Origin of the sequence: Rhodococcus sp. CH91, assembly GCF_022554085.1 — a bacterium.
Classification (GTDB): domain Bacteria; phylum Actinomycetota; class Actinomycetes; order Mycobacteriales; family Mycobacteriaceae; genus Rhodococcus.
Genome location: NZ_JAKFYR010000002.1, coordinates 1 through 57,671, shown reverse-complemented (window position 1 = coordinate 57,671; position 57,671 = coordinate 1). Strand labels below are relative to the sequence as shown.

The following is a 57,671-nucleotide window of genomic DNA, read 5'->3' as shown; positions in this document are numbered from 1 at the left end:
AGCAGCCACAGGAGAAATGTCGAGTACAGGACGGGGCGACCGGCGGCAGCGCCGAACTCGAACAGATGGATCGTGCCGTGCCCGTCGATCACCCGCAGCAGGTCCTCGATCTCGAGTTCCGGCTCCCCGAAGATCCCGGCACCTCCTGTGCTCTCGAGGTCGGCGACGGCGCGGAGGATCGGGGCGACGGACTCGGGCGACAGGGTGACGAGTTCGCCGCGCCCCTCGTCGCTCGTCAGGTGCCGGATGACCTGGCGCAGGTCGGCAAGGTCGAGCAGCGGAAACCCGTGGCGGTCGGCCCAGCGGAAGACGAGACCGAGGACGGATTCGGGGTCGGCCTCGAGTCCGAGAACCTTCGACAGCAGGATGGGCCCGAACGACGTGACGGTGGCGCGGACCGGGATACCGACGCCGTCGGCGCCGAGCGAATAGAAGGACACCCGATATCCGGTCGGGGTCCACGATTCGTCGCCGGTATCGCCCGCCCGGGTGAGCACGGCCTCGGCGGGCTCTCCGGCGGCCGAGAGACCCGAGAGGTCGGACCGGATGTCCGCCATCACGACCGGGATCCCTGCCGACGACAGCTGTTCCGCCACCACCTGCAATGTCGCGGTCTTGCCCGTGCCGGTGGCGCCGGCGACGAGGACGTGCCGGTCGAGCGTCGCGAGCGGGATGCGTACCGGAGCGTACGGATCGGCGACGCCGTCCAGTACGACCGTTCCCAGCTCGAGTGCCTCACCGATCACCTCGTATCCGGACGCGATGGCCGCAGCGGAGATCTTCGGATTGCCGGTCATGCCTCGCCCCCCCCTTCGGCGTCGGCCTGTGTCCATCCGCGACGGTACCCGGCCGTCGGCGCTCCGAAGGACCATTCGTATCGCATGCCGGAATTGTCGCATTACAGTGATTTCCCTCACAGCTTCCGCCTCGATTCCACCCGTGCGGGAACCTCGGGTGACCTGCGCGTTCCGTGCGAGAATCCATCAGCTCGAGAGAAGCAAGGATCATTCGCAAAATCAATTACCTGTGCTAGCAACGAACTACGCAACACATTTTCACGAGCACAGGAGAGACACATTGACGTCCAAGATCGCCATTCTGGGAGCAGGTCCCAGCGGACTCGCGCAACTGCGCGCATTCGAAGCCGCACGGAAGGCCGGTCTGGAAGAGATCCCCGACATCGTCTGCTACGAGAAGCAGCCGGACTGGGGTGGAATGTGGAACTACACCTGGCGCACGGGCCTGGACGAGAACGGTGAACCGGTCCACGCCAGCATGTACCGATACCTGTGGTCCAACGGCCCGAAGGAATGCCTCGAGTTCGCCGACTACTCCTTCGAGGAACACTTCGGCCGGCCGATCCCGTCGTACCCGCCTCGCGCGGTCCTCCTCGACTACATCATGGGGCGCGTGGCGAAAAGCGATGTGCGCAAATACATTCGATTCAACACCGCGGTGCGCTGGGTCGACTGGTCCGACGAGACGCAGAAGTTCACCGTCACGGTCGCGGACCACGAGCGCGACGTCCTCGAATCCGAGGAGTTCGACCACGTCGTCGTCGCGACCGGCCATTTCTCGACCCCGAACGCCCCCCACTTCGACGGTCTCGACCGCTTCCCCGGACGAGTACTCCACGCTCACGACTTCCGTGACGCCCGTGAGTTCACCGGAAAGCGCCTCCTGCTCGTCGGCAGCAGCTATTCGGCCGAGGACATCGGGACACAGTGCATCAAGTACGGAGCCGAGCAGGTCACCTTCAGCTATCGCACCGCCCCGATGGGTCACGACTGGCCCGAGCAGTTCTCCGAGGTTCCGCTCCTCACGCATGTCGAGGGCAATACCGCGCACTTCCAGGACGGCAGCAGCCGCGAGGTCGACGCCATCGTGCTGTGCACGGGATACAAGCACCACTTCCCGTTCCTGCCCGACCACCTGACGCTGCGCACCCGCAACCGGTTGTACCCCCGGAACATCTACAAGGGGATCTTCTTCCAGGACAATCCGCGACTGATGTACCTGGGCATGCAGGACCAGTACTTCACCTTCAACATGTTCGACGCCCAGGCCTGGTACGCGCGGGACGTCATGCTGGGCCGGATCGCCCTTCCCGACTTCGAGACCCGGGAGAAGGACATCGACCTCTGGAGTTCCCGCGAGGAGGCACTGTCGTCGCCGTCCGAGGACATCGACTTCCAGGCCGCCTACATCCGTGATCTCGTCGACCGCACGGACTATCCCGAATTCCACGTCGAACGCCAGGCCGAGGTGTTCAAGCAGTGGAAGAAGGACAAGAAGCGCGACATCATGGGGTACCGCAACCACAGCTACGCGTCGACGCTGACCGGCACCGTGGCACCACCTCTCCCGGCTCCGTGGATGGAGATCCTCGACGACTCCCCCGAGTCATTCCTGAGGCACGACTTCACCTCCGGCGGCACCGCACGGGAGGCGGCCGCTCCAGGCCGGACCCTCGACCGGAACCGCGTTCCGTCGGCGCGCCGGGCCGGCCGGACGGCCGCACCGCGCACCCTCTCCGGGAAGGCGTGACAGGAGGGCTTCCGCTTGCCGCGCACGACACCGGCCCTTGTCGGTGCGGCTCCGGTGGCTAGTCTGTCTCTCGTGCAGGACAAACTCGTATGGATCGACTGTGAGATGACGGGGCTGCGGCTCGGCAGCGACAAACTGATCGAGATCGCGGCTCTCGTTACCGACAGCGATCTCAACGTGCTCGGCGAGGGCGTGGACATCGTGATCCACGCCGATGACGACGCTCTCGCCGACATGCCGGAGGTCGTGCAGCAGATGCACGAACGGTCCGGACTCACCGAGGAGGTGCGCCGCTCGACCGTGAGCCTCGCCGAGGCTGAGAAGCAGGTCCTCGCGTACATCCGGGAGCACGTCCCCGAGCCGGGCACCGCACCGCTCGCCGGGAACTCCATCGCGACCGACCGCGGCTTCATCACCCGCGACATGCCCGAACTCGACAACTACCTGCACTACCGGATGGTGGATGTCAGCTCGATCAAGGAACTGTGCCGGCGCTGGTATCCGCGCATCTACTTCGGGCAGCCGGAGAAAGGCTTGTCGCACCGGGCTCTCGCCGACATCAAGGAGTCGATCCGGGAGTTGCGCTACTACCGGCGCACCGCCTTCGTAGCTCCCCCCGGGCCGAACCCCGCCGAGCTCAGCGCCGTGGTCCAGGAGCTCGGACCGGCCTGACCTGCCGATTCGTTTTTTTCGTCATCGTCAGGCTAGTATCTGTACCGCAGGCGCAAGCGACCGAAGGTTGCCGGCGAATGCGATGGTGAGTGTAGTTCAGTTGGTAGAGCACCAGGTTGTGATCCTGGCTGTCGCGGGTTCGAGTCCCGTCACTCACCCCGAAGAAGGCCCCCGATCGGATTTCCGGTCGGGGGTTTCTTCGTTTCCGGATCGCTACGGTCCCATCACCCGACCCACGAAGGCCGTGACCTCGGGCATCGACCGCTCCACCGTCGTGAAGTGCCCACCCATGTAGACCCGGTAATCCCATGTAGACGCGGTAATCGACCTCCGCTCCCGCAGCCTTCATCTCCGCCGCATGGGCGGCCGACAGCGCAGGGGCACCATCACGTCGTGGACGCCGTGCTCGAGGAGGCCCGGGCGGTCTCGTATCCGGACCCGGGAACGGCGAGATAGTCGTCGAGCAGGCCCGGCATGGGGTCGTGCGACAACGGCCGGGCGAGCAGATCCCCGACGGCGACCTCGCTCACCGAGCCCGCCGGCCCTGGATCGGGAAAGCCGGGCACGCCGATCGTGAACGCCCGCTCGAGATTCGCCGGCGCCCTGCGACTGTCCCATCACCATCCACCGCTCCGACAGCGATGCCTCGACAGCACGGGCGGCACGGACGATGTCCGACGATGCTGCGGGCTGCGCTCGGGCCGTCGAGATATCGGTGGAGCCCTTCGGAGCCGAGACCCGGATAATCGGCGGAGACCACCGCATAACAGGAATCGAGCCAGTGCCCCGGATACCTCTTCTCGGGGTCCGATCGGGCGGTGCGGGTCGTCGCGCGAGCGGACGGCCCCCTCCGTCGTCACGCCGCGGCGTTACCGGCCTTCCACGTCGACCACGGGATGTTCCAGTCGCCGAGGCCGTCCGTCCCCGAGAGGGTGCCTCCGACGGTGTTGCGGACGACGACGATGTCGCCACGCTTGGTGTTGTCGAAAATCCATTTCGCGTTGGCCGGGCTCAGGTTCAGGCAACCGTGACTGACATTGCGGACCCCCTGGTCGCCGAGGGACCACGGCGCGGAGTGGAAGAAGATGCCGCTGTAGGACATGCGCACCGCCCAGTCCACCGGCGTGCGGTAGCCCTGGGCCGAGTCCGCAGGGACGCCGTAGGTCGACGAGTCCATGATCATGTTCTCGAAACGGTCTCCGATGACGTAGACACCGTTCGGGGTCGGGGTGTCGTCCTTACCGAACGAGGTCGGCATGGTGATCACGTCGACACCGTTCCGGTTGACCGTGACCTGTTTGGTCACATCGTCCGCGGTGATGATCACCGCATCGCCGACGGTGAAGGTCGAACGGACGTCGGACTGGCCGAAGAGGCCGTCGCCGAGATCCTTGCCGTAGACGTCCACGTCGACGGTGACCGTGGTGCCGGGAGTCCAGTAGTTCTCCGGACGCCACCGCACCTCACGGTTGTTGACCCAGTAGAAGGCGCCCTCGACAGGCGGGTTCGTGGTGACGGCGATGGCCGCCTCGGCCGCGAGCCGATCCGGGATGTTCTCGTCGAACTGCACGGCGATCGGCTGACCGATACCGACGATCGATCCCTCGCCGGGCAGCACGTAGGGCTGGGTGAGATTCGCCGGCGAGGAGGTGGTGAACGATGCGACCGAGCTGGTCGCGCCTCCGAGGCCGTACGCGACGGTCTCGAGCGTGTAGGACCGGTTGTACCCGAGCGGTTCGGTGTTGACCCAGCTCAGACCGTCGGCGGCGAGTTCACCCGCGACGGGTTCACCCGCCGGATCGAGAAGCGCCACCGAATCGAGTTTGCCGTTGACGACCGACACCGTCACCGGATCGATCGGCAAGAACCCGACCGATCCGTCGGTCACACTCGACGACACGGTCGGTTTGATCAGCGCAGCGACCGGGTTGGAGTCGATGGGCACCTCCTCGGCACCCGTGCCCGCCCCGCCCGCGCACCCGGTGACGAATGCCACAACGCCGACGACGACCATCCCGAGCATCCCCCGCACCCGACGGTTCCGGGGGTTCCTCGCACTCACTTCCGCCACTGCCACTCTCCGATCCTGCCTCCCCCGAAGGCCTGAAACTGCACGTCACACCACGTGAACACGATGATGCCAGCTGCGCGTGCAGCCGCCCCGGCGCGACCCCCGGACCGCCGATAACGTTCGAATGACAATCGCTCCGGCGGCCGGATCCGTTACGCCTCGGGGTCGAAGAAATCGCTCTGACCAGCCGATTTGGCGCGCCGAAAGACGATGTGTAATGTTCTCTTCGTCGCCGGGACAACGGCCCGGAGACACACCGCCAAGCGCCATTAGCTCAATTGGCAGAGCAGCTGACTCTTAATCAGCGGGTTCGGGGTTCGAGTCCCTGATGGCGCACAACACGAAGGCCGGATACCGGAAACGGTGTCCGGCCTTCGTCGTTCGTGCATCCCGTACCGCATCACAGCCCGTCCGGTCACGAAACGAAAGCACCCACGCCGTTCGACGTGGGTGCCCTGCGAAGCGTGGAGGATCAGCGCAGAATTCTGCGCAGCACCAGCAATCCCACGACAGTGCCCGCCGCGATCATCGCGTACTTCTTCACCTGCGGCTGGTTCAGCTTCACGACGATGGTCTGCTTCGTGTTCGCCACCAGATTCTTCGGGTTGGCGCGGACGCTCAGTTCGTCGAGTGTGCTCGCGAGCTGGTTGCGGGCTTTCTCGATCTCCCGCTCGATGTCCTCGGTGTCCCTACCCACGTGTCCTCCAGAAGGTCGCTGCAGTGTGCTGCGACCACGGTAATGGACGCACGCCGGGAATGGATGCACGGTCCACTACTCTCGCGATCATGACCGAGAACAGCAGACTCGCCCCCGGCGATCCCGCCCCCGATTTCACCCTCCCCGACGCCGACGGCAACGAGGTGTCGTTGTCGGACTACCGCGGACGCAAGGTCATCGTGTACTTCTACCCCGCCGCGAGCACTCCGGGGTGCACCAAGCAGGCCTGCGACTTCCGCGACAGCCTGGCCGAGCTGAACGAGGCCGGCCTCGACGTGATCGGCATCTCGCCCGACAAGCCCGCCAAGCTCGCGAAGTTCCGCGACGCCGAGCAGCTCACCTTCCCGCTGCTGTCGGATCCCGACAAGGCCACTCTCGCGGCATGGGGCGCCTTCGGGGAGAAGAAGATGTACGGCAAGACCGTCACCGGCGTCATCCGCTCGACTTTCCTCGTCGACGAGGAGGGCCGGATCGAGGTCGCGCAGTACAACGTCCGCGCGACCGGTCACGTGGCGAAGCTGCGCCGCGACCTGTCCGTCTGACCGGACGGATCATCCCCGGAGCGGTGTGGTTCAGCGATCCGCCCGCCGGTCGAGGGAGGTCAGCAACAGCGCTTCCGCCACGGCGAGATTCTCGATCTCGGTCGGGTCGACGCTCTCGTTCGGGGCATGGATGACGCAGCGGGGTTCCTCGACGCCGATCAGGGCGATCTCGGCCCGCGGCACGGCGCGCTGCAGCGCGGTGCACAGCGGGATCGAGCCGCCCTGGCCGGCAGTGCCGACCTCACACCCGTAGGCGGTCTCGAGCGCCGCTCGCAGCGCCGCGTAGCCGGGACCGTCCGTCGAGGCGCGGAACGGTTCGCCGAGCACGTCCCGTTCGATACGCAGGTGCGCACCCCAGGGCACGTGTGCCTCGAGGTGCGCGACGAGCGCGTCCTGGGCGGCGCGGGCGTCGACGCCGGGCGGTACGCGCAGGTTCAGCCGCGCGGCCGCCCGCGGCACCACGGCGGCCGCCGACCCGACGACGGGCGGGGCATCGATCCCGAGGACGGTGAGCGCCGGCCGGGCCCACACGGCGTCGGCCACCGTGCCGGAGGTGGGCAGCGCGACGCCGTCGAGGACACCGGCGTCGGCACGGAAGCGGTCCTCGGGATACGGGACACCCTCCCAGGTCGCGGTGCAGTCGAGTCCGTCGACGACCGTGTCGCCGTTCTCGTCACGCAGGGTGCCCAGCAGGTGCACGAGCGCGGCCAGGGCGTCGGGGGCCGCTCCCCCGTACATCCCGGAGTGGATCTCGCCCTTCAGCGTCTCGATGTGGACGTCGACGTTCGCGATTCCCCGCAGCGTCGTCGTCAGGGTGGGCCGCCCGACCTCCGCGTTGCCGCTGTCACCGATGACGATGAGGTCGGCGTCGAACAGGTCGGGGCGTTCGGCCACCAGCCGGTCGAGCCCGGCCCCGCCCATCTCCTCCGAACCCTCGATCACGATGCGCACTCCGACCGGCAGCGGCCCGTCCTCGCGGAGGGCACGAAGCGCGAGCAGGTGCATCATGATGTTGCCCTTGCAGTCGGCCGCACCGCGGCCGTACCAGCGACCGTTGCGTTCGGTGAGGGCGAAGGGCTCACTGTGCCACAGTGATTCGTCACCGGGAGGCTGAACGTCGTAGTGACTGTAGAGCAGGACGGTGGGAGCGCCTTCCGGCGCGGGGGTGTGCCCGAGCACGGCGAGTGAACCGTCGGAGGTCTCGATCGTCTCGACGTTCTCGACCCCCGCCGCGGTGAAGGCATCGCGCACCCAGTTCGCAGCACCGACGCATTCCTCGACCGGGAACTGGCGCGGGTCCGCGACGGAGCGGAACGCGACGAGGCGGGCGAGTTCGTCCCGAGCTGTCGGCATCGCCGCCCGGATGCGCTCCCGGATCTCGTGTGATCGGTCCGTGCCTGTCGATGTCATGTTCGTCCTCCGCAGGTGGGATGAGTACGTCGATTCCGTCCAGCAGTCGTTCACCACCGCCGAGCGGTGACACTCGGACTCGCATCGAGTATTCGGGAAAGTACGACCGTCCGGCTAGCCTGGGGCGCGTGGAGTCAGCAACGAACGGCCGCCGCGCCCCGCGCCGGATCGATCCGGCGCTCGAGGTTCAGGCCGAGCCCCAGGAGCTCGTGCCCCGCCGGCGGCCCACCCAGGAGCGCAGCCGCCGCAAGTTCGACGCACTGCTGGCCGCCTCGCGGGAACTGCTCACCGAGGTCGGTTTCGAGTCGTTCACCTGCGAGGAGGTCGCGTCCCGCGCGGATGTCCCGATCGGCACGCTGTACCAGTTCTTCGCCAACAAGTACGTGATCGTGTGCGAACTCAACCGGCAGGATCTCGTCGGAGTCCAGGAAGAACTCGCGAAGTTCAACGGCCGCATCCCCTCCGTCGACTGGTTGCGTTTCCTCAACAGCTTCGTCGACCACCTCGCCGGATTGTGGACGACCGACCCCTCGCGGCGGGAGGTGTGGCTGGCGATGCAGTCCACCCCGTCCACCCGCGCGACCGGCGCCATCCACGAACGCGAGTTCGCCGAGCAGGTCGCCCGGATGCTCGCGCCCCTCACCCCGGACACCCCGCGGCCGCGCCGCAAACTCATGGCCGAGGTGCTCGTCCACATCGTGTACTCGATGCTGAACTTCTCCGTACAGGACGACCAGACACACGCCGACGCCGTCGTCGAACTCAAACGGATCATGGTCGCCTATCTGCAGGTCGCCGAACAGGATTCCCGCGCCCAGGCCAAGCGACGTAAACGACGCGAGGAATCCGAACGTCGACGCGCAGAGCAGGAGACGGAAACGGCTCGGGCCGAGGAAGCTCCCACTCCCTCGGCCTGAGCACCGCCGTAACAGTTACCTCACCCGTCCGCCTCGTCGAGGACGACGAACGCGCCGGCCATGTCCCCGTCGTGAGTGAGCGAGACGTGGATCCGCATCCCGGTCAGCCTCTCCGCGACCTCCCGGTGCAGTCGGATGCTCGGGCGTCCCCACGCATCGGACACCACCTCGATCTGCTGGTGGATCGTCTCCGGCAACACCGGTGGACTCCCGAACAGCGAGGCCGACCACGCCTTGATCACCGCTTCCTTCGCCGCCCACCTGGCCGCGAAGTGCCGAGCGGGATCGGAGCTGCGGGTGTTCGCGTCGCGACGCTCGCCCGGCGTGAAGTTCGCCAGCATCGTCGTTCCCGTACGACTCAGCTGTTCCGCGAACTCCGGCACCGACACGAGGTCGAACCCGACACCCGCAACTCCCATTCCCGTACTCGCCCGTCCTGCTCGGCCGACTACTTGCAGCCGGGCAGACCGGAGCGGTACACCTCGTCCTCGCCGAGGCGTGCCTCCGGCGAGAGCAGCATGTCCGCCTCGAGCTGACGCGTGGCCGAAGCCGGCACGTGATCGCCACCGAGGCGACGATCCGCGGGCCGCTGGTAGAGCGAGGCGCCACCGGTCATCGCGTCCACCAGGCGACGCTTGCCTGCCACGGTGCGCTCGGCAGCCCGGGCCAGGTAGGCGTCCCGGCGCTCGGCCGGGATCGCCTCGACGAACGCCTGCGGATGGACCACCGCGATCAGACCCGACACGTGCCCGAACCCGAGGCTCGTGAGCATGCCCGCCTTGAGCGGGAGCTGCTCGCCGAAGCGGATCGGCGTGCGCGGCCACACCAGGTGCTCGAACTCCGCCATCTTCTCGTCGACGCAGTCGAGGCTGCGGTTCGGCGGAACCACACCCTGCGCGAGGATCTGGCACAGGCCGATCAGCTGGAAGGCGGCGGCGCCACCCTTGGCGTGACCGGTCAGCGACTTCTGCGAGACCACGAACATCGGGTTGCCCTCGCTGCGGCCCAGTGCTGCGGCCAGACGCTCGTGCAGCTCGGCCTCGTTCGGGTCGTTCGCCGCGGTCGAGGTGTCGTGCTTGGAGATCACCGCGATGTCGTCGGCGGTGAGGCCGAGCTTGCGCAGTTCCTTCGCCAGACCCGACTCGCGTCCACCGCGACCCGCACCGAGGGCACCGATGCCGGGCGCCGGAATCGAGGTGTGCACACCGTCGGCGAACGAACCCGCCCAGGCGACCACACCGAGAACCGGCAGGCCCATCTCGAGCGCGACATCGCCGCGGGCGAGCAGGATGGTGCCGCCACCGGCCGATTCGACGAATCCACCGCGACGACGGTCGTTGGCGCGGGAGAAGCGGCGATCGCTGATGCCCTTGGCCTGCATGTCCTCAGACTTCGCGGTCGCGGACATGTCACCGAAGCCGACGATGCCCTCGATACCGAGATCGTCGAAGCCACCGGCGACGACCAGGTCGGCCTTGCCGAGCTTGATCTTGTCCACGCCTTCTTCGACGGAGACCGCAGCCGTGGCGCATGCCGCGACCGGGTGGACCATCGCGCCGTAACCGCCGACGTACGACTGGACGACGTGCGCAGCGATGACGTTCGGCAGGGCTTCCTGCAGGATGTCGTTCGCGCGGGACTCGCCGAGCAGCGTGTCGATGTACAGCGACCGCATCGACGACATGCCGCCCATACCGGTGCCCTGCGTGTTGGCGACCATCGACGGGTGCACCCAGCGCAGCAGCTCGGACGGGGTGAAGCCACCGGTGAGGAAGGCGTCGACCGTGCTGACGATGTTCCACAGACCCACCCGGTCCACGGAGTCCGCCATGTCGGCGGGGATGCCCCACTTCGTGACGTCGAAGCCGGTCGGGATCTGGCCGCCGACCGTGCGGGTCAGCTTCGCCTTGCGCGGCACGCGGATCTCGGTGCCGGCCTTGCGGGTGACGGTCCAGTCGCCCGACTCTGCGTCGACCGACGCGACCGTGTTCTCCGGATCGGAGTCGACGAACGCGCGGGCCTCGGCCTCGGAGCCGACGACGAAGGACAGGTCCTTGTCCAGGAAGACCGAGGTGAGCAGCGGGGCCGTGTTGTCGATCATCGCGCCGTCGTCGCCGTAGCGGCGGATGCCGCAACGCTCGACCACCGCGTCGTGGTAGCGGTCGGCGATCTCCGCCTCAGGTACCAGTTCACCGGTCTCGGTGTCGTAGAAGCCCGGCTTCGGATCGTTCTCCCAGCCGATCAGGCCCGTGACCCACGCCAGTTCGAGCACACCGGCGGCCGACAGTTCCTCGTCGACCTCCATCTCGAAGCGGGTGCGAGCGGAGCCGTAGGGGCCGAGCTCACCGGCACCGACGATGACGACCATGTCGGCCAGGTCGGCGGTGACCGTGCCCCACTCGGGGGTCGGCAGCGCCTCGGCGCGCGGAGGTTCGGGCAGCGCCGCGATGGTCGCGGTGTGATCCTCGGTCTCCTCGACGGCGTCGGCCGCGTCCTGCGCCTGCTTCGCGAGCGCGGGCAGGTCGACGTCCACCTCGGACAGGCCACCGGTCAGATCCGCCACGAGCGGCGCGTCGGCCGCGAGGCGCTTGGCTTCCGGCGTGACGAGCCGGCACAGTTCCTCGGCCATCTCGTCCGTCGACCAGGTGCGGACACCGGCAGCCTCGACGGCCTCGACCAGCGGGTCGTTGCCACCCATCAGGCCCGTGCCGCGCACCCAGCCGATGAGGGCGTGGGCCAGGGTGACGCGCTCGGCCCAGGTGCGCTCGGCGCTCCAGCGGTTGATGATCGCGTCGAGTGCGGCCTTGGCCTCACCGTAGGCACCGTCGCCACCGAACTTGCCGCGGTTCGGCGAACCGGGCAGCACGACGTGCAGGTGGGTGTCGACGTCGCGGTCGTACCCGATCTTCGACAGTCCGGCGATCAGTCGCTCGACCGACCACAGCAGCACCCGCATCTCCATCTCGGCGCGCGCCCCGGCGTCGGCGAGCGAACCCGCCACACGCGGCGCGGCGAACGGGAAGAGCAGCGTCGGGGTCAGCGCGTCCTTGATCAGCTTCTTCGCACCACCGGCGACCTCGACGGTCTCGGTGCCGAGCCACTCGATCAGGGCATCGACGTCGCTGTAGGACGCCATGTTCGCGGGAACCACCCACAGAGCGGCACCGGCGCGGGCGTTGCGGGCGTACAGCTCCTTGTAGAAGCCCAGGCGGCTGTCGTTCAGCGAGGACGTCGTGACGACGACCGTTGCACCACCGGCGAGCAGCTTCGCGGCGACGGCTGCGCCGATACCGCCCTTGCTGGCACCGGTGACCACGGCCACCTCGTCCGCGTACTCGGCACCCTCGGTGACGAGGGCGGCCTCGGCGATCGCGGCGTAGGTCTGCGCGAGCTCCGCGCGACCGGTCTCGGTGGCCTTGCGTCCCCAGAAGGCGGCGTGCGCGGCGACGGTCCGGCCGGCGCCCGTGAAACGTTCGGTATCGAACTGTTCACCGAGCCAGACACGGGCCAGATCCTCGCGGGCGGTGGCCCAGCGATCGTCGATCAGGACGGCCTTGCGCTCGTCGAAGGCCGGAGCGACCAGCCGCGGCCAGTCGGATCCGAGTTCCGCCGACACCAGGTCGACGAGTTCGTCGTCCGCCTTGTCCGCGATGCCCGAGACCTGCTCGGTGTGGCCGAGCTGTTCGAGTACCAGGCGGGCGGCGTTCGCGAGAACGCCGTCACGGCCGGTGATCTGCTCGGCGAACTCTCCGAGCGCGGCGGCGTCGACGGTCGCGCCTCCACCACCACCGGCGGACGGCATCGACACGGCGATTCCGCGGCGCGACGCGACCGACTGCACAGCGGCGTCGATCAGCTTGTCGACGGAAGCGGCGTCCGAGAGCGCACCGTCGGTGAGCCCCCCGAGATCGCCACCTCGAACGGACGAGCCCTCACGGCTGCCGAGAGCGGCCTCCGCGGTGACGTGCGATGCCCAACCCTCGCCCAGGCCCCACACCTTCGTGACCCGATCGGCGATGTAGCCGGGGCGCTTGCCGGACGGACCGAAGACCTTGCGCAGGTGATCGTTGATCGAATCCGTCAGCACCGGGCCGAACGGACGGTAGGTGCGGGCCAGACGGTCGACCGTGCCGGCGAGAGCGCCCATGTCGGCGTCTGCGGCACCGTCGATCGCGCCGAGCGACAACTCGGAGCCGAGGTCGACGAGCAGCTGGTTGCGCCGCGAGGACACGCCGTCGCACAGCGCCTCGATCGTGTCGGCCGGGCCGATCTGGTCCGGGCGCAACTTCGTCCACAGGGCGATGAGCACCCTGGTGGCATCGGCTGCCTTGAACGCGATGTCGTCCGGGGCCGGACCGCCCGCCGGTGCAGCGGGCGCCGCAGCAGGTGCCGGCGCCGCAGCAGCAGCAGGCGCGGCGTCGGCGGACGGAGCAGCGGGCTCGTCGTCCTCGACCGGGGCCGGATCGGTATCGGTCGAGTAGACGATCGACGCCTCACGCTCGATGTTGAGCACCTCGACGGGACCACCGAAACGACCGGGCAGCTTGAGCGTCTGCGATGCCAGGTTCGCCACTGTCGGAGCGCTGCCGAGGCCCACCTCGACGAACCGCTCGACACCGAGACCGCCGTCGGCCTCGTCGGCGAACAGCAGATCCTGCGTCTCGATCCAGCGGACCGGTGACGCGAACTGCCAGGCGAGCAGCTCGGCGAGCACCACACGGGTCAGCTCGACGGGCTTGGCCGCCCAGCTGTCGAAATCCGCGAGGACCTCGGCGAGCGGCTGCGAGGGCACCAGATCGGCGATCTCCTGGACGAACCCGCGGCCCAGCTCGAACGGCTTGGGCACGAGATTCGGGATGTACCGGCCGATGAGGATGTTCGGGTCGATCTCCTGCGGCAGCAGTGCGAGCAACCGCTCACGGAAGTCGTCGACACCGCCACGCAGCACCGTCGAGTGGAACGGCACGTCGATGCCCGGGACCAGGATGAACGCGCGCTTGCCACCGAACTCGGCGACCTTGCGCTCGATCACCGATTCGAGGGCTTCGAGGCCCGCGACGGTACCGGCGATCGCGTACTGCGAACCGCGCAGGTTCAGGTTGACGATCTCGAGGAACTCTCCGGTCTCCTCGGCGACACCGGCGACGAAGTCCTGCAGGTCGTCGTCGGCCACGCCGAACTGCGACGGCCGGATCGCGGCCATGCGGTAGTTCGACCGGCCCTGCTCGTCGCGCGGCACGAGAGCGTGCATCGCGGAACCGCGCTGGAAGACCACCTCCAGGACGGCTTCGAGCGGCAGGACACCGGCGACCGCGGCGAGAGCGTTGTATTCGCCCACCGAGTGACCGGCCAGGAAGGCGTCCTCGACGAACGCGCCGGACTCCTTCAGCTCGGCGATCTGCGCGACACCCAGCGTGGCCATCGCGACCTGCGTGAACTGCGTCAGGTGCAGCACGCCGTCGGGGTGCTTGTGGGTGACTCCGCGGGCCTTGAGGACGGTCGGGTTGTCGCGGACCACGGCGAGGATCGAGAAGCCGAGAGCCTCACGGGTGTGCTTGTCCGCGCGCTCCCAGATCTCGCGGGCGGCCTTCGAGCGGGCACGGGCGTCGAGGCCCATGCCGGGGCGTTGGATGCCCTGGCCCGGGAAGGCGTAGACCGTCCTGGGCGCGGCGATCCGGCCGGTCGCGACCATCACGAGATCGCCGTCGACGCGGCAACCCACCTCGACGACCTCGGCGCCACCGTCGGTGGCGATGCGATCGACACGCACATCGATCTTCGCGCCCGGGCGGACCATGCCGAGGAAGCGGGCGGTCCAGGAGGTCAGACGACGGGCGGGAAGCTTCGCGTCCTGCTCGATCGCGGTCACCACCTGCTGGGCCGCGGCCGACAGCCACATGCCGTGGACGATCGGCGTGCCCAGTCCCGCGAGCAGAGCCGCGTTACCGGAGGTGTGAATCGGGTTGTGATCGCCCGAGACCTTCGCGAAGGCGCTCATGTCGGTCGGGGCGACGATGACGGCGTCCCGGCGACGGCGACGCGGCGTGTCGGTGGCCGCCTCGGTCAGGGCACCACCGGCGCGGGCCGGATCGGCGAGTTCGGCGGTGCCGGTGCGGCCGCGGATCGCGAAGCGCTCGGCGAGCGTCGCGACCACCCGGTCGCCCGAGCCGTCCCCGCTGTCAGCCGTGATGACCACGTGCACCTCGACGACGCGACCGAGGTCGGTGTCGGACACACCGGTGACCTCGGCCTTCACTCCGAGGAAGGCGGGCTCGGTGGGCAATCCGCTCGTCACGTCGATCCCGTGATCGAGGTGGACCAGGTCCAGCATGCCCTCGATCACCGAGAGGCCGGTGCCGGTGCGGGCGGCACCGAGCGCGGCGAAGACGGCCGGCCAGCAGGCACCGACGAGGACGTCGGGAACACCGTTGCCGCTGGGGGTCAGGTTCTGCGGCAGACCCGAGCCGGTGACACCGGCGTGGTCGGCGACCTTCTCCGGCAGCCAGCCCAGGGTGATGCGGGCAGCGCCCTTCCTCACCTCCGGCAGCTCCTGACCGGCGGCGACACCGAGCAGCGCCGACATCGACGCGTCCGCATCGGCTTCGGTGACGACGGGCGCACCGCCCGAGACGACCGAAGCCGGCACGGTCAGGCGGATCTCGACGGCCTTGCCGCGTACCAGCGGCACACGCAGGCCCACGTGCTCGTCGTCGAGGATCGTCAGAGTCGCACCCGTCGGGGCGTGCGAGGCCGCGGTCTCGGACTCGACGGTCCACTCCGTGAGATCACCGAGACGGTGGATCGGGTTGCGCGTCTGGCGGCCGGCCCACGAGACGTCGGGTGCGGACAACACCGCGTCGAGCAGACCCGACGCGATGTCGCGGTGGCGGCGGGCTGCGAGCTCCACCGGCTCCACGCCCTCGGCGAGGAGTTCGTCGGCCGTGGCCTTCTCGAAGCGGTCGAGGAGTTCACCGACCGGCTCGTCGACGCGGGTGATACCGGCGACGGCGACGGTGCCCGGGATCACGCACACCTGATCGGCGGAATACCGCGGATCGTGGGCCTGCCACAGCGAATCCGAACGCCACCAGCGGCGCACATCCCGGTCGATCACCGGGACGAAGTTGACCGGCTTGCCCGGGCTGCGGCACAGGGACACGAAGAACGGCACGTCGGCGGGGTGCAGCACGACCTCGCCCGCGTCCGTGTACTGGGCCGCGAGCGCCTTGAGCGCGGCGTACGGGCGCTCGAGCACCGCGTCGTCGTCGAACAGGGTCGGGATCGGACCCCGGCAGACGGGATGCAGACGTGCCTCGGCGCGCTGCAGCATGTCGCGGAAACGCTCGCGCCACGACACATCCGTCCACGGGCTGGTGTGCGCCTCGGCCAGGATGTCGCCGAGGTCGCTGCCGCAATCGAACTCGGCGGCGTCGTCGGGGCCGACCGCCAGTTCGAGGTAGCGCTCGAGCCACTGCAGGTAGGTCATGGAGTCGAGATCGCCGAAATACGGCTTCGCCGTGCCGTTCAGGGCTTCGATGATCTCGTCGCGGCGCGCGGCGACCGCCTCGGCATCACCGGCGACCTCGTCGAGCAGACGGCCCGTGCGGGAGGCGGCGTTGTCGATCTCGTGGATGTCGGCGCCGAGCTGACTACGGCCGGAGGCCATTCCGCCTGTCGCGGTACCCGCGGCCACCCAGTCGGGCGTGCCGGGCGTGTCGACGAGGAGCTGCTTGACCTCGGGTGAGGTGGTGGCCTCGAGGGTCGCCATCGCCGCGGTGCCGACGAGGATGCCGTCGAGCGGCATGGCCGGGAAACCGTGAACGGTGGACCAGCGGCCCGTCAGGTACTCGGCCGCCTTCTCCGGCGTACCGATACCGCCGCCGACGCACAGCACCAGGTTCGGGCGCGTGCGCAGCTCGGCGTAGGTGTCGAGGAGCAGGTCGTCGAGGTCCTCCCACGAGTGGTGACCACCGGCGCGACCGCCCTCGATGTGGGCGATGACCGGGTAGTCGGGAACCTCGTTGGCGATGCGGATCACCGAACGGATCTGTGCCACCGTGCCCGGCTTGAAGGCGACATGCTCGATGCCGGCCTCACGCAGATCGGAGATGATCTGCACGGCCTCGTCGAGCTCCGGGATACCGGCGGTGACGACGACCCCGTCGAAGGGCGCACCGGCCGCGCGGGCCTTGGGCACCAGACGCTTGCCACCGACGTGCAGCTTCCACAGGTAGGGGTCGAGGAACATCGAATTGAACTGGACGGCGCGACCCGGCTCGAGCAGCTCGGTCAGCTCGGCGACGTGGTCGGCGAAGATCTGCTCGGTGACCTGACCGCCGCCGGCGAGTTCGGCCCAGTGGCCGGCATTCGCGGCCGCGGCGACGATCTTCGGATCGACGGTCGTGGGAGTCATACCCGCGAGCAGGATCGGTGAGCGGCCCGTCAGGCGGGTGAAGGCCGTCTCGACGGCGATGCGGCCGTCCGGCAGCGCGACCGGCTTCGGAGCGAACTCCGACCAGGCACGCGGAACCTCGGGCTCGGCGCCCGGAGTGAGGAGGTTGCGCTGACCGCCGCGGGTCGCGGCGGCGATGATGCCGACGCCCTGACCGCGCAGACCCGAGCTGGTCATGCGGGTGAGGAGCTCACCGGGACCGAGGTCGAGGATCCACGAGGCGCCCGATGCGACGGCGGAGTCGACCTGCTCGACCCAGTCGATCGGGGCGACGAGGATGGCCTCCGCCAGGCTGCGGGCGAGTTCGGCGTCGAGCTCGCAACGAGCTGCCCAGTCGGCGACCTGCTCCACGGCGTCCGCGAAGGCGGGGTGATGGAAGCCGACCTCGGCCGCGACGGGCTCGAAGGCCGGGGAGAAGACCGCACCGCCGCGCTTCTTGGCCTCACGCTCGCGGGTCTCCGCGGCGGAGATCTGCTCGCAGCGCTGCTGCACGCGCTCGAGAGCGGCGGGCGGGCCCGACAGGACGACGCGACGACGGGCATTGCGGATCGCGACGACGGCGCTGCGCTCGGGATCCTGGCCCTCGAAGACCTCGGCGACGATCGCGCGCAGGCGCTCGGGGTCGACGTTGGCGACTGCGAGCATCGGGTACCGGCCGGCGCCGGAGATCAGGCCGCGGCGACGACCGACGAGGGTCGCGGCGGCACCGATGAGCTGGGCGATCGCCAGGATCTCGGCGTCCTTGCGGCCGGCAGCGGCGACGGACTCGACGGCGAGGACACCCTGAGAGTGTCCGATGACCGCGCTCGGTGCCACGGAATCGATGTCGAGGCCCTGGTTCGCGAGCGCGCGCAGCGCGGCGACCTGGGTGAGGAAGACGCCGGGCAGCGACACGGCGGCAGAAGTGAGGGCAGCTCCGGACGGGCCGGTGGGCGCGTCGTCCTCGTCGGCGAGTTCGTTCTCGAGGATCCAGGCGACGGGATCGAATCCCGTCGGGCGGACCACCACGAGGTCGCTCGCGACCGGATCGAGGTGGGCGGCGGCACGGTTGACCAGGTCGGTGAGCACGGGTTCGAGGCCGTTGTCACGGCTGAGCTCCTCGAGCGAGGTGAGCCAGGGGGCGCCCTGGCCGCCGAACGCGAGCGCGTAGGGCTCCCCCGCGAGGAGCTTGTCGACCAGGGCACGGGCCGGAGCAGCTGCCGTGGACCGGTCGGTGGTGCGTCGTGATGCCTTCGAGTTCCGTCCGTTGTCGCCTGGTGTGGTCTCGTCGATCGTCACGCGTGTGGTTCCTCTCCTGAACACCCCGGCGTCGAGGCATCGATGGTTCAGCGCTGCGCGCCGGTGTGCTGCTGGACTAGTGGTCCGCTTTCGGGCACGCCCAGGTTCGCACAAAATCATGAGGGGTTCCTCATGTTTTGTTGCGCGCAATTTGCGGCATCCTTCCCCGACCGGTGATTTCCCTCACAGCTGTCCGAAAAAGTAACCGGTCGGTAACCCGGATCACTCCTGGCCGGACGGGTGCATGGACGTCCATGAACCCGAGGAAACCCTCACGTTTTTCGTTATACAATCGTTACCTGTTGACGACGGCGCGATCGCATGCATCCGGCGACCCGAGGCTGTCGGACAGCCGGGATAGCCTTCCGCTCGAATCGAACACACATTCGAGGGGGGCGATATGACGCGGCGGGTCAAGTACACGAAAGAGATGCTCGAAGAGGCGGTGCGCGACAGCACCAACTTCGCCGAAGTGATGCGTTATTTCGGACTGAAGCCGAACGGCGGTCACCACACGCATCTCAGCCGCAGGATCAGAGCACTCGGCATCGATACATCTCATTTCACCGGTCGACCACGACTTCCCGCCGGGCCGTGGTCAAGCGACACTGGACCACGATCCTCGTCGAGACCCCCGCAGGCTCTGCACGCACCAAACCCCATCTGTTACGCCGGGCTCTCATCGAATCCGGCCGACCGCACAAGTGCGAAGGGTGCGGAACCGAGCCGCTGTGGTGCGGGAACACATTGGTCTTCCACGTCGATCATGTCGACGGAAATCCGAACGACTCGCGGCCCGAGAATGTCCGATTCCTGTGCCCCAACTGCCACAGTCAGACGCCGACGTGGGCCGGCCGACGCCGCTTCACCTTCAGCAAGAACAACCCGCTCTCGTGACGTATTGTGTCCGTGACGCGCGAGTGGCGGAACGGCAGACGCGCTGCGCTTAGGACGCAGTGTCCTCAGGACGTGGGGGTTCGAATCCCCCCTCGCGCACCACGTGACCTCACCCACGGTGCACCGACCGTCTTGGCAGGTCGGTGCACCGCTCGGGTACCGTCGAGGACGTGTCCGAGTATCGTCCTCCCCGCCGACTGGCCCTGATCGTCCTGGTTCTGGTGGCCGCGGCGGTGTGCCTCGGCCTCGGTTACTGGCAGTGGACGGCATTCGAACAGGTGGGCGGCACCTACCAGAACCTCGGCTACGCCCTCCAGTGGCCGGCCTTCGCCTTCTTCTGCGTCTACGCCTACCGGCGCTTCGTCCGCCTCGAGGCCGAGGAGAAGGAAGCCGAGAGTACCGGCGGTCGTCGCCCGTCCGACTCGGACGAACCCAGCGAGATTCCCGAGGACCTTCTTCCCACCCGCCCGCGCACACTCGCGGAGGCGAGGGCCGAGGAAGACAGCGATCCCGACGCACGGCAGATCAACGAGTACAACGAGTACCTCGCGCAGCTCGCGCGCAGGTCCGATAGGAGCGCTCAGTGAGCACGACCCCCGAGCAGGCGTCCGGCCAGGGCACCACACCGCGCGTCGTCAGCGATGCCGATCGGAAGAAGATCCGGTCCGCGCTGCTGCGTTACCGCGTGCTCGCCTACGCGACCGGTATCTGGCTGCTGATCCTCACCGGTGAGATGGTCGCCAAGTACATCATCGGCATCGAGAACGTGCCGGCCTGGATCGCGATCGTCCACGGCTGGGTGTACGCGATCTACCTGGTGCTCACCTTCGATCTGTCGATCAAGGTGCGCTGGCCCATCGCCCGCACCGTCTGGACGCTTCTCGCAGGCACGATCCCGTTCCTGTCGTTCTTCGTCGAACACAAGCGCACCCAGCAGGTCAAGGCCGACTTCGGCGTCTGAGCCACGACCTCCCCACACACGAATCGGGCGGATCCTGCTGGATCCGCCCGATGTCGTCTGTACAGTCTGCAGGCTCAGCGCCCCGGCAACCGCACCACCTGGACGAAGAACTCGTCGATCTGTCGCACCGCGCGGATGAACTGGTCGAGATCGACCGGTTTCGTCACGTACGCGTTGGCGTGCAATTTGTAGCTGCGCAGGATGTCCTCCTCCGCTGCCGAGGTGGTGAGGACCACGACGGGGATGTCGGTGAGATCGTTGTCGGACTTCACATGTTCGAGGACCTGTCGCCCGTCGTACTTGGGCAGGTTCAGATCGAGCAGGATGAGGTCGGGCCGCGGCGCATCCTTGTGCGCCCCACGCTTGTAGAGGAAGTCGAGCGCTTCCTCACCATCGCGCACCACGTGGAGGGTGTTGCCGATTTTGTTGTCCTCGAACGCTTCACGCGTCATCAACTCGTCGCCGGGATCGTCCTCGACGAGGAGGACGTCGATCGGCCTCCCGGAAACGCTCATACTGATGCCCCTTTCAGAGCGACTTCGGTTGCAGACATGTCGTCGCCTGCCTTCGGAATGGTAAAGCAGAAGCGACTGCCCTCCCGGTAGTCGAGGTCGAGCCAGATCTCTCCGCCGTGATATTCGACGATCTTGCGGCAGATGGCCAGACCGATACCGGTCCCCGTGTAGACGTCCCGGCCGTGCAGTCGCTGGAAGATCACGAACACCTTGTCGGCGAACTCCTCGGCGATGCCGATGCCGTTGTCCTGCACGCAGAATCGCCAGGCGGCCTCGTCCCCCTCGCCGATCTCCTCGCAGTCGATGCGGATCTCCACGGGCCGGTCCTCGTGCCGGAACTTGATCGCGTTGCCGAGCAGGTTCTGCCACAACATGATCATCAGTGTGGGATCACCCACGATCGCGGGTAGAGATTCGGGTCGGAAGATCTTCGCGCCCGATTCCTCGACCGCGTGCGAGATGTTCGTCAGCGCCGCGTCGAGCGTGACATCGAGTTCGGTGCGCACGTGTGCGTCACTGACGCGTCCGACCCTCGAGAAGGTCAGCAGGTCGTTGATGAGGACCTGCATACGCTTGGCGCCGTCCACCGCGAACGCGATGTACTGGGTGCCGCGTTCGTCGAGCTTGTCGCCGTAGCGTTTCTCGAGCAGCTGGCAGAACGACGCCACCTTCCGGAGCGGTTCCTGCAGGTCGTGCGATGCGACGTAGGCGAACTGTTCGAGTTCGGAGTTCGAGCGTCGCAGTTCCGTCGTCTGGTTCTCGAGCTGTTCCTCACGTTCGTGCGCGACCTGCAGTTCGTGCACGATGCGCTCGCGCATGTCCTCGACGTCCTGACCGAGAGCGCGGATGTCGGCGGGGCCCTGCGGTTCGATCTCATGATCGAAGTTCTCCCCTGCGATGACGGCACGCGATGCTTGCCGCAGACGCTGGAGCGGCCGCACCACGAGCGTCTGGAGCAGGATGGCCAGGCCCACCGCCGTGACCAGGAACACCACGACCATGCCGGCGAGGATCCGATCGCGCATCTTCCGGATGTCGTCGAGGGCGGCGATGCCCGATTCCTTGGCCTGCGCGAGGTCGATGTTCTGGACCTCGAATGCTTCGCGGAGCCGGTCGAACGCGACACGCCCCGCTTCAACGGCTGCGGGGTCCACGAACTGCGGCCGACCCGGCACGACGGCGTCGACAAGCGGCTCGGCGTACACCCGGCGCCATTCCGCGGCGTGCGTTTCGATCGACTCGAGGTCGGCGAGCAGCTTCTCGTCGTCTCCGATCAGCGCACGCAGTTCGGCTGCCGCCGCTGTTTCCTCCTGCCGGCCCTGTTCGTACGGGGAAAGGAAATCGGGATCGGCGGCCAGGATGTATCCCCGTGCGCCGGTCTCCTGGTTCAGCAGCGCACCCTGGAGCCGATAGGCCTCCGCTCGCGCGGGCTGGATCCGGTCACGTACGTAGTTGGAGACCTCGGTGGTCTGCCGGAGGTAGTGGCTGCCGACGACGGTACCGACGACCACCAGCAATCCCATCACGCTCAGGACGAGCAGGAACCATCCCTGAACCGTCATCCCCCGGACCGGCGAGCGACGCACGTCCCGCGCCCCTGCCGTTGCGTCGCTCTTCGTCATGCGGTGGTGATCACTTCCTGTTCCATTTCACGTGGACGACTGCCACATCGTCGGACAGCCCCCCTCTACTGTCCGCGAGCTTCTCGGCGCCGTCGATGAGCGCGTCGATGAAGGCTGCCGGCGCCAGATGGGCGCGTTCTCGCGCGAGCTCGAGGAGCCCTTCCTCACCGAGTCGTTCGGGGCCGGGGCCACGATGGCCTTCGAACAGGCCGTCGGTGAAGAGCACGATCGCGCCGTCCTCGGGCAGTTCCACCTCGTGGACGGGCCAGGTGGCCATGCCCGGCAGGAGGCCGAGAGCAGGACCGCCCGGGGCTTCGACCCATTCGACGTCTCCTGCATGACGCAGCAGCAGGCCGGGATGCCCGGCCCTCATGACCTCCACAGTGCGTCGATGGGCGGGCATCGTCAAGTTGGTCATCGACGCGAAGAACCTGTTCTCGGTCCGCTCGGCAACGAGCAGTTCCTCGAGCTGGTGCAGGCGCCGGGGGCCGGCCACACCGGTGAGCACGAGGGTGCGCCAGGCGATACGCAGACCCACGCCGAGCGCGGCTTCGTCGGGCCCGTGACCGGAGACGTCGCCGATGAGCACGTGCACCGTGCCGTCCTCGGTCTGGACCACATCGTAGAAGTCACCACCGAGCAGTGCGGAGGACCTGCCCGGCCGGTACCGGGTGACGACGTCGAAGTCCTGTCCGTTCCGGAGCAGCGGGGAGGGAAGCAGGCCGCGCTCGAGGCGGGCGTTCTCCTGCGCGTGCAATTGGCTGGCCTGAAGTTCCGCGGCCGCGATCTCGGTGTGCTTTCGCTGGATCGCGTAGCGGACGGCGCGACCGAACAGGTCGGGCTCGACGCGTCCTTTGACGAGATAGTCCTGGGCACCGACCGAGAGTGCGGCGAGGCCGGTCTGCTCCTCGGCGAGACCGGTGAGGACGACGATGGGCACCGAATCGGTGATCTCCTGGATGCGGGCAACCGCCTCGAGTCCGCTCGCGTCGGGCAGATGGAGGTCGAGGAGCACGCAATCGGGCGTCGACGTGGCGAGTTCGTCGCGCGCCTGTGCGAGTGTCTGCACCCACACGACGCTCATCTCGGGAGCACTGTCGACGACGAGCTCTTCCACTATGAGCGCGTCGCCGGGGTCGTCCTCGATGAGGAGCAACGAAGGTGGCTCAACCGACTCACTCTGTACGCGGTGCACGTCCACTCGGCCCGCCCCTCCCTCCTGCTCGACGGGAACATTACAGCGGGCGCGGCGCAGCGCTCCCGGGGGTCACCGCGACCACGGATGGACCGACGTGTGCATCTGTCGGCACGATCTTGCATGATGAGAAGGTGAACGATCCACTGACCGCGCATCCACATATGACCCTTTCGACCGCCCGGAACGGCTCCGTGGCGGTGCTGTCCGTCAACGGCGAAGTCGACATGACGAGTGCCCCGCTGCTCGAGAAGGAAGCCCTGGGGCTTCTCGACGAGAGCATCACCGGATTGATCGTCGACCTCAGCGGTGTTGATTTCCTCGCCTCGATGGGTATCGCTCTGTTGGTCGAGTTGTCCAAGCGTGCTGCCGACTCCGTCGGTTTCGCCGTTGTCGCCCAGGGAAGCGCCACGGCACGTCCGCTCGAACTGCTCGGCCTCGGGGAGGTCCTGGCGATCCATCCGAAGCTCGACGACGCTCTCGTCGGCCTCGGAGGTACGCCGAACGGCGTCTCCGAGTAGACCGCCGTACCCGACGAACCGAGGAGCCATGTCGTCTGCGCCTGAGGAGTCAGCATCGTTCTTCCCCGACGGACTTCGCTCGTCGGGGGTTCGAGCCGACCCGACCGAAATCGCAGGCCTGCGGGTCGTCACGAGGCGGTGGCTGTCGAAGCTTCCCCTCGCCGAGGACCGACGGCAGGACATCCTGCTCGCAAGTTACGAAGCGCTCGCGAATGCTGTCGAGCATGCGTACGCCCCCGGTGACCTGCACGGGACGCTCGATTTCGAGGCGATGTTCCTGCCGAGTGAGGGTGAGGTGATCGTGCGCGTCACCGATCACGGGACGTGGCACGATGCCGTCGACAGCGACGCCCGGCGTTCACGTGGTCACGGGCTGACGCTGATCCGCAATCTGGCCAGCGATGTCCAGGTCTCGACCGGACCCACCGGGACGATCATCGAGATGCGGTGGGCGCTCGACGAGGCAGAACGAGCGATGAGCGACGAATTGTCGTCGCACGACGCGGGCTGATACGCGCGGTAAGGACCGCGTCGCGAGTTCTCCGAAGCGAACGAGCCGGCCGGGGGAGGATCTCCGTGATCCTCCCCCCGCCGGCTCGTCACAGCTGGAGGGCGCCGACCTCCGGTTTCGCAGTGCCGAATCTGAGTGCAAGCTCGCGCCGCGCCGCCCGGTCACCGATGTGCTCGAGCAGTCGGCGCCCGGGGGCGCATCTCTTCAGGATCTGTGATTTGACGACGTTCGTCGCGATCACGGGAACGACCGCCCAGGGCGGGACCGTCGGCAGCCCGAGATCGTCGAGGCCCTGCGTGCCGAGGAAGAAGCGCAGCATGCTGAGCAGCCGCAGACGTTCGTAGGTACCTCGGAGCTCCGAGAACCTTCCGTAATCGAGGGTACGCTGGCCGTCCACGAGTGCGCGGGACAGTGCAGCGCCGGCCGGGGTGACATCGTCCTGCACGAGCACCACGTGGTAGTTGAAGCGATGCTGCTCGCGTTCGGAGTCGAACAACCACTCCTCGTCGACGCCCATGAGCCAGCCGACGTACTTCCACAGGTGCATGACGGCGCGGGATTCGTCGCGGCTCACGGTGTACCCGAGTGCCCGGGCGCCGAGCAGCAGGGTGCCGTTGAACAGTCCGAGGGTGGCCGCCTGGTCCGTCTGGTTGATGGGCAGGCCCCAGTGGCCGACATCCCAGCGGCCGTTGGTCTCGAAGCGGTGGTTGACGAGCGCGTGCATCGCGCGCACGTGCACGGTGAGTCTGAAACCGTCCCCGTCGCGGCGCATGCCACCGGGCTCGCCGACAGCGGTGCCCCACTTCTGGGTCTCGCCGAGTCTGCGCATCGCGGTGGAACCGGTCAGGCCCCCGGTCTCGACGAGGAGGTCGGGGGGCCCGCCGAACCGGTAACCGCCGATGAGCGACAGCTGGAGCAGCACGTCGTTGCGGGTGCGGCCCATTCTTCGGAACGCCCGTGCTCCCTTCTCGAGGAGATCCCGGTCGACCCACTCGGGAACGGTGTCGACGACGGCGAAATACTCACGCAGCGCGGCGGGCGCATCGGCCACGGAATCGATGCCGTGTTCCAGTGCCTGGTGGAACTGCTTCATGGTGACGCGTTCGGGATCGTCACGATCTCGGCGCATCCCGCGGACGAGCGCCGCCCCCACCTCGTCGCGGGCGAACATCCGTCGTCCGATGCGATCCAGCAGTTGCTCGTCCACCTCGCCGATCCGGGCGAACTGCTTCAGCGGTTTCCCGATGCGCTCGTTACGGGAGCGGTTGCCTTCGTACCGGGCGGGATACGGGCGGGTGCTCTCGTCTCGTAGCAACTCCTGTGTCACCATGAGCCGATGGTCACACGAGTTCGAGCTCGCGTTCAATTCGCGTTTCCGGTCCGGCGATGAGTGCCACGGGCCGACGTCGACGGCGTATGCCGCAGCAGGACCGTTCCCGGGCGATGGTCGAGCGGATCATCACCGCGGGCCGCACCGTTCTGCTGGAGAACGGCTACGAAGGGGCGTCGACGAACCGGATCGCCCGTGCTGCGGGGATCAGTCCGGGTTCGCTGTATCAGTACTTCCCGGACAAGGACGCGATCGTCGCCGAGGTGGTGGATCGCTGGACGGACGCGCTGCATGCTCGCATCTCGCGCGTGTTCGCCGATGCTCTGGAAGGGCCACCCACCCCCGTGTCCGTCCGCGACACGATGCGCGAACTGCTCGACGCGCTCGGCGAGAATCCCCGGCTTCTGCGGGTGCTCATCGAAGAACTGCCGCGCTCCCCCGACAGCAGACTCGCGGAGTTCGAACGCAGGATCGACGACCTGCTCACCATGTGGCTGCGGTTCCGGCTTCGCGGACGCGGCACCCGTCCGGTGGAGGCGATCGCGTGGATGCTCGTGCGCACGGTCGAGAACGTCGCCGTCTCCTACGTGCTCGACCGTCCCCCGGTGGATCGGGACACGGTGGCCGACGAACTCACGGCCATGGTCACGGCATATCTGCAGGACATGACCACCTCCTGATCGATCGTGCCCTCGACGCGCGCACAGAGGGTGTCCCTCGCTATCGTGGCGGGAATCCTGTGACTTCGACAGGAGGTTCCGCCGGACGCTTCGGCCACGAAGTGCCCGGTCGGGCAGTGAGCGAGGAGGCGACGATGGCGCGATGGAATCCACGTGCAGTACTGGACTGGTTGCGGGCGGGCTATCCCGAAGGAATTCCGGCCAAGGATCATTTCGCCCTGCTCGCCGTTCTCAAACGCCGTCTCACGGACGAGGAACTCCTGGAAGCCATCGAGACGGCGGCGGCAACGGCCTACGAACACCCGGAACGGCCGGTCGACCACGACACCCTGCGGAAGATCGTGGCCGGAGTGATCCACGAGGAGCCGAACCCCGAGGACGTCGAACGGGTCCGTGAACATCTCGTGGCAGCGGGCTGGCCCGTGGTGGGCGGCGAGCTCTCCCGTGGGGACGAGCTCGCCGAACCGGCCGAACCGGAAGCGCCGGTACGGGTGAGGCAGGACGCCGGTGCCGAGGACCCGATCCTCGAACAGCCGGGAACCCAGGCCGGCGCGCGCTAGGGCACCGCAGCGAGCGCAGCGAGGGCGGGCACGAGTTGCGCAAGTGCCCGTCCTCGATGCGAATGTGCGTCCTTCTCCTCCGCGGACAGTTCCGCCGCCGTGCGATCCTCGCCTTCCGGGAGGAACACGGGGTCGTAACCGAAACCGTTCTCGCCGCGCGGTTCACGCACGATGCTGCCGCGCCACTCGCCACGCGCGATCGTCGTGACGACCCCGTCGTCCGCGGGCACCACGAGCGCGCACACCGAGACGAAGGCTGCGCCGCGCCGGTCGTCCGGTACGTCCTGCAGTTGCCCGAGGAGCAGCGCGGTGTTCGCCGGATCGTCACCGTGGCGGCCGCTCCAGCGCGCCGACAGCACTCCGGGCATACCGCGGAGCGCGTCGACCTCGAGACCGGAATCGTCTGCCACGCACGGCATTCCGGTCGCGGCAGCACCGTCCCGCGCCTTGGCGGCGGCGTTCGCCTCGAAGGTCTCCCCGGTCTCGGGCTCCTCGGGATAGGGCGGCACGCTGTCGAGGCCTACGAGTTCGATGCCGGCGATCCCGGCCCTGTCGAGAACTCGCTGCAACTCGCGCAGCTTCTTGGCATTGCGGCTCGCGACCAGCACGCGCACGTCAGACTCCGAACTTCTTCTTGACGATCTCCGGCACGGTGGGTTCGGGAAGTGAACCCGGATACGGTTCGGCGAGCACGTCGCGCTGGATCCGGCAGAGTTCCTCGACACCTGCGAGCGCGGAATCCAGCATCGCGTCGAGCGTCGAACGCGGGAAGGTCGCGCCTTCCCCGGTGCCCTGGACCTCGACGAGGGTGCCGGTCTCGGTAGCGACGACGTTCATGTCGACCTCGGCGCGCACGTCCTCCTCGTAGGGAAGGTCGAGGCGGACACGTCCGTCGACCACACCCACGCTGACCGCGGCGATCTGACACGAGATGGGCTGGGGGTCGGCGAGACGGTCCGCCGCGCGGAGCCAGGTCACCGCGTCGCACAGGGCGACGTATGCGCCCGTGATCGCAGCGGTGCGGGTACCCCCGTCGGCCTGCAGCACGTCGCAGTCGATCGCGATGGTGTTCTCACCCAGCGCCGCGAGGTCGATGCACGCGCGCAGCGAGCGGCCCACCAGCCGGCTGATCTCCTGGGTGCGCCCACCGAGTTTGCCCTTGACCGATTCGCGTCCGCTCCGGGTGTGGGTGGCGGCGGGAAGCATCGCGTATTCCGCGGTCACCCAGCCGAGCCCCGATCCCCTGCGCCACCGCGGAACGCCTTCTTCGACGCTGGCGGTGCACATCACGCGGGTCTGCCCGAATTCGACGAGCACCGAACCCGCCGGATGATTGGTGAAACCCCGGGTGATGCGGATGGTCCGGAGTTCGTCGTCCGCTCTGCCGTCTTCTCGTGTCGTCACGCGTTCGAGCCTAGGCGATCCGGGCGGAGGGCTCTCAGATGCGGTACACGTCTCCGGCCGAGACAGCGTGGACCGGGCCGGAGTATTCGCTCTTCGCCTCCGCGATGACGTCCTCGCGGGAGGTCCACGGCGGGATGTGGGTCAGGAGGAGTTCACCGACGCCGGCGAGAGCGGCCACGCGACCCGCTTCGGTGCCGGACAGGTGGACACCTTCGGGGCGCTCCCCCGGCGCGTGCGTCCACGACGCTTCGGCCAGGAGCACGTCCGCCCCGCGTGCGAGTTCGACGACGGACTCGCACATCCCGGTGTCGCCGGTGTAGACGAGGGTGCGGCCGGAATCGCTCGTGATGCGGAAACCGTAGGCCTCCGGCGGATGATGGACGCGCCCCGGGCAGATGGTCAGGCTCCCGAACCGGATCCGTTCGCCGTCGTTCAGCAGGCGGACGTCGAGGGTGTCGCTCACGTCGTCGACATCACCGGGCACTTCGGCGGATGCGACGCCGATGCGATGGGCGGTGCCGGCGGGACCGTAGGTGACGACCCGTCCCCGCGGCGGGGACGGCGAGTAACGGCGCCAGACGAGAAGACCCGGCAGATCGAGACAGTGGTCGGCGTGCAGGTGGGACAACAGGATCGACACTTCGCCGGGATCGGCGTGGCGCTGGAGTGCCCCGAGAACGCCGGGACCGAAGTCGATGACCAGGGGTGGGGTGTCCGGTGCCGTCAGCAGGTAGCCGGAGGCGGCGGAATCCGGCCCGGCCACACTGCCCGAGCACCCCAGAACGGTCATGCGCATGAGGCCATGCTGCCATGTCGAAGGTCCCGCAATGAAGCCAACGCGAGTATTGCGGCGCAGACTCACAGTAGCTGCGAGGGTGTGACGCGCAGATCCTCCGGGAGCGTCCTGCGACTGTGTGCGAACGGTCAGCGTGGGAGGACGGGCGCGGCGGCGCCGGCACGACGGGCACGCCGGGCATCGGCCGACAACAGCCACGCTGCGAGGATGCCGCCGAGCGCCCCGAACAGATGCCCCTCCCACGAGATCCACGGTTCGCTGGGCAGCACTCCCCACAGCATTCCGCCGTAGAGGAACAGCACCACGACACCGAGCAGGATCTGTCCCGCCTTGCGTGTGAAGACACCGCGCACGATCAGATAGGTGAGCCAGCCGAAGATGAGGCTCGACGCGCCGATGTGGGTTTCACCCGACCCGGCGACCAGCCATGTCCCCAGTCCGGCGACGACCCAGACGATCACGGTCGCGGCGATACCGCGCCCGATCCCCGAGAGCAGAACGAGGAATCCGAGGACGAGAGCGGGGACGGTGTTCGCCGTCAGGTGTGCCCAGTCCGCATGCAGGATCGGGGCGAACAGGATCCCCCACAGCCCGTCGGCCGTACGGGGTTCGACACCGGCCGCATCGAGATCGGCCGGAAGCACCGTGTCGGCGGCTTCGATGCCGTAGAGCATCGCGACGAAGCCGCCGATCCACAGAGCGGCACGCTGCCAGATCGGACGCGGTCCGGTGTCGGCACCGGTGCCGGTGCCGGTGGGAACAGTCATGGGACCATTCTGCCGCGACTTCACGGAAGGGGTGGTCTCCGACCGGGACGCCCGAGGGGATCAGCGACCGAAGACCGACGGCAGTACGTCGCGGTAGGCCGGGATCCCGGCCACGGATGTCGCGGTGAGGACGGCGTCGACGATCGCCCGTTCGACCACCACGGCCGCGGCCTCGCAGACCGCGGCGAGGACCGGAAGTTCGGCGGCGAACGCCGGGATCGACGGCATCTCGCGGAGAGTCTCCGAGATCTCCGCGGTGCCGGTCGCCAGGGCGAAGACGGTGTCCCCGTCCAGCGGGGAATGGGCGGGACGCACCGCCCGGCCGAGACCGTCGTGGCCGGTGACCGCGACCCGGCGGCATGCGGCCTTCGACAACGGCGCGTCGGTGGCGACCACACCGATGGTGGTGTTGAGGACGGTGCCCTTGTCGGCGAGGCTCCTGGCTGCGGCGAGATCCGATGCGGAGGGCGACGACAGGCCCAGTTCCTCGGCCCGGCGGGCATCGACACCCCACGGCAGACCGGTGGCGCTGTCGAACACCGAGCCGACCGGGTTGGCGACCATCAGCGCCGCCACGGTGACGCCCGCCGCGGGACCGTCGGTGATCCGCACGCTCGCCGATCCCACACCACCCTTGAGCGCGCCGGCCCGGGCGGCGGTACCGGCACCGACGCTTCCACGTTCGAGATGCACGGAACTCGCGGCGGCGGCGGCGAGATATCCGGATTCGGCGGTCGGACGTACGGACCACTGCCCGACCGGCAGGTCGAAGATCACGGCACCGGGGACGATCGGGACCACCGCGCCGGGAGCTCCCATGGGGATCCCCCTGCCGCTCTCCTCGAGATGGCGCATCACTCCGTCGGCGGCGGCGAGCCCGTACGCGCTGCCGCCGGTGAGGACGATCGCGTCGACACGGTGCACCGAATGGCTGGGGTCGAGCAGATCGGTTTCCCGTGTGCCCGGCCCCCCGCCACGTACGTCCACCGAGGCGACGGCCGAGGGGTCGGCGAGCACGACAGTGCATCCGGTCGCGGCACCCGTGCCGGGGCTCTCGGGTGTGCCGAGGGTCACGTCGGGATCGAGCCGCTGCCAGTGACCGACGCTCAGACCCGCGACGTCGAGCAGCGAGTCGGTCGGTCCCACCGTCATCACGGCTGCAGTACCTGCACGGTCATCACGGCTGCAGTGCCTGTACGAGGGAGTCCTGCATCCATGTCAGCCAGTGGTAGACGTCGAGGTGCGGGGCACGCGGATCCTCGTCGTCGAGGACGTCGGGAGTGTCGGCGTCGATCCCGAGTGTGGTGCCGAGCGCCAGCCGTACGTCGTTGAGTCCGTACAGCCACGCTTCGGCCTGCTCGGGGTTGAGTACGACCTTGCCGCCCCCTTCGGGCACGGTGCGCAGGATGACCGCGCCGGCCGCGAGCTTGGAGTCGATGATGCTCGGCTCGTGCAGGCTCCGCATGGCACCGTTGATGTCCGCGGCCTCGTCGTCGGTGTTGGCGACGGATTCGGAGTCCGGGCGGTGGAAGTCGGGCAGGAGGCGGCGCAGCGCCGGGATCTCGGGAGGAGTCGCGTTACCGGTCCGCAGACCTGTCAACGCCGCGAGGTCGTCCTGCGGTGTCTGGCCGGCGCGGTCCTCGAGCATGCCGAGCACGGAGGAAACGAGGGACCGCAGCACCGAGGCCTCGTGAGCGTCCATCTCCGACCTGAACTTCGGGCCGCTGAGAGAGTTCTTCCTGGTCCACTGCCGCACGTCGGTCGGGTCCTCCTGTGGGGATCATTCGTCGCGTTGCATCGTCGCCCACAGACCGGCGGCATGCAGACGCTGCACATCGTGTTCCATCTTGTCACGCGAACCGCTGGACACGACCGCCCTGCCCTCGTTGTGGACCTTGAGCATCAGTTCGGTGGCCTTCGCCTTGCTGTACCCGAAGAGCTTCTGGAATATGAACGTCACGTAGTGCATCAGGTTGACCGGATCGTCCCAGACCACGGTGACCCAGGGCCGGTCGACGGCCTCGACTTCCTCGACGATCTCGGCTTCTGCCGGCACAGCCTGTCCGGCCATGGAACGGATGTCGAGCGACCCGACGTCGAGCGGGGTTGTCGTACACGGCGCCATGGGACAAGGGTACGACCTCGGAGCACCATGAAAAACCCGTGCCTGCACCCGTGGCTCTAGAGTGATCGGGTGCCCGATGCCATTCTCCGTGCCGGTCGTTCCGGCACCGCACTGTTCACCGACAAATACGAGCTGACGATGCTCGAGGCGGCGCTCGCGGACGGTTCGGGCGACCGGCCGTGCGTGTTCGAGGTCTTCGCCCGGCGCCTGCCCGCCGGTCGCCGGTACGGGGTGGTGGCGGGTACGGGCCGGCTGATCGAGGCGCTCGAGTCCTTCCGGTTCGACGAGTCCGAACTGGAGCTGGCTGCCGGTTTCCTGGCGCCGCGGACCGTCGAGTGGCTGCGCAATTTCCGGTTCTCCGGTGACATCGACGGCTACCGCGAGGGCGACTTCTACTTTCCGGGCTCCCCGATCCTGTCGGTGAGCGGCACCTTCGCCGAGTGTGTCCTGCTCGAAACGCTCACCCTGTCGATCTTCAACCACGACAGTGCCGTCGCCTCCGCGGCGGCCCGCATGGTCAGCGTGGCCGACGGCCGCACCCTCATCGAGATGGGGTCGCGGCGCACCCACGAGGAAGCCGCGGTCGCCGCTGCCCGCGCTGCCTATCTCGCGGGTTTCGACTCCACGTCGAACCTACAGGCGGCGCAGCGGTACGGAATCCCGGCTGCCGGTACCGCCGCGCACGCGTTCACCCTGCTCCACACCACGACGGAGGGGCGCAACGAGGCGTCGGCCTTCCGCAGTCAGGTCGAGAGCCTCGGGGTCGGCACGACCCTGCTCGTGGACACCTACGACATCACCGAGGGCGTGAAGACCGCGATCGAGGTGGCCGGTACCGAGCTCGGTGGCGTACGCATCGATTCGGGCGATCTCGGTGTGCTGGCACGTCAGGTCCGCGAGCAGCTCGACGGGCTCGGCGCGACACGCACGAAGATCGTGATGTCCGGCGACCTCGACGAGTACGGGATCGCGGGTCTGCGTGCCGAACCTGTCGACGGGTACGGAGTCGGCACCTCGGTGGTCACCGGTTCGGGCGCCCCCACCGCCGGGATGGTCTTCAAACTCGTGGAGGTCGACGGCATACCGGTCGAGAAGCGCAGCGCGGCGAAGGAATCCCGCGGCGGCGCGAAGAACGCCGTGCGCTACGCGCGGCGGACGGGCACGCTCGTCGAGGAGGTCGTGTATCCCGCGCGTGCCGCGCAGGTCCCGCCCGGCGAGGGTTCGCAGGTGCACCCGTTGACGATTCCACTGGTCCGCGCCGGCGATCCGGTCGAGGGTCTGCCTACGCTGGAGGAGAGCCGGGAGTTCCTCCGGCAGGGCATGGTGAGTCTGCCGTGGGAGGGGCTGACGCTCTCGGCCGGGGATCCCGCGATCCCCACCCGATTCGTCCGGGAGAGGTGAGTGCGATGCGCGCACTGCTGGTCGTCGACGTCCAGAACGATTTCTGCGAGGGCGGCTCGCTCGCCGTGGCTGGTGGCGCTGCGGTGGCGTCCGATCTCGCGCGGCTGCTCCGCTCGTCGGGCGACGACTACGCGTACGTCGTCGCGACCCGCGACCACCACATCGATCCGGGTCCGCACTTCTCCACCGAACCCGATTTCGTCGATTCGTGGCCCCCGCACTGCCGGGCCGGCACGCCCGGCGCCGACCTCCGGCCCGAGCTGGCGTCGTATCCCTTCGGTGCCGTCTTCTCGAAGGGTGCCTACGAGGCCGCCTATTCGGGTTTCGAGGGTGCCGACGACGATGCCACGCCGCTGGCCGTGTGGCTGCGCGAACGCGGCGTGACGGAGGTGGACATCGCGGGTATCGCGACCGACCACTGTGTGCGTGCGACGGCTCTCGACGGGATCGCGGAGGGCCTCGGGGTGCGCGTGCTCCTGCCCTGCACGGCCGGCGTCTCGGAGACCACGATCCGCGTGGCCCTCGACCGGATGCGGGCGGCCGGGGTCGACATCGCCACCGATGTCCCCGGGATCACAACCGGGAGGGTCACGGACCGGACGTGACGGTGGGGACCGATACCCTGTGCCGGTGCCGGATCTCCCCGAAGTCCCCGAGTTGCTGCGAACCGCGGTGCACGCGCTGGGTGGGAAGGAACGGCGAAACCAGCTGACGATGGCCTCGGCCGTCGCGCACAGCATCGACACCGGTGAGCATCTTGCCGTGCAGGCCGGGACGGGCACCGGCAAATCGCTGGCCTATCTCGTGCCGAGCATCCGGTACGCGGTGAAGACCGGACGCACAGTGGTGGTCTCGACCGCGACGATCGCGCTGCAGCGGCAGCTCGTCGAGCGCGACCTGCCCCGGCTCGCCGACGCCCTGACCGGTTCCCTCGGCCGGCGTCCCCGTTTCGCGATCCTCAAGGGGCGCGGAAACTATCTGTGCTTGAACAAGATCCACACCGGGCTCGCGGAGGAGACGCCGGACGCAGGACTGTTCGACGCGTTCGCCCTGTCGCGCATCGGCCGCGAGGTGAAGCGGGTGACCGAGTGGTCGTCCACCACCGAGACCGGCGATCGCGACGACCTCTCCCCCGGCGTCTCCGACCAGGCCTGGCGCCAGCTGAGCGTCACGGCCCGCGAATGCCTCGGCAAGTCGCGCTGCCCGGTGGGCGAGGACTGCTTCGCCGAGATCGCGCGCGCCGAGGCCGCGCAGGTCGATGTCGTCGTCACCAACCACGCCCTGCTCGCGATCGACGCGATCACCGGTATCTCGATTCTTCCCGAGCACGACGTCGTGGTCGTCGACGAGGCCCACGAGCTTGTCGACCGGGTGACGAACGTCGCGACCGCCGAACTGTCGTCGGGAACGGTCTCGGCGGCCGCGCGCCGCTGCGTCAAACTCGTCGAGGACGAGGAGATCGACCGGCTCGAGGGTGCCGCCGAGAACTGGGAGTCCTTCCTCGAGGAGCTGCCCCCGGGGCGCTGGGACGACCTGCCCGAGGGTGCCGCTGCCGCGCTGGCCTCCATCCGCGACGCCGCCTGGGCCGTGCACACGGCGATCGGACCGGCGAAACCGGGCACCGATCCCGAGGTCGCCGCGGCCCGCAGCCAGGCGCTGGCGGAGATCGACGAGGTGCACGACTGCGCCGTCCGGGTGCTCACCACCTTCGAGCAGCGCGACCCCTCGCAACGTCCGGACGTGGTGTGGCTCGCCGCCGACGAGTTCCGCGGCAACGTCCGCCGTACCGTGCGGGTCGCGCCGCTGTCGGTCGGGGGTCTGCTGCGCAGCCGGCTGTTCGGTGAGTCCACGGTGATCCTCACCTCCGCGACACTCACGGTGGGTGGATCCTTCGACGGGCTCGCGGTCAACTGGGGGCTTCCGCCGCAGGCGCCCGGCCGCAGCGACACCACCTCGGCGTCCGGCGCCGAACCACCGTCCGACAAGGGCGATCTCGCCTGGAACGGCATCGACGTCGGTTCGCCCTTCGATCACGCCAAGTCCGGGATCCTCTACATCGCCAAACATCTCACCCCGCCCGGACGCGACGGTCTGCCGCCCTCGCATCTGGACGAGATCGCCGAACTCGTCACCGCGGCCGAGGGACGGACCCTCGGGTTGTTCTCCTCGATGCGGGCCGCCAAGGCCGCTACCGAAGCGCTCCGGGAGCGCCTCGGCACCCCGATCCTGTGCCAGGGCGACGACGCGACGGGCGCGCTGGTCGAGAAGTTCGCAGCCGACGAGGCGACGAGCCTGTTCGGAACCCTGTCGCTGTGGCAGGGCGTCGACGTGCCGGGGCCGTCGCTGTCGCTGGTGATCATCGACCGCATCCCGTTCCCGCGACCGGACGATCCGCTGCTCGTCGCCCGGCAACGCGCCGTCGAGGCGCGCGGTGGCAACGGGTTCATGGCGGTCGCCGCGAACCACGCCGCTCTGCTGCTCGCGCAGGGGGTCGGGCGACTGTTGCGCAGCACCAGCGACCGCGGTGTGGTGGCGATACTGGATTCGCGTCTCGCGACCGCGCGGTACGGAGGTTACCTCCGCGCGTCCCTGCCGCCCTTCTGGGAGACGACCGATCCCGCGGTGGTCCGGCGGGCGCTCACCCGCCTGCACGGGTGAGCGCCGGACCCTATTGCTGAGGCAGGGCCACCATGCCCAGTTCCGCGGGCGAAGCGAGCAGGTCGTGCCGGGGCAGGACCCGCACCGTGTAGCCGACCGCCCCGGCGAGGGGCAGCGGCACCGTCGCGGTGAACTCGTCGCCGAGAGCGTCGGCACCCGTGTGTTCCATCGGCACGGCGACGGTGTCGCTGAGCACTTCGTCGGGGCCGACGCGGCCGACGACGACCTGCACGTCGACGTCCTCGGGCGTGAGCTCGCCGAGCTGGACGTGCGCGGTCAGCCCCAGCGGGAGCCCGATCTCCGGCACGTCCGGAATGGGCGTCGAATCGACCTGCGCCACACGCACTCCCGGCCAGGACGCCTCGATGCGATGCCGGTACTCGGCGAGTGCGCGGGCACCGATGTAGTCGTCGGCGGTCACCGCGGCAGCTGCGGCGGCGGCGGGGATGTAGTAGTCGACGGCGTAATCGCGCACCATTCGCGAGGCGAGCACCTTCGGACCGAGATTCTCGAGGGTGTGACGCACCATCTCGACCCACCGGGTCGGCATCCCGTCGATGTCACGATCGTAGAAGCGCGGCAGCACGGAGCGTTCGAGCAGTTCGTACAGGGCTGCGGCTTCGAGATCGTCACGCCGGGCATCGCCGACACCGTCGGCGGTGGGAATCGCCCAGCCGTTCTCCCCGTCGAACATCTCGTCCCACCATCCGTCGCGGATGGACAGGTTGAGACCGCCGTTGAGGGCGGACTTCATGCCCGAGGTACCGCACGCCTCGAGGGGTCGAAGCGGGTTGTTCAGCCACACGTCGCACCCCCAGTACAGATAGCGGGCCATGGACATGTCGTAGTTGGGCAGGAAGACGATCCGGTGGCGCACGTCGTGCTGGTCGGCGAACCGGACGATCTGCTGGATGAGCGCTTTGCCCCCGTCGTCGGCGGGATGGCTCTTACCGGCCACGACGAGCTGGAGGGGCCGTTCCTCGTCGAGCAGCAGCGCGCGCAACCGCTCGGGGTCGCGGAGCATGAGGGTGAGCCGCTTGTAGGTGGGCACACGTCGCGCGAATCCGACGGTGAGCACGTTCGGATCGAAGACCGATTCGATCCAGCCCAGCTCGGCTTCGGTGGCGCCGCGTTCGAGCCACGATTCGCGCAACCGGCGACGGACCTCCGCGACGAGCTGAGCTCGCAGCGTGTTGCGGGTGGACCACAGATCCTTGCGATCGACGGTCTGCAGCAGTTCCCAGCCGCGGGCCTCCTCGACGCGGTCCGGCCCGGCGAGCCGGTTCGCGAGGGCCACCCATTCGCGCGCCGCCCAGGTGGGGGCGTGCACGCCGTTGGTGACCGATCCGATGGGGACCTCCGCGGCGTCGAAACCGGGCCACAATCCCTCGAACATCTCGCGACTGACCTCACCGTGCAGTCGGGAGACGCCGTTGCACCGTTGCCCGAGACGCAGCCCGAGATGCGCCATGTTGAACACGTCCGGATTCTTCTCGCGGCCGAGGGCGAGGATGCGATCGACGGTGAGACCGGGTAGCAGCGCCGACTCGTTCTCGCCGTTGGTACCCGAGAAGTAGTGGCGCACGAGATCGATCGGGAAGCGGTCGATGCCCGCGGGTACCGGGGTATGGGTGGTGAAGACGGTGCCGGCGCGTACCACTGCGAGCGCTTCGTCGAAGTCCAGCCCGGCACCGGTGACGAATTCACGGATGCGTTCGGCGCCGAGGAAACCGGCGTGCCCCTCGTTCATGTGGAAGACGTCGGGGTCCGGCAGGCCGTGGATGCGCGTGTAGGCGCGCACCGCACGGACCCCACCGATGCCCGCGAGGATCTCCTGCTTGATCCGGTGGTCCTGGTCGCCGCCGTAGAGGCGGTCGGTCACCCCGCACAGTTCCTCGTCGTTGGACGGCAGGTCGGAGTCGAGCAGGAGCAGCGGGACGCGCCCCACCTGGGCGATCCAGATCCGCGCGTCGAGCGTGCGTCCGCCCGGCATGTCGAGCCGGACGAGGGTAGTGGAACCGTCCGTCTCGGTGAGCAGCTTCAGCGGCAGGCCCTGCGGGTCGTAGGAGGGATAGTGCTCCATCTGCCAGCCGTCGGCGCTGAGCGACTGCCGGAAGTATCCGGAGCGGTAGAGCAGGCCGACACCGACCAGGGGCAGTCCGAGATCGGAAGCCGCCTTGAGGTGGTCGCCCGCGAGGATGCCGAGTCCACCGGAGTAGTTCGGGAGAACCTCGGTGACGCCGAACTCCATGGAGAAGTAGGCGATACCCACCGGCAGGGTCGTGCCGCGCTCCTGCTGTTGCTGGTACCAGCGCGGGCGCGTGAGGTAGTGCTCGAGGTCGGCCGCGGCCGCGTCGAGACGTGCGAGGAAGTCCCTGTCCTCGGCCAGTGCGTCGAGCCGGGCCGGCGGCACCTCGCCGAGCAGCCGGACCGGGTCGTTGCCGCATCTGCGCCACAGGTCCGGGTCGACCGATTCGAACAGGTCCTGGGTCTGGGGATGCCACGACCATCGAAGGTTCGCGGTCAATGCTCCCAATGCAGCCAGCCGCTCGGGAAGATGGGCTCGTACGGTGAACCGGCGCAGTGCTTTCACGAGGGGAACACTACCGACCGTCGGCGCTTCGCGGCGGTTGTGGCGGCACATCGCACGCAGCGGCTCCGGCGTGCGCGGTTTTCGCCGGGCGGAACGCCCGCACGAGGCCGGAGGCGTGGTGGACACACGCGAGAAGGCCCCGCGGTGTGCACACCGCGGGGCGTCCCTCCCGATGGCCGACCCCCCGTCGGCCGGCGGATCAGAGGCCGCCGAGGAGCAGGTGCAGAAGCTCTCCGACAAAACCGATCAAACCGGCGACCAGACCCATGTGTTCATCCCTTCGTCGTGCCTCCCGAGAGGCTTTCTTTGTGGTGCGAAACAAACAGTAGAGAGGCTCGTGTTGCTCTCCGGTCAACCGAAGTGAACTGTGGGTTACAGATAATTCCGGGGTCTGCGCGGGGATCCTTCGCGCGTCCCGCCGCACACACAGCCGTGCGACGCGACCTCCATTACGGTGGTGCCGAGACACGGCCGTTGCCCTATCGGCCCTGCTCGTCCACCCGGACCCGGACGGAACGGAGCTAGCGTGACAGGTCGGCTCGCCATCGACGACGTACAACCCTCCATCGACGGAGGGCGCTATCCGACCAAAGCGGTGGTCGGGGAGGTGGTGCCGGTGACCGCCGTGGTGTGGCGGGAAGGCCACGACGCGATCGCCGCGACCCTGGCCGTCCGGGGTCCGGCCGACGACCCGGAGTCCGCCGGGAAGTTGCTGCGCATCCCGATGGTCGAGGGAAGCGAACCGGATGTCTTCCACGCCACCTTCTCCCCCACGAGCGTCGGCACGTGGACCTACCGGATCGAGGCGTGGAGCGATCCGGTCTCGACCTGGCGGCACGCCGTCACGGCGAAGATCGATGCCGGGCAGGACGCCGCCGAACTGGCGAACGACCTCGAGATCGGTGCCCGGATCTTCGAGAAGGCCGCCAAGAGTGCTCCCCGGGGCAGCCGCCCCGCACTGCTGGCCGTCGCCCTGTCGCTGCGCTCGGAGCGGTCGCTGCCCGAGCGTGTGGCTCCGGCCTTCTCCCCCGACGTCACCGAGATCCTGCGCGCGCATCCGCTGCGCGAACTCGTCACCCGCGGGAAGGCGTACACCGCGGTCGTCGACCGGCGGCGCGCACTGTTCGGTTCCTGGTACGAATTCTTCCCGCGCTCCACCGGAGGCTGGAACGAGGACGGCACACCGCGGCACGGCACCTTCGCCACCGCCGCGGCCGATCTGCCGCGGATCGCGGCGATGGGATTCGACGTCGTCTACCTGCCGCCGATCCATCCGATCGGCAAGATCAATCGCAAGGGTCCGAACAACACCCTCGTCGCCGGCCCCGACGACGTGGGCTCGCCGTGGGCGATCGGATCCGACGAAGGGGGCCACGACGCGATCCATCCCCGGCTCGGAACCGAGCAGGACTTCCGCGATTTCGTGACCCGGGCACGGGAGCTCGACCTCGAGGTCGCCCTCGACCTGGCGCTGCAGTGCGCTCCCGACCATCCGTGGGCACGGGAGCATCCGGAATGGTTCACCGTGCTCCCGGACGGCACGATCGCGTACGCCGAGAACCCGCCGAAGAAGTATCAGGACATCTATCCCATCAACTTCGACGACGACCCGGACGGCATCTACGCCGAGGTGCTGCGCGTGGCCCGCCACTGGATCGGCCTGGGCGTGCGCATCTTCCGTGTGGACAATCCGCACACCAAGCCTCCGAGCTTCTGGGAGAAGCTCATCGCCGAGATCAAGCAGACCGATCCGGACGTGCTGTTCCTGTCGGAGGCGTTCACCCGGCCCGCCCGCATGTACGGGCTCGCGCGACGCGGATTCACCCAGTCCTACACGTATTTCACGTGGCGGGTGGCGAAGTGGGAGCTCACCGAGTTCGGTACCGAGATCGCCGCGAAGGCCGACGAGGCGAGACCCAACCTGTTCGTCAACACCCCCGACATCCTGCACGAATCACTGCAGCACGGGGGTCCGGGAATGTTCGCCCTGCGTGCGGCGCTCGCCGCGACGCTGTCCCCCTCCTGGGGGGTCTACTCGGGTTACGAGCTGTACGAGCACGTCGCGGTGCGGCCCGGGAGCGAGGAATATCTCGACTCGGAGAAATACCAGTTGCGGCCACGACGATTCGACGAAGCCCGCCGACGGGGTGAATCCCTCGAGCCGTGGATCACCAGCCTCAATCGCATCCGCCGCGCTCACCCCGCACTGCAGCAGCTGCGCAACATCACCTTTCACCACGTCGACAACGAATCCCTGATCGCCTATTCGAAGTTCGATCCGACCACGGGCGACTGTGTACTCACGGTGATCAACCTCAATCCCTACGGAGCCGAGCAGGGCACGGTGTGGCTCGACATGCCGGCCCTCGGACACGACTGGCAGGACCACTTTCCCGTTTACGACGAAGTCAGCGGGGAACAGTACTCGTGGGGACAGGCCAACTACGTGCGTCTCGAGCCGTGGCGGGCGGTGGCACACATCCTGGCGCTGCCCCCGATCGGCATCCCTACCCGCACAACGCTCGCCTACAGGAGGCAGTCGTGACCGTGCCGCCCCAGTCGCCGGCCTCGGGCGCCGATGCACCGCGCCGCCGTCACAGTCCGCGACCGGAGGATCTGGCGTTGCTCGCCGCCGGCGAGCATCACGATCCGCACTCGGTGCTCGGCGCCCATCCGCATCCGGAGGGCACCGTCGTCCGGGCACTGCGACCGGGCGCAGAGAAGGTCGCCGCGCGCATCGGTGGCCGCGACCATCCGCTCGAACCCGTGGGCGGGGACGTCTTCAGCGCGTTGATCCCGGTGTTCGATCTCGCCGACTACCGATTGGTCGTGACCTATCCGTTCGACCATGTCGAGGTCGTCGCGGACGGCTACCGCTTCATGCCGACACTGGGCGAGCTCGACCGGCACCTGCTCAGCGAGGGACGGCACGAACGCCTGTGGGAGGCGCTGGGCGCCCATCCGCGGACCTACGAGACTCCGGACGGACCCGTGACGGGAACCTCCTTCGCCGTCTGGGCGCCGGGTGCACGCGGGGTCACGGTCGTCGGGGACTTCGACGGCTGGGGCGGACGCACCGCGCCGATGCGCGTGCTCGGCTCGAGCGGGGTCTGGGAGGTGTTCGTCCCGGGCGTCGAACCCGGCGCGCTCTACAAGTACCGCGTGCACGGCCGCGACGGTTCGGTGCGCGACAAGGCCGATCCCATGGCGTTCGGCACCGAGGTACCGCCCGCGACCGCGTCGAAGGTCGTCGAGAGCCGGCACGTCTGGCGCGACGAGGAGTGGATCGCCGCCCGCGAGAAGTCGCAGCCCTGGCAGGAACCGATGTCGGTGTACGAGGTGCACCTCGGGTCCTGGCGGCCCGGACTGAACTACCGTGAGCTCGCCGACCAGCTGGCGGAGTACATCCTCGAAACCGGCTTCACACACGTCGAGCTGCTGCCGGTCGCCGAACATCCCTTCGGCGGGTCGTGGGGATACCAGGTCACCTCCTATTACGCGCCCACCTCCCGTTTCGGGAGTCCCGACGACTTCCGCGCGTTCGTCGACCGGCTCCACGCAGCCGGGATCGGCGTGATCGTGGACTGGGTGCCTGCGCACTTCCCCAAGGACGAGTGGGCGCTCGCGCGCTTCGACGGCAGTCCCCAATACGAACATCCCGATCCGCACCGGGGCGAACAACTCGACTGGGGAACCTACGTCTTCGACTACGGCCGGCCGGAGGTCCGCAACTTCCTCGTCGCCAATGCGCTGTACTGGATCGAGGAATTCCACATCGACGGCCTGCGCGTCGACGCCGTCGCTTCGATGCTGTATCTCGACTACTCGCGTCCCGAAGGCGGATGGACTCCGAACATCTACGGGGGCCGGGAGAACCTCGAGGCCGTCGCCTTCCTGCAGGAGCTCAACGCCACGGTGCACAAGCACTATCCGGGCATCGTCACGGTCGCCGAGGAGTCGACCTCGTGGCCGGGCGTGACCCGGCCGACGAATGTCGGCGGGCTCGGCTTCACCATGAAATGGAATATGGGCTGGATGCACGACACCCTCGGTTATCTCGGCCGGGATCCGGTGCACCGCACCTTCCACCACCACGAGATCACGTTCTCGCTCGTGTACGCGTGGAGCGAGAACTTCGTGCTGCCCATCAGCCACGACGAGGTCGTCCACGGCAAGGGCACATTGTGGACGCGCCTGCCGGGCGACGACGCGACGCGCGCCGCGGGTCTGCGTTCGATGCTCGCGTACATGTGGGCCCATCCCGGCAAACAGCTGCTGTTCATGGGCCAGGAGTTCGGGCAGGTCGCCGAATGGTCCGAGGAGCGTGGGCTCGACTGGTGGCAGCTCGACGAGCCGCTCCACGCCGGCGTCCGTCGCCTCGTGTGCGATCTCAACGGGATCTACCGCTCGCATCAGGCGTTCTACACGCTCGACACCACTCCCGGCGGATATTCCTGGATCGATGCGAACGACGCCCACAACAACGTCCTGTCGTTCCTGCGCTACGGCAGCGACGGTTCGGTGGTTGCGTGTCTGCACAACTTTTCGGGCACCACGTACGCGGACTATCGTGTCGGATTGCCCGAACCGGGCACGTGGGAGGAAGTCCTGAACACGGACGCGATCGACTACCAGGGCAACGGGGCCGGCAATTTCGGCGCCGTCGAGGCGGGCGAGCATTCGTGGCACGGACGTCCCGCGTCGGCTCGGGTGACCTTGCCTGCGCACGGAGCGATCTGGTTGTCGCTGCGGAGGTGACGCTGCCCGACGACAGGAGCACAACGACATGCGACGGACGCACCGGTTCGCGCGACTGGTGGTGCCCGCACTGACCGTCGTCCTGCTGGCAGGATGCGCTCAGCAGATCGAAGGAACGGCGGTATCGATCTACGACAACCCCTACGCGGTCGCGGGCCTGCCCGTCACGTCGGGGGCGTCCGGTCCGCGTGACGGTGTTCCCGACGCGGACGTGACCGTGGAGAACACCGACGGCGGTCCCGTCGACATCCTCGCCGCCAATGCGATCGCCGACATCGAGGAGTACTGGCGCCAGGAGTTCGGTTCCGTCGCCCGGGGCGCCTTCCGTCCTGTGGAGACGATCGTGTCGTGGGATCCGTCCGACCGGTGGGGGCCGCGATTCTGCGGCAAGCCCACCTACGATTTCATCAACGCGGCCTACTGCAGCGGCGGTGACGAGATCGGATGGGACCGCACCTTCCTCATGCCGCAGCTGATCGACAGTTTCGGTCCGATGGCAGCGGTGATGGTCCTGGCCCACGAATACGGGCACGCCGTCCAGCACACCGCAGGACTGGTCGCCGAGGACGATCCGGGCATCGTCTTCGAGCAGCAGGCCGATTGTTTCGCCGGGGCATTCATGCGGCACGTCGCGGAGGGGCGGTCGGCGCACTTCCGGCTCGACACCTCGGACGGGCTCAACAACGTGCTCGCGTCGATGGTGTTGTTCAGGGACGCCGATCCGCACGACCCGGATTCCGTTCACGGCTCGGCGTTCGAACGCGTCACGGCAGTGCAGATCGGGTTCACGGACGGATCGGCCGCGTGCGCGCGCATCGACGCCGCCGAGGTCGAGTCGCGCCGCGCCGACCTGCCCCGGTACCACGGCGGTGAGGGCGACGGCGAGCTCCCGGTCACCGCGGAGTCCGTCGAGATGATCTTCGATTCGTTCCATCAGGTCTTCGATCTCGAGTCGCCGCCCGCCCTCGACCTGTCCGGCGCGGACCTGGGTTGCCCCGACGCCCGGGCCACCTCCCCGGTGTCGTACTGCCCGGCGACGAACACGGTGGGCGTCGACGTGGACGTGCTGGCGGAGCTCGGTACGGCCGCTCCCTCGGGAAGCGGCTTCGACCCCGGCGTGCGCGGCGACTACAACGCCTACGTGCTCGTCGCCTCCCGGTACACCCTGGCCGTGCAGCGGGAGGCGAGCCAGTCGCTCACCGAGCCGCGCACGGCCCTGCGGGCCGCCTGCCTGGCGGGGGTGATCAGCGCGGCCCTGAGTCCGGAGAGCACCGTCGCCTCGGATGTCGATCCCGCCGAGGTGCTGGTGTGGCTCTCACCCGGGGATCTCGACGAAGCCGTGTCGGGCCTGCTCACCGACGGCCTGGCGGCCAGCGATGTCAACGGCAACACGGTACCGAGCGGTTTCTCCCGGGTGGATGCCTTCCGGACCGGGGTGCTCGGCGGCGAAGCCGCCTGCACCGGGCGCTACCGCTGAGACGACACCGGCCGCTCACCCTTGGGGGCGAGCGGCCGGTACGACCTGCGGTGGACCGTCAGTACAGCGCCATCGCGAGCTTGCGACGCGCCGCCACCACGGCCGGGTCCGACGGGTCGAACAGCTCGAACAGTTCGAGGAGCCGGGTGCGCGCCGCGGTCCGTTCGTCACCGGCACTGCGCCGCACGAACTCGATGAGCCGACCGAAGGCGGCCTCCGGTTTCTGGGCGAACAGTTCTGCGTCCGCCGCGGCGAACTGGGCCTCGAGATCGGCCGGTGCGGCATCCGCGCGCTCGATCGCATCCTCCGGGAGGCTGCTCGCGCGCGCGAGGAAGCGCACTTGCCGCAGGGCGGCCTGCGCCTCGGTGTTACCGGGCTCGGAATTCAGGACCAGCTGGTAGGCCGCCTCGGCGCCGTCGAAGTCGCCGTTCTCGAGGGCCTGTTCGGCAGCTTCGAAGCGCGGGTCGGCCGGCTGCTCCTCGGGCTCCGCACCGGGCGGACCCGACAGCTTGCCGACCACGGCGTTCTGGATGGCGTCGAGCCACTGCCGCAGTGCAGCTTCGGGCTGGACCCCCTGGAAGTCGGCGAGCGGCTGTCCGGCGGCGAGCGCGACGACCGTGGGCACCGACTGGACACCGAAAGCCTGCGCGATACGCGGATTCGCGTCGACGTCGACCTTCGCGAGAACCCACGCACCGCCGGCCTCGTTCGCGAGTTTCTCGAGGACGGGTGAGAGTTGCTTGCACGGCTGGCACCAGGTCGCCCACAGATCGACGATCACGGGTACCTGCATCGAACGCTGCAGCACTTCGGTTTCGAACGTCGCTTCGGTGACGTCCACTATCGGGGCGATGCCGCCGGGTGCGGCGCCGTCGCCGCCGGCCGCGGGCGGAGGCGGAGCGGCGGCCCTCTCCTTGAGCGGTGAGAGATCCACCGCGCCGGACATCGCCGCGGCGACGGCGGCAGAACGTGCTGGACGGGAACCGGGTCGAGTCACGTCCACCAGTTTGTCACGAGTTCACCGAGTCGCGCTGCGCGGTCCGGCGGTCAGGCGGTCGCCGGAACTTCTTCGCGGGTTCCGGGAGCGGACAGCTCCGCGAGGCGGCCGGTGCGCACCGCCCAGCGCTCGAAGACGATCGTGCCGAAGGGCGGCACGCTGGAGACGAGTGCGAGGAAGGTCGTCTTCAGGTCCCACTTGAGCGAGACCGCCGTGACGAGCGAGATGACGACGAACGGGATGAACCCGGCCACGCCGTGCACCATGCCCGGAATCGCGATCGCTTCCTCGTAACCGAGAACCCATTTGAAGAACATGGCGATCAGGAGCGCGAGCCAGGTCACTGCTTCCCAGATGGCGATCAGGCGAAAGCGTTTCGCAGGGGTGGACACGTCGAGGATGTTGGTCATGCGGCCATTGTGCCGAAGGGCCTACGACAAGCCGTAGTTCAGTGAGCGACATCACAGCCCCGGCACGCTTGCGCCGGGGCCGTGATCGTGCTCGGGAAGTGGACTAGGACTTGGGGACCCGGACGATGAGGGCGTCGCCCTGGCCGCCACCGCCGCACAGAGCAGCAGCACCGATGCCGCCACCGCGACGCTTCAGCTCGAGCGCCAGGTGCAGCACGATGCGCGCCCCCGACATGCCGAGCGGATGGCCGAGCGCGATCGCGCCGCCGTTGACGTTGACCTTCGCGGGGTCGATATCCAATTCGCGGGCCGAGACGATGCCCACCGCGGCGAACGCCTCGTTGATCTCCACCAGGTCGAGATCGGCCGGGTCGATGCCCTCGCGCTCACAGGCCTGCGCGATCGCCCGCGCGGGCTGCGACTGCAACGTCGAGTCCGGACCGGCGACGACACCGTGGCGTCCGATCTCGGCGATCCAGCTCAACCCGAGTTCGGTGGCCTTCTCCTTGCTCATCACCACGACCGCTGCGGCGCCGTCGGAGATCTGCGACGCCGAACCGGCGGTGACGGTGCCGTCCTTGGAGAAGGCCGGGCGCAGCGAGCCGAGCGACTCGACGGTGGTCTCCGGACGGATACCCTCGTCGGCGGCGAAGACGATCGGATCGCCCTTGCGCTGCGGGATCGACACCGGGACGACCTCGTCGTCGAACAGGCCGTCCTTCCAGGCACGCGCAGCGTTCTGATGCGAAGCGGCCGCGAAGGTGTCCTGCTCCTCGCGGGAGACGAACTTCTCGCCGGAATTGGCCGACTCGGTGAGGTTGCCCATCGCCTGGTCGGTGAAGATGTCGTGCAGACCGTCGAAGGCCATGTGGTCACGCAGTGTGACATCGCCGTACTTGAAGCCCGCACGGGACTTCTCGAGGATGTGCGGGGCCTGGCTCATCGATTCCTGGCCGCCGGCGACGACGACGTCGAACTCGCCCGCCCGGATCAGCTGATCGGCCATCGCGATCGCGTTGATGCCGGACAGGCAGACCTTGTTGATCGTCAACGCCGGCACGCTCATCGGGATGCCGGCGGCGACGGCCGCCTGACGAGCAGGGATCTGACCGGCACCGGCGGTGAGGACCTGGCCCATGATCACGTACTCGACCTGCTCCGGAGCCACACCGGCACGCTCGAGCGCACCCTTGATCGCCACGCCACCGAGATCCGATCCGGAGAAGTCCTTGAGCGAACCCTGCAGACGCCCCATGGGCGTACGGGCTCCGGCGACGATGACAGAACTACTCACGGGACATTCCTCCGGGAGATCGGCATTTGATCGGGAAACTCCGCTCGGGCATCCGGCTGAATCCCGATAGGAGTGCATCCAACGGTACCGCTACCGTCTACAGCATGACCGAGACCTCTCCCACATCTTCTCCGGCGGCGTCCGTTCTCGCCTCCGGGCTCGTCACCGCCATCGATCACGTCGGCATCGCGGTTCCCGATCTGGATGCAGCGCTCGCCTGGTACGCCGAGAACCTCGGCCTCGTCTCCACTCACGAGGAGGTGAACGAGGAACAGGGCGTACGTGAGGCAATGCTGTCCGTGCCGGGCAGCCCCGAGGGCGCCACGCAGATCCAGCTGCTCGCCCCGCTCGACGAGAACTCGACGATCGCCAAGTTCCTCGACCGCAGCGGGCCGGGCCTGCAGCAGCTCGCCTACCGTGTCTCCGACCTCGACGCGATCTCCACCGCGCTGCGTGAGCGCGGCGTGCGGTTGCTGTACGACGCTCCCCGTCGCGGTACCGCGGATTCGCGCATCAATTTCCTGCACCCGAAGGACGCGGGCGGCGTCCTCGTCGAACTCGTCGAACCTGCAGCGCACCCCGCTCACTGACGGCCGTTCCGGTGTGCTCCCGAGCGTGGATCGGACGGGAGCGCACCGGGGTCGTACCCGCATACAGCGGGTAGATTGTCTCCATGGTCTTCGATCGTGATCGCGCACCCAGCCACCTGCCGTTCTCCATCGTGCGTAAGGGCTTCGACCGCGACGAGGTGACCAATTACTTCGCACGGTTCGAGGCCGAGCTGCGCGTGACCGCCACCGACCGCGACGCGGCGGCGGCGCAGGCCCGGGATCTGGCCCGCCAGCTCGAGAACGCGCGAAACGAGATCGACGAACTGCGCAAGGATGTCGATCGGCTGTCGGTTCCGCCCACTACCGCCGAGGGCATGAGCGACCGTATCTCGCGGATGCTGCGTCTCGCCTCCGACGAGGCCTCGGAGCTGCGTGCCCGCGCCGAGGCGGACGCCGCCGAGATGATCTCGCTCGCGGAGCAGGAAGGCATCCGCCTGCGCGGCGACTACGAGAAGAAGCTCGCCGAGCTCGAGGACACCCGTCTCGCGTTCGCCGCGGAGCACGAGCGCACGATGGCCGCGGCCCGCAGCGAGGCCGATCGCATCGTCGCGGCCGCTCGGGCCGAAGCAGAGCGCCTCGGAGCCGAAGCGCAGGCCAAGCGCGAGCAGGTGCAGCAGGACTTCGAGATCACCATGGCCGAACGCCGCACCAAGCTGCTCGGCGCTCTCGACGAGCTCGAACGGACGAGCAAGGCCGAAGCCGAGCGCCGCGTCGAACAGGCGACGCAGGAGGCGGAACGGCGGCTCACCCGCGCCACCGAGCAATCCGAACGGAAGGTGGCCAACGCGCGCGACCTCACCGAGGAACTTCGTGTCCTGCGCGGACGCATCCTCGGCCAGCTCGAGGCGGTTCGCGAACAGCTCGACGACGTGCCGACCCTGCTGGCAGCGATCAATCGCGAGGGGGACCTGCTCGACCGGGAGATCTCCCTCGACGAACCCCGCACGACGGTGCTCGGCCCCGCACGCGATGCGAAGGAGCCCGCCGGCGACGGCTCGGCGAAGCCCGCCGCCGGCGGCTCGGCCGATACGACGTCGGTGGCGGCCGAGCCGGTCGCCGCGACGCCGGACGAGACCGCGCGGATCCCGCAGGCCGATGCGAAGAGGCCCGATGAGGTCCGGAACGAGCGGCAGGGTTCGGCACCAGAACCGAATACGGCCCCGCAACCGAGCACACAGCAGGGTTCGGCGACCGGTCCCCGTGCGGCCGCATCCTCACCCTCACCGACTGCCTCGACGGCACCCCGACCGCCCTCGGCCGGTGCCGGTGTCCAGGGGCGTTCCCCCGCGGTGGCCAGCAAGGTCCGCAACTGACGGGGGTGCGTCGCCGAACGACTCCGGGGGCCGATTGTCGATGCTCCGGAGCCGGGGGTTGACCTTCGAGTCGGTCGAGGGTCGATGATGGCCCCGTGACGGACCCGAAGTTGATGTCGATCGGTGTTTTCGCCGAACGCGTGGGGCTGACCGCGAGTGCCCTGCGGTTCTACGACGATGCCGGCCTGCTGCGCCCCGAGCGGGTCGATCCGTCGACCGGATATCGGTTCTACGGTCCGTCTCAACTGGCCCAGGCCTCCCGGCTGCGCCGATTGCGCGAGATCGGGATGCCGTTGTCCGTCGTCGCCGACTTCTTCGCCGCCGATGCGGACGAGGCTGCGCGACTGATCGACGAGCAGGTCGCCGAGGTGACCGCCGAGGCGGACAGGGTCCGACGGGTCGCCGCGGACCTCCGGGCGTCCCTCCGTTCCGGTTCCTGCCCGATCGTTGCCACCTTGCCGGGCCCGGTCCTGGCCGCAGCCATCGATCAGATCTCGGCCTCCACGAGTCACGACCCCGCCGCACCGGTTCTCGGGGGTGTTCACGTGGAGGCCGATTCCGGCGCGGTGACCCTGACCGCCACCGACCGGTACCGGCTCGCCACCCGAACGCTGGTGCCCCTGCACTCCGTCGCCCCGTCCTGGACGGGCACGCTTGCGGGCGACGAACTCCGCTCCCTTACTTCCCGGCTCCGCCGCAGCTCCGTGGTGACGATCGAAGCGAACGAACGATGGTCGGCTTTCCGCACGGTCGACGGCGACGTCCACCACTGCCGCCTGCTGACCGATCGATTTCCGGACCACCGTCTGCTGGTGCGATCGCTCCCGCCGGTGACCCACCGGATCACGATCGGGAAGCGCCAGGTCGTGAGAGTGCTCGAGCAGCAGGCGCCGGAGATCGTCGGTCTGCACACCTCCGGTGGCAAGCCTCGCTTGATCCTGGTCGACGGCGACGAGATATGTCTCGACGGCACCGCCAGCGGTCCCGGCCTGACCACATGGTTCGACCTGACCACAGTGTATCCGGCATGGAGTCACGCGATCGGCGACGACCTGATGCTCGACCTGCGAGGCCCCGATCTGCCGGTCACGGTCCGGTCGGCCGACGAAGGCGATCTCACCATGCTCGTCATGCCCCGCCACGCCCCCGCAGCCTGACCCACGCCGGCTCTCGCCGAGGAGGTTCCATGTCCGACGCCCCCACCACATCCGATCTCACGATGGACGCGATCGCCGTCGCCGTAGCCCTCGGTCACCGCGGCGATGCCGACTCGGCCGTGCGCGACCTGCTGTCCCTCTGGCGGCAGATCGGAGTGACGGGCGATCCACTCCACCGCTGCACACTGGCGCACCATCTGGCCGACCTCTGCGACGACCCCGCCGAGTCACTCGTATGGGACGTGCGCGCCCTCGACGCCGCCGATGCGCTCACCGACGGACGCGTCCGGCGGCACCACGACGCCCTTCGTGTCGCGGGCTTCTACCCGAGCCTCCATCTGAACCTGGCCGACGACTTCCGTCGTCTCGGCGCGTTCCGGGCGGCCGGAGATCACCTCGACCGTGCCGAGGAGCGGATGCCCGCACTTCCCGACGGTCCGTACGGCGACACCATCCGCTCGGCGGTCCGTGAGGTTCGGCAGGCCGTCGCCGTCCGTGACACGGGCCCGCGAGCGTCCGCTCCCGGCCCCGCCCGATGACGTGCGGAACGGGAGACGGTCAGGACCAGCGCCGCGTCGGACGACGTGTCGCCCGACTCGACCAGCACCCGTTGTGCCAGTGCCGACGATCCTCGGCACCACCGAGGGTGTCGCTCGGCCATGCGACGACGTGCGGTGTCCCCGGAGCGATCTCGTGATCGCAGCCCGGGCACCGATACGGCTTGGTGGCGCGTGAACCGGGAACGGTCCGCACCGTGAAACGCTCCCCCTCCGCGCCCGCGGGACCGTTCTCCGTGCGAACGGTGGCCCCGAAGTAGGCCGGAGCGTCGCCGGTCTCTCCGGCGCGCGTGCGGCCGGTGCGGGATCTGTTGCGACGCGGCACGATCAGAACAATCTGAACTCGGTGCTCTCGGTACCGCGCAACGCCTCGTAGTCGAGAACGATGCAGCGGATGCCCCGGTCCGTGGCCAGGGTCCGTGCCTGCGGCTTGATCTGCTGCGCCGCGAAGACGCCGGTGACCGGAGCGAGCAGCGGATCCCGGTTGAGCAGTTCGAGATAGCGGGTGAGCTGTTCCACACCGTCGATCTCCCCGCGCCGCTTCACCTCCACCGCGACGGTGGCGCCGTCGGCATCCCGGCACAACAGGTCCACCGGTCCGATGGCTGTGGGGTACTCACGACGGATCAGCGTGAAGCCTGCACCGAGAGTCTCGACGTGTTCGGCGAGCAGTTCCTGCAGGTGCGCCTCGACGCCGTCCTTGATCAAGCCGGGGTCGACGCCGAGTTCGTGGCTCGAGTCGTGGTCGACCTCTTCCAGGGTGATCCGCAACTGCTCGCCCGCCTTGTTCGTCACCACCCAGAGCGCCTCGGCATCCTCGACGGATTCCTCTTCGAGCCAGCAGGGCGGGCTCATCCAGTTCAGAGGCTTGTAGGCACGGTCGTCGGCGTGGATACTCACGGAACCGTCGGCTTTGACGAGAAGGAGACGTCGGGCCGTCGGCAGATGAGCCGTCAGGCGTCCGATGTAGTCCACACGGCAACGGGCAATCACAAGACGCACACAGCCACCCTAGAGGATCGACTCGTCTACTCTCGAACGACCATGCCCGCACGCAGACACCGCACGGCCCCGCTCGGCTCGGCGATCCTGGGAGAGCCCGCCGAACCGATCCGGCGCCAACGGATACGGATCCAATCCCTGTTGACGTTGTCGCTGATCGGCACCCATCTCGTCGGCGCGCTGATCGTGGCGGCGTTGATCAACGTCGTGATCCCGGGCCCGTCCGTGCTGACCTCCGACTTCCTCGTGGTCACCGCGATCCTCGCCCCGGTCTACGTGTTCTCGGCTGTCGTGATCGGCTCGGTCTTCGGCACACGTGCCGCGCTCCGACGGCTGCGGTGGGCGCTGGAGAACCGCCCTCCCACCCCGCAGGAACAACGGGTCGCCCTGCGGATGCCGTGGCGCACCACCCTCCAGCAGGGAGCGCTGTGGTTCATCGGGTTGATCCTCTTCACCATCGGGTTCGGGGTGATCGACCCGCAGACGATCCCGAAGGTCGCGCTGACGATCACTCTGGCCGGGATCACGGTGTGCGGATTCGCCTACATGTTCACCGATTTTGCACTGCGCCCCATCGCCGCACGTGCTCTCGAGGCCGGCATACCGCGCCGCCCCCGACTGGCCGGTACCACCGGGCGGGTGATGCTCGCATGGACTCTGGGCAGTGCCGTACCGATCGTCGGGCTGATCTTCATCGCGGTGTTCAGTTTCATCCGTCCGGTGACGTCCACGCGGCTGGCGGTGACGATCTTCGCGATCGGCGGGCTCGGTCTGCTCACCGGTTCCCTGCTGATGTTCCTCACCATCCGCTCGACCATCGCGCCGATCGAGTCGGTGCGGGCCGGGATGCAACGCATCGAGGCCGGCCGCTTCGACACCGCCGTCATCGTGTACGACGGAACCGAACTGGGACAGCTGCAGACCGGCTTCAACCGGATGGCCGAAGGACTGCGCGAACGGGAACGACTACGCGAAGTGTTCGGTAAGCACGTCGGCCGGGACGTCGCGGACGCGGCCCTGGCGGAACCCGGTGGTCTCGGCGGCGAGGAACGGGACGTCGCGGTCCTCTTCGTCGACATCGTCGGCTCCACCGCCCTGGCCGCCAGTCACCCACCCACCGAGGTGGTGGCGCTGCTCAACCGGTTCTTCGCGGTCGTCGTGGATGAAGTGCACGCGGCCGGCGGATTCGTCAACAAGTTCGAAGGCGATGCGGCACTGGCGATCTTCGGGGCTCCCGTAGACCTCGACAACGCCGCGGGGTGCGCACTCGGCGCGGCACGAAGGATGGCGAGCCGTCTGGCGGACGAGGTGCCCGAGTGCCGCGCCGGGATCGGGGTCACGGCGGGTCGCGCGGTCGCCGGAAACATCGGCGCGCAGGAACGCTTCGAGTACACGGTCATCGGTGACCCCGTCAACGAAGCAGCGCGACTGTCCGATCTCGCCAAAACCGTTCCCGGTTACGTGGCGGCGTCTGCGCGCACGGTGGAACTCGCGCCCGAGGACGAGGGATCCCTGTGGGAGCCGGGTCAGGAGGTCGTGCTGCGCGGCCGCACGGAACCGACACGGCTGGCCGTTCCGCGACGAGCACAGCTCTCGACCTCGTGAGCATTCACTCCCCCGCCAGCACTGCGTCGAGGAACTTCCGGGTGCGTTCCTCTCTGGGGTCGGTGAAGATGCGGTCGGGTGGTCCCTCTTCCACGATGCGGCCCCGGTCGAACATCAACACCCGATCGGAGACGTCCCGGGCGAAGTGCATCTCGTGCGTGACGATCAGCATCGTGATGTCCGTGGTGTCGGCGATGGTGCGCAGCACGTCGAGCACATCGGCGACGAGCTCGGGATCGAGTGCCGAGGTGACCTCGTCGAGCAGCAGGATCTCGGGGTCCATCGCCAGGGCACGCGCGATGGCGACCCGCTGTTGCTGACCGCCCGACAATTGGGTGGGATGCGCGTTCTCCTTGTCGGACAGTCCGACCATCGCGAGCAGTTCTCGTGCACGATCCCGAGCGTCGGACTTGCTGCGGCCGAGGACGTGGACCGGCGCCTCGGTGAGGTTCTCCATCACGTTCATGTTGGGAAACAGGTTGAACTGCTGGAAGACCATGCCGATGCTTCGACGCATCCTGCGTAGATATCGTTCGGATGCGGGGACGAGCCGTGACCCCTTGCGTTCGTGGCTGAGGGGCTCGCCCTTGACCCACACCACACCGTCGTCGACCTTCTCGAGTGTCATGAGCAGGCGCAGGATCGTCGTCTTGCCCGAGCCGCTCGGGCCGATCAGGGTGACCCGTTCACCGGCGGAGACCGCGAAGTCCAGATGGTCGAGGACGACGTGATCACCGAACTTCTTGACGACGGAGTCGAATCGGATCATCGCCCCGTCGGATGTCGCGGCAGGTGGCGATTCGCTTCCCCCGCCGGGTTCCTTGTTCGTCTCAATAGGCAAGGCGACGCTCCAATCGGCGTACGAGCAACGACGTCGGGTAACTGGCGATGAGGAAGATCAGGCCCGCCATGGTCAGCGGTTCGAGGTACTGGAAGTTGCGCGCCCCGAACTGCTGCGCGGCCGTCACCATCTCCACGACCGAAATCGTGAACAGGAACGGCGTGTCCTTGAACAGAGAGATCGCATAGTTCCCCAGGGCGGGGACGACCCGGCGTACCGCCTGGGGAAGGATCACCGCACGCCAGGTGTGCGTCGGCGACAGCGACAGTGCACGGCACGCTTCCCACTGCCCCTTGGGGACCGCGTCGATACCCGCCCGGTACACCTCGGCCATATAGGTCGAATAGTGGATTCCCAGTACTGCGATACCTATCTGCAGCGCACTGAACTGCGGCAGCAGGTAGTACACGAACAGCAGCTGCACCACCAGCGGTGTGAGCCGGATGAATTGCACGACGGTGGAGAGCGCGGTCGCCAGCGGCTTGGGAAGCGATCGGCGCGCGATCGCCACCACGAGCCCGAGCACGGCCGCCACCACGAACCCGAGAACGGTCGCGAGCAGCGTGATCCGGAAGCCTTCGAGCAACACCGGCAGTGCTTCGGCCGCCCTCTCCCAACTCCAGTCCACGTTCATGGTCTCGCTCCCACCGGTTCGTCGAGCACCGGTGCGAACCCGAAGATCTCACGCAGCGTCGGGCCCGTGCCCAGCCGGCTCTTCGCACGCACCTCCAGCGCATTCATCAGGAGAGTGAGGACGTAACCGAGCACGAAGTACAACACCAGGCCGACACCGAAGGCGAAGATCGTGTCGCCGGTTCCTCGCCGGAGTTGCTCGACCTGAAAGGTCAGATCCTGCAAGAGGATATAGCTTGCGAGCGCTGTCCCCTTGAGCAGCTGGATGAGCAGATTCGTCAACGGAGGGATCATTTCGGCCCAGGCCTGAGGGAAGACCACCCGCCGCATCCGTTGCCAGTAGCCGAAATTCAACGCCGTCGCCGCCTCCCATTGGGGCTTCGGCACCGACGCGATGGCACCGCGCACCACCTCCGCTCCGTAAGCGCCGTAGTTCAGCGACAGCGCGAGGATTCCGCAGACGATCGGTTCGAGCCGGTAGCCGAACAGGGGCAGCACGTAGAAGAACCAGAAGAGCTGCACGAGAAGCGACGTTCCCCGGAAGAACTCGATGACCACGCGGGCGCTCCCGCGCAGAACGATGTTCTTCGCACCCGCGGCCAGCCCGAAGGCGACCGCGAGCAGGAACGCGAAAACAGCACTCCCGACGGTCAGTTCGACGGTGACGAGCATGCCGTCGAGCAAGCGCGGCAGGAAGTCCCACAGCACGTCGATCTGGGATGCGAAATCCATGACGACGCAGCCTGATTCAGGAAACGCCTTCGCAGAGCACTTCTGTGGTCAGTTCCGGGTCGGGCATTTCCGCCTCCGTGAAGCCGAACTCCCCCACGATCGACAGATACCTGTCCCGGTCGGAGGTGATCTTCTCGAGTTCCGCGTTGTACGCATCACGAAGTTCGGTGTCCTCCTTGCGGAAGACCGTTCCGCCGGCTCCGACCTGGGGCACTCCGTCGATCTCTGCGACGAACGACTCGGTGACATCCACCGGTGCGTTCTCGTTGTTCTGCTTCATCCAGTTCAGGGAGATACCGGTGAGAGCGAAGACGTCGGCGCGCCCGTTGACGACCGCGTCCATACCGTCCTGCGGAGAGGCGACCTGCAGGGCATCGATACCGAGCGCCGACGCATAATCGGATTCGATGGCACCGGTCAGTACCGCCATACGGACGCCGCTGTCGGCGATCGACTGCATGTCGTCGAGTTGCTCCGGATTTCCCTGCGGAACCATCAGAGCAGTGGTGTAGTTGAATTCCGGCTCGCTGAACAGTGCCTGTTCACAGCGCTGCGGCAGGATCGACATGCCGGCACTGACCACATCGAAGCGTCCCGCCTGCAGGCCGGGGATGAGTGCGCCGAAGTCGGTGGACACTCCCTCGACGTTCTCGATGCCCAGGTTCCGGAAGATCTCGCGGTGCAGTGCGACCGTCGCGCCGGTCAGTTCACCGTCCTGCATGAAGCTGTACGGCGCCTCGCCGGCGAACCCGACGGTCACCGTTCCGTCGTCCCGAAGTCGTTCCAAGGTGGACCCGCCACCTTCGTTGTCGACGCTGGTGCAGCCCGTGACTGCAGCTCCGAGAAGGCCGAATCCCGCGATTGCCGCGGTGATCCTGCCGGCAGCGGTCGTTCTCGTGAGGTCCCTCATCGCTACGCCCCCTTCTCGTCGGACGGGCCGCCTCCGGGCGACACGTCCGAAATCTGCACGAACCGTACGGATCGCATGAGCGGACGTTACCCACATCTCACAGGGAAGCCCGGGGCCGAGACCGGTTGTTACCATCTCGTGATCCGGAACGGCCCCGCAGAAGCCTGACCATCGGACGGGAAGTCCCGAAAATGCCGAAGACCCCCAACAAGGTTGGGGGTCTTCGGTAAC

48 protein-coding genes, 3 tRNA genes and 1 pseudogene (1 of these 52 running past the window's edge) are annotated in these 57,671 nt (G+C 68.1%); 24 read left to right on the top strand and 28 right to left on the bottom strand.

Annotated features, from left to right (window positions below; all coding sequences use genetic code 11):
- Nucleotides 1-797, bottom strand: partial view of a helicase HerA-like domain-containing protein gene (locus MOM01_RS03885; RefSeq protein WP_241384097.1) — the 5' portion only. The gene continues 736 nt to the left of window position 1, outside the view; the window shows 797 of its 1,533 coding nt (coding positions 1-797); its start codon is at nt 795-797; its stop codon lies off the left edge, out of view.
- A 280-nt stretch (nt 798-1,077) separates the two neighbouring features.
- Between MOM01_RS03885 and MOM01_RS03880 the strand changes: the two genes are divergently transcribed.
- From MOM01_RS03880 to MOM01_RS03870, 3 genes are all read left to right on the top strand, one after another.
- The gene (locus tag MOM01_RS03880; RefSeq protein WP_241384096.1) at nt 1,078-2,547 is read left to right on the top strand and encodes a flavin-containing monooxygenase; all 1,470 of its coding nucleotides are present in this window, start codon (nt 1,078-1,080) and stop codon (nt 2,545-2,547) included.
- Nucleotides 2,548-2,619: 72 nt separating this feature from the next.
- Nucleotides 2,620-3,219, top strand: coding sequence for an oligoribonuclease (gene orn / locus MOM01_RS03875; RefSeq protein ID WP_241384095.1), 600 nt, complete (start codon nt 2,620-2,622; stop codon nt 3,217-3,219).
- Between the two features lie 85 nt (nt 3,220-3,304).
- Nucleotides 3,305-3,377 (top strand) — tRNA-His (locus MOM01_RS03870).
- A gap of 228 nt (nt 3,378-3,605) precedes the next feature.
- On the opposite strand, the gene MOM01_RS03865 is transcribed toward MOM01_RS03870, so the two are convergent.
- Both MOM01_RS03865 and MOM01_RS03860 read right to left on the bottom strand, forming a co-directional pair.
- Entirely contained in the window at nt 3,606-3,749 is a 144-nt protein-coding gene (locus MOM01_RS03865) for a hypothetical protein (protein ID WP_241384094.1), read from the bottom strand.
- Nucleotides 3,750-4,075: 326 nt separating this feature from the next.
- Complete coding sequence (locus MOM01_RS03860; protein ID WP_241384615.1) at nt 4,076-5,242, bottom strand: L,D-transpeptidase; 1,167 nt, start codon at nt 5,240-5,242, stop codon at nt 4,076-4,078.
- Nucleotides 5,243-5,553: 311 nt separating this feature from the next.
- Between MOM01_RS03860 and MOM01_RS03855 the strand changes: the two genes are divergently transcribed.
- A tRNA-Lys gene (locus MOM01_RS03855) sits at nt 5,554-5,626 on the top strand.
- Between the two features lie 136 nt (nt 5,627-5,762).
- Here the strand turns inward: MOM01_RS03855 and MOM01_RS03850 are convergent.
- The gene (locus tag MOM01_RS03850; protein ID WP_241384093.1) at nt 5,763-5,987 is read right to left on the bottom strand and encodes a DUF3618 domain-containing protein; all 225 of its coding nucleotides are present in this window, start codon (nt 5,985-5,987) and stop codon (nt 5,763-5,765) included.
- An 89-nt stretch (nt 5,988-6,076) separates the two neighbouring features.
- Between MOM01_RS03850 and bcp the strand changes: the two genes are divergently transcribed.
- Nucleotides 6,077-6,550 carry a thioredoxin-dependent thiol peroxidase gene (gene bcp, locus MOM01_RS03845; protein WP_241384092.1) on the top strand — a complete coding sequence of 158 codons (474 nt, stop codon included), beginning with the start codon at nt 6,077-6,079 and terminating at the stop codon, nt 6,548-6,550.
- 30 nt (nt 6,551-6,580) lie between these two features.
- Here the strand turns inward: bcp and MOM01_RS03840 are convergent, their stop codons facing one another.
- The gene (locus MOM01_RS03840) at nt 6,581-7,960 is read right to left on the bottom strand and encodes a dipeptidase (RefSeq protein WP_241384091.1); all 1,380 of its coding nucleotides are present in this window, start codon (nt 7,958-7,960) and stop codon (nt 6,581-6,583) included.
- Between the two features lie 128 nt (nt 7,961-8,088).
- Between MOM01_RS03840 and MOM01_RS03835 the strand changes: the two genes are divergently transcribed.
- The gene (locus MOM01_RS03835) at nt 8,089-8,877 is read left to right on the top strand and encodes a TetR family transcriptional regulator (RefSeq protein WP_241384090.1); all 789 of its coding nucleotides are present in this window, start codon (nt 8,089-8,091) and stop codon (nt 8,875-8,877) included.
- Nucleotides 8,878-8,897: 20 nt separating this feature from the next.
- Here the strand turns inward: MOM01_RS03835 and acpS are convergent, their stop codons facing one another.
- Both acpS and MOM01_RS03825 read right to left on the bottom strand, forming a co-directional pair.
- The gene (gene acpS, locus MOM01_RS03830; protein WP_241384089.1) at nt 8,898-9,296 is read right to left on the bottom strand and encodes a holo-ACP synthase AcpS; all 399 of its coding nucleotides are present in this window, start codon (nt 9,294-9,296) and stop codon (nt 8,898-8,900) included.
- A gap of 29 nt (nt 9,297-9,325) precedes the next feature.
- Complete coding sequence (locus tag MOM01_RS03825; protein ID WP_241384088.1) at nt 9,326-18,607, bottom strand: type I polyketide synthase; 9,282 nt, start codon at nt 18,605-18,607, stop codon at nt 9,326-9,328.
- A gap of 914 nt (nt 18,608-19,521) precedes the next feature.
- Here MOM01_RS03825 and MOM01_RS03815 point away from each other — a divergent pair.
- From MOM01_RS03815 to MOM01_RS03805, 3 genes are all read left to right on the top strand, one after another.
- Nucleotides 19,522-19,606: transfer RNA gene (locus MOM01_RS03815), tRNA-Leu, on the top strand.
- A gap of 68 nt (nt 19,607-19,674) precedes the next feature.
- Nucleotides 19,675-20,091 (top strand): transcriptional regulator, encoded by a 417-nt coding sequence (locus MOM01_RS03810; RefSeq protein WP_241384087.1) that lies wholly within the window; start codon nt 19,675-19,677, stop codon nt 20,089-20,091.
- A complete protein-coding gene (locus MOM01_RS03805) occupies nt 20,088-20,465 on the top strand; it encodes a DUF3817 domain-containing protein (protein WP_241384086.1) in 378 nt (125 codons plus the stop codon). The genes MOM01_RS03810 and MOM01_RS03805 overlap by 4 nt, the downstream gene beginning before the upstream one ends.
- A gap of 74 nt (nt 20,466-20,539) precedes the next feature.
- Here MOM01_RS03805 and MOM01_RS03800 read toward each other — a convergent pair whose 3' ends face one another.
- The 3 genes from MOM01_RS03800 to MOM01_RS03790 all read right to left on the bottom strand — a co-directional run bounded on the left by MOM01_RS03800 (nt 20,540) and on the right by MOM01_RS03790 (nt 23,803).
- Nucleotides 20,540-20,980, bottom strand: coding sequence for a response regulator (locus MOM01_RS03800; protein WP_241384085.1), 441 nt, complete (start codon nt 20,978-20,980; stop codon nt 20,540-20,542).
- Entirely contained in the window at nt 20,977-22,542 is a 1,566-nt protein-coding gene (locus MOM01_RS03795; RefSeq protein ID WP_241384614.1) for a sensor histidine kinase, read from the bottom strand. The genes MOM01_RS03800 and MOM01_RS03795 overlap by 4 nt, the downstream gene beginning before the upstream one ends.
- Nucleotides 22,543-22,612: 70 nt before the next feature.
- Nucleotides 22,613-23,803: a PP2C family protein-serine/threonine phosphatase gene (locus tag MOM01_RS03790; protein WP_241384084.1), complete on the bottom strand. Its 1,191-nt coding sequence runs from the start codon at nt 23,801-23,803 to the stop codon at nt 22,613-22,615.
- 158 nt (nt 23,804-23,961) lie between these two features.
- On the opposite strand from MOM01_RS03790, the gene MOM01_RS03785 reads away from it, so the two are divergent.
- Both MOM01_RS03785 and MOM01_RS03780 read left to right on the top strand, forming a co-directional pair.
- Nucleotides 23,962-24,318, top strand: a complete 357-nt coding sequence (locus tag MOM01_RS03785) for an STAS domain-containing protein (protein WP_241384083.1) — start codon at nt 23,962-23,964, stop codon at nt 24,316-24,318.
- A gap of 28 nt (nt 24,319-24,346) precedes the next feature.
- Nucleotides 24,347-24,829, top strand: a complete 483-nt coding sequence (locus tag MOM01_RS03780; protein WP_241384082.1) for an ATP-binding protein — start codon at nt 24,347-24,349, stop codon at nt 24,827-24,829.
- Between the two features lie 88 nt (nt 24,830-24,917).
- Here the strand turns inward: MOM01_RS03780 and MOM01_RS03775 are convergent, their stop codons facing one another.
- Nucleotides 24,918-26,159 carry an oxygenase MpaB family protein gene (locus MOM01_RS03775; RefSeq protein ID WP_241384081.1) on the bottom strand — a complete coding sequence of 414 codons (1,242 nt, stop codon included), beginning with the start codon at nt 26,157-26,159 and terminating at the stop codon, nt 24,918-24,920.
- Nucleotides 26,160-26,215: 56 nt separating this feature from the next.
- On the opposite strand from MOM01_RS03775, the gene MOM01_RS03770 reads away from it, so the two are divergent.
- Together MOM01_RS03770 and MOM01_RS03765 are read left to right on the top strand one after the other, a co-directional pair.
- Nucleotides 26,216-26,839, top strand: a complete 624-nt coding sequence (locus MOM01_RS03770; protein ID WP_241384080.1) for a TetR/AcrR family transcriptional regulator — start codon at nt 26,216-26,218, stop codon at nt 26,837-26,839.
- Nucleotides 26,840-26,973: 134 nt separating this feature from the next.
- Nucleotides 26,974-27,267 (top strand): annotated as a pseudogene (locus MOM01_RS03765) (DUF3349 domain-containing protein); the annotation flags it as partial.
- A gap of 128 nt (nt 27,268-27,395) precedes the next feature.
- Here MOM01_RS03765 and rdgB read toward each other — a convergent pair.
- The 7 genes from rdgB to clpS all read right to left on the bottom strand — a co-directional run bounded on the left by rdgB (nt 27,396) and on the right by clpS (nt 32,491).
- Nucleotides 27,396-28,007: an RdgB/HAM1 family non-canonical purine NTP pyrophosphatase gene (gene rdgB, locus MOM01_RS03760; RefSeq protein ID WP_241384613.1), complete on the bottom strand. Its 612-nt coding sequence runs from the start codon at nt 28,005-28,007 to the stop codon at nt 27,396-27,398.
- A gap of 7 nt (nt 28,008-28,014) precedes the next feature.
- Nucleotides 28,015-28,803 carry a ribonuclease PH gene (gene rph / locus MOM01_RS03755; RefSeq protein WP_241384078.1) on the bottom strand — a complete coding sequence of 263 codons (789 nt, stop codon included), beginning with the start codon at nt 28,801-28,803 and terminating at the stop codon, nt 28,015-28,017.
- A 34-nt stretch (nt 28,804-28,837) separates the two neighbouring features.
- Nucleotides 28,838-29,599, bottom strand: coding sequence for a cyclic nucleotide-degrading phosphodiesterase (locus MOM01_RS03750; protein WP_241384077.1), 762 nt, complete (start codon nt 29,597-29,599; stop codon nt 28,838-28,840).
- A gap of 128 nt (nt 29,600-29,727) precedes the next feature.
- Entirely contained in the window at nt 29,728-30,366 is a 639-nt protein-coding gene (locus MOM01_RS03745) for a rhomboid family intramembrane serine protease (RefSeq protein ID WP_241384076.1), read from the bottom strand.
- 60 nt (nt 30,367-30,426) lie between these two features.
- On the bottom strand, nt 30,427-31,518 hold the full coding sequence (locus MOM01_RS03740; protein ID WP_241384075.1) for a P1 family peptidase: 1,092 nt from the start codon (nt 31,516-31,518) through the stop codon (nt 30,427-30,429).
- Nucleotides 31,519-31,543: 25 nt separating this feature from the next.
- On the bottom strand, nt 31,544-32,122 hold the full coding sequence (gene aosR / locus MOM01_RS03735) for an oxidative stress transcriptional regulator AosR (RefSeq protein ID WP_241384074.1): 579 nt from the start codon (nt 32,120-32,122) through the stop codon (nt 31,544-31,546).
- Nucleotides 32,123-32,146: 24 nt separating this feature from the next.
- Entirely contained in the window at nt 32,147-32,491 is a 345-nt protein-coding gene (gene clpS / locus MOM01_RS03730; protein WP_241384073.1) for an ATP-dependent Clp protease adapter ClpS, read from the bottom strand.
- Between the two features lie 69 nt (nt 32,492-32,560).
- Between clpS and MOM01_RS03725 the strand changes: the two genes are divergently transcribed.
- The 3 genes from MOM01_RS03725 to MOM01_RS03715 are packed head-to-tail and all read left to right on the top strand — an operon-like array spanning nt 32,561 to nt 36,550.
- A complete protein-coding gene (locus MOM01_RS03725) occupies nt 32,561-33,892 on the top strand; it encodes a nicotinate phosphoribosyltransferase (protein ID WP_241384072.1) in 1,332 nt (443 codons plus the stop codon).
- A 5-nt stretch (nt 33,893-33,897) separates the two neighbouring features.
- On the top strand, nt 33,898-34,497 hold the full coding sequence (locus MOM01_RS03720) for an isochorismatase family protein (RefSeq protein ID WP_241384071.1): 600 nt from the start codon (nt 33,898-33,900) through the stop codon (nt 34,495-34,497).
- Between the two features lie 25 nt (nt 34,498-34,522).
- Nucleotides 34,523-36,550 (top strand): ATP-dependent DNA helicase, encoded by a 2,028-nt coding sequence (locus MOM01_RS03715; RefSeq protein WP_241384070.1) that lies wholly within the window; start codon nt 34,523-34,525, stop codon nt 36,548-36,550.
- A 10-nt stretch (nt 36,551-36,560) separates the two neighbouring features.
- Here MOM01_RS03715 and glgP read toward each other — a convergent pair whose 3' ends face one another.
- On the bottom strand, nt 36,561-39,143 hold the full coding sequence (glgP, locus tag MOM01_RS03710; protein WP_241384069.1) for an alpha-glucan family phosphorylase: 2,583 nt from the start codon (nt 39,141-39,143) through the stop codon (nt 36,561-36,563).
- 526 nt (nt 39,144-39,669) lie between these two features.
- Here glgP and MOM01_RS03705 point away from each other — a divergent pair.
- Genes MOM01_RS03705 through MOM01_RS03695 form a run of 3 tightly spaced genes read left to right on the top strand, consistent with a single transcriptional unit; the run spans nt 39,670 to nt 45,378 of the window.
- The gene (locus MOM01_RS03705; protein ID WP_241384068.1) at nt 39,670-41,688 is read left to right on the top strand and encodes an alpha-1,4-glucan--maltose-1-phosphate maltosyltransferase; all 2,019 of its coding nucleotides are present in this window, start codon (nt 39,670-39,672) and stop codon (nt 41,686-41,688) included.
- A complete protein-coding gene (gene glgB, locus MOM01_RS03700; RefSeq protein WP_241384067.1) occupies nt 41,685-43,901 on the top strand; it encodes a 1,4-alpha-glucan branching protein GlgB in 2,217 nt (738 codons plus the stop codon). The genes MOM01_RS03705 and glgB overlap by 4 nt, the downstream gene beginning before the upstream one ends.
- A gap of 28 nt (nt 43,902-43,929) precedes the next feature.
- Nucleotides 43,930-45,378 (top strand): neutral zinc metallopeptidase, encoded by a 1,449-nt coding sequence (locus MOM01_RS03695; RefSeq protein ID WP_241384066.1) that lies wholly within the window; start codon nt 43,930-43,932, stop codon nt 45,376-45,378.
- Nucleotides 45,379-45,436: 58 nt separating this feature from the next.
- Here MOM01_RS03695 and MOM01_RS03690 read toward each other — a convergent pair whose 3' ends face one another.
- The 3 genes from MOM01_RS03690 to MOM01_RS03680 form a co-directional block, all read right to left on the bottom strand.
- Nucleotides 45,437-46,324, bottom strand: coding sequence for a tetratricopeptide repeat protein (locus MOM01_RS03690; RefSeq protein ID WP_241384612.1), 888 nt, complete (start codon nt 46,322-46,324; stop codon nt 45,437-45,439).
- A gap of 101 nt (nt 46,325-46,425) precedes the next feature.
- A complete protein-coding gene (locus MOM01_RS03685; protein ID WP_241384065.1) occupies nt 46,426-46,785 on the bottom strand; it encodes a DUF3817 domain-containing protein in 360 nt (119 codons plus the stop codon).
- A 103-nt stretch (nt 46,786-46,888) separates the two neighbouring features.
- Complete coding sequence (locus MOM01_RS03680; protein ID WP_241384064.1) at nt 46,889-48,079, bottom strand: acetyl-CoA C-acetyltransferase; 1,191 nt, start codon at nt 48,077-48,079, stop codon at nt 46,889-46,891.
- Nucleotides 48,080-48,183: 104 nt separating this feature from the next.
- On the opposite strand from MOM01_RS03680, the gene mce reads away from it, so the two are divergent.
- The 4 genes from mce to MOM01_RS03660 all read left to right on the top strand — a co-directional run bounded on the left by mce (nt 48,184) and on the right by MOM01_RS03660 (nt 51,699).
- The gene (gene mce, locus MOM01_RS03675) at nt 48,184-48,669 is read left to right on the top strand and encodes a methylmalonyl-CoA epimerase (RefSeq protein ID WP_241384063.1); all 486 of its coding nucleotides are present in this window, start codon (nt 48,184-48,186) and stop codon (nt 48,667-48,669) included.
- 83 nt (nt 48,670-48,752) lie between these two features.
- Entirely contained in the window at nt 48,753-50,003 is a 1,251-nt protein-coding gene (locus MOM01_RS03670) for a hypothetical protein (RefSeq protein WP_241384062.1), read from the top strand.
- A gap of 95 nt (nt 50,004-50,098) precedes the next feature.
- Nucleotides 50,099-51,160 carry a MerR family transcriptional regulator gene (locus MOM01_RS03665; protein WP_241384061.1) on the top strand — a complete coding sequence of 354 codons (1,062 nt, stop codon included), beginning with the start codon at nt 50,099-50,101 and terminating at the stop codon, nt 51,158-51,160.
- 29 nt (nt 51,161-51,189) lie between these two features.
- A complete protein-coding gene (locus tag MOM01_RS03660) occupies nt 51,190-51,699 on the top strand; it encodes a hypothetical protein (protein WP_241384060.1) in 510 nt (169 codons plus the stop codon).
- 19 nt (nt 51,700-51,718) lie between these two features.
- Here MOM01_RS03660 and MOM01_RS03655 read toward each other — a convergent pair whose 3' ends face one another.
- Both MOM01_RS03655 and nucS read right to left on the bottom strand, forming a co-directional pair.
- Nucleotides 51,719-52,042: an ATP/GTP-binding protein gene (locus MOM01_RS03655; RefSeq protein WP_241384059.1), complete on the bottom strand. Its 324-nt coding sequence runs from the start codon at nt 52,040-52,042 to the stop codon at nt 51,719-51,721.
- Between the two features lie 2 nt (nt 52,043-52,044).
- Nucleotides 52,045-52,719, bottom strand: a complete 675-nt coding sequence (nucS, locus tag MOM01_RS03650; RefSeq protein ID WP_241384058.1) for an endonuclease NucS — start codon at nt 52,717-52,719, stop codon at nt 52,045-52,047.
- Nucleotides 52,720-52,761: 42 nt separating this feature from the next.
- Here nucS and MOM01_RS03645 point away from each other — a divergent pair, with 42 nt between their 5' ends.
- Complete coding sequence (locus MOM01_RS03645) at nt 52,762-54,324, top strand: adenylate/guanylate cyclase domain-containing protein (RefSeq protein WP_241384057.1); 1,563 nt, start codon at nt 52,762-52,764, stop codon at nt 54,322-54,324.
- Between the two features lie 4 nt (nt 54,325-54,328).
- Here the strand turns inward: MOM01_RS03645 and ehuA are convergent, their stop codons facing one another.
- The 4 genes from ehuA to ehuB form a co-directional block, all read right to left on the bottom strand.
- Nucleotides 54,329-55,093 (bottom strand): ectoine/hydroxyectoine ABC transporter ATP-binding protein EhuA, encoded by a 765-nt coding sequence (gene ehuA / locus MOM01_RS03640; RefSeq protein WP_241384611.1) that lies wholly within the window; start codon nt 55,091-55,093, stop codon nt 54,329-54,331.
- A 61-nt stretch (nt 55,094-55,154) separates the two neighbouring features.
- Entirely contained in the window at nt 55,155-55,799 is a 645-nt protein-coding gene (gene ehuD / locus MOM01_RS03635) for an ectoine/hydroxyectoine ABC transporter permease subunit EhuD (protein WP_241384056.1), read from the bottom strand.
- Nucleotides 55,796-56,530: an ectoine/hydroxyectoine ABC transporter permease subunit EhuC gene (gene ehuC / locus MOM01_RS03630; protein ID WP_241384055.1), complete on the bottom strand. Its 735-nt coding sequence runs from the start codon at nt 56,528-56,530 to the stop codon at nt 55,796-55,798. Before ehuC ends, ehuD begins: the two co-directional genes overlap by 4 nt.
- A 16-nt stretch (nt 56,531-56,546) precedes the next feature.
- Nucleotides 56,547-57,440, bottom strand: coding sequence for an ectoine/hydroxyectoine ABC transporter substrate-binding protein EhuB (gene ehuB / locus MOM01_RS03625; protein WP_241384054.1), 894 nt, complete (start codon nt 57,438-57,440; stop codon nt 56,547-56,549).
- Nucleotides 57,441-57,671 lie beyond the last annotated feature (231 nt).

Excerpts from the sequence above, each read along its gene's own strand:
- MOM01_RS03860 (WP_241384615.1), bottom strand. The coding sequence starts at position 5,242 with ATGCTCGGGATGGTCGTCGTCGGCGTTGTGGCATTCGTCACCGGGTGC.
- bcp (WP_241384092.1), top strand. The coding sequence starts at position 6,077 with ATGACCGAGAACAGCAGACTCGCCCCCGGCGATCCCGCCCCCGATTTC.
- MOM01_RS03840 (WP_241384091.1), bottom strand. The coding sequence starts at position 7,960 with ATGACATCGACAGGCACGGACCGATCACACGAGATCCGGGAGCGCATC.
- acpS (WP_241384089.1), bottom strand. The coding sequence starts at position 9,296 with ATGGGAGTTGCGGGTGTCGGGTTCGACCTCGTGTCGGTGCCGGAGTTC.
- MOM01_RS03800 (WP_241384085.1), bottom strand. The coding sequence starts at position 20,980 with ATGAGCGTTTCCGGGAGGCCGATCGACGTCCTCCTCGTCGAGGACGAT.
- MOM01_RS03795 (WP_241384614.1), bottom strand. The coding sequence starts at position 22,542 with ATGACGGTTCAGGGATGGTTCCTGCTCGTCCTGAGCGTGATGGGATTG.
- MOM01_RS03785 (WP_241384083.1), top strand. The coding sequence starts at position 23,962 with ATGACCCTTTCGACCGCCCGGAACGGCTCCGTGGCGGTGCTGTCCGTC.
- MOM01_RS03780 (WP_241384082.1), top strand. The coding sequence starts at position 24,347 with ATGTCGTCTGCGCCTGAGGAGTCAGCATCGTTCTTCCCCGACGGACTT.
- MOM01_RS03775 (WP_241384081.1), bottom strand. The coding sequence starts at position 26,159 with ATGGTGACACAGGAGTTGCTACGAGACGAGAGCACCCGCCCGTATCCC.
- MOM01_RS03770 (WP_241384080.1), top strand. The coding sequence starts at position 26,216 with ATGAGTGCCACGGGCCGACGTCGACGGCGTATGCCGCAGCAGGACCGT.
- MOM01_RS03750 (WP_241384077.1), bottom strand. The coding sequence starts at position 29,599 with ATGCGCATGACCGTTCTGGGGTGCTCGGGCAGTGTGGCCGGGCCGGAT.
- MOM01_RS03745 (WP_241384076.1), bottom strand. The coding sequence starts at position 30,366 with ATGACTGTTCCCACCGGCACCGGCACCGGTGCCGACACCGGACCGCGT.
- MOM01_RS03740 (WP_241384075.1), bottom strand. The coding sequence starts at position 31,518 with ATGACGGTGGGACCGACCGACTCGCTGCTCGACGTCGCGGGTCTGAGC.
- clpS (WP_241384073.1), bottom strand. The coding sequence starts at position 32,491 with ATGGCGCCGTGTACGACAACCCCGCTCGACGTCGGGTCGCTCGACATC.
- MOM01_RS03720 (WP_241384071.1), top strand. The coding sequence starts at position 33,898 with ATGCGCGCACTGCTGGTCGTCGACGTCCAGAACGATTTCTGCGAGGGC.
- MOM01_RS03695 (WP_241384066.1), top strand. The coding sequence starts at position 43,930 with ATGCGACGGACGCACCGGTTCGCGCGACTGGTGGTGCCCGCACTGACC.
- MOM01_RS03690 (WP_241384612.1), bottom strand. The coding sequence starts at position 46,324 with ATGTCCGGCGCGGTGGATCTCTCACCGCTCAAGGAGAGGGCCGCCGCT.
- MOM01_RS03685 (WP_241384065.1), bottom strand. The coding sequence starts at position 46,785 with ATGACCAACATCCTCGACGTGTCCACCCCTGCGAAACGCTTTCGCCTG.
- mce (WP_241384063.1), top strand. The coding sequence starts at position 48,184 with ATGACCGAGACCTCTCCCACATCTTCTCCGGCGGCGTCCGTTCTCGCC.
- MOM01_RS03670 (WP_241384062.1), top strand. The coding sequence starts at position 48,753 with ATGGTCTTCGATCGTGATCGCGCACCCAGCCACCTGCCGTTCTCCATC.
- MOM01_RS03660 (WP_241384060.1), top strand. The coding sequence starts at position 51,190 with ATGTCCGACGCCCCCACCACATCCGATCTCACGATGGACGCGATCGCC.
- MOM01_RS03645 (WP_241384057.1), top strand. The coding sequence starts at position 52,762 with ATGCCCGCACGCAGACACCGCACGGCCCCGCTCGGCTCGGCGATCCTG.
- ehuA (WP_241384611.1), bottom strand. The coding sequence starts at position 55,093 with ATGATCCGATTCGACTCCGTCGTCAAGAAGTTCGGTGATCACGTCGTC.
- ehuD (WP_241384056.1), bottom strand. The coding sequence starts at position 55,799 with ATGAACGTGGACTGGAGTTGGGAGAGGGCGGCCGAAGCACTGCCGGTG.
- ehuC (WP_241384055.1), bottom strand. The coding sequence starts at position 56,530 with ATGGATTTCGCATCCCAGATCGACGTGCTGTGGGACTTCCTGCCGCGC.
- ehuB (WP_241384054.1), bottom strand. The coding sequence starts at position 57,440 with ATGAGGGACCTCACGAGAACGACCGCTGCCGGCAGGATCACCGCGGCA.